Origin of the sequence: Streptomyces griseocarneus (assembly GCF_014655595.1) — a bacterium.
Lineage (GTDB): Bacteria > Actinomycetota > Actinomycetes > Streptomycetales > Streptomycetaceae > Streptomyces > Streptomyces griseocarneus.
On sequence record NZ_BNBL01000009.1, the window covers coordinates 282,957 to 330,420 of the forward strand.

A 47,464-nucleotide genomic window follows, 5' to 3' on the forward strand; every position below is an offset into this window, starting at 1 on the left:
TGCCGCCCGGGTGGGTGCCCAGGCCCTTGTGGACCTCGAAGAAGCCCTTGACCTCGTCCAGGACGTCGTCGAAGCGACGGGTCTTGTGGCCCGAGGCGGCCTCGAAGGTGTTGCCGTGCATCGGGTCGCAGACCCACGCCACCTGGGCGCCGGAGGCGGTGACCTTCTCCACCAGGGTGGGGAGCCTGTCGCGGATCTTGTCCGCGCCCATCCGGGTGATGAACGTCAGCCGGCCGGGCTCGCGCTCGGGGTCGAGCCGCTCGATGAGCGTCAGCGCCTCCTCGGGCGTCGTCGTCGGCCCGAGCTTCACCCCGATCGGGTTGCGGATCTTCGAGCAGAACTCGATGTGCGCCCCGTCCAGCTGCCGGGTGCGCTCACCGATCCAGACCATGTGGCCCGAGACGTCGTACAGCTGCCCGGTGCGCGAGTCGACGCGGGTCAGCGCGGACTCGTAGTCGAGCACGAGCGCCTCGTGGGAGGCGTAGAACTCGACCGTCTTGAACTCCTCCGGGTCCACCCCGCAGGCGTTCATGAAGTTCATCGCCCGGTCGATCTCGCGGGCCAGCTGCTCGTAGCGCTGACCGGAGGGCGAGGACTTCACGAAGTCCTGGTTCCAGGCGTGCACCTGGCGCAGGTCGGCGTAGCCACCCGTGGTGAAGGCGCGCACCAGGTTCAGCGTCGAGGCCGAGGCCTGGTACATCCGCTTCAGCCGCTGCGGGTCCGGCGTACGGGCCTCGGGCGTGAAGGCGAAGCCGTTGACGGAGTCGCCGCGGTAGGTCGGCAGGGTCACGCCGTCGCGGGTCTCGGTCGGCTTCGAGCGGGGCTTGCTGTACTGGCCGGCGATGCGGCCGACCTTCACGACGGGCACGGACCCGGCGTAGGTCAGCACCGCGCCCATCTGCAGCAGGGTCTTGAGCTTGTTGCGGATCTGGTCGGCGCCGACGGCGTCGAAGGCCTCCGCGCAGTCACCGCCCTGGAGCAGGAACGCCTCTCCCCGCGCGACGGCTCCCAGGCGCTGGCGCAGCTGGTCGCACTCGCCGGCGAAGACGAGAGGCGGATAGGACTCGAGCTCGGCGATCACATCGCGCAGAGCCTCTTGGTCCGGCCAGTCAGGCTGCTGCGCCGCGGGCAGGGAGCGCCAGGTGTTGCCACCGGCGTGGATTTCAGCGTTCACGGTCACGACCTCAACATTACGGGGTCGAAGACGGCGTCCAGCGGCGGGACCGGACTGTGAGACGAATTCTGAGACGGATCCCGGGAAGACGCCCCGGAAAGTCACGCGACGCGGACCCGGGCCGTCGGGTAAGGTGCGCCGCATGTACGTGCTCGCGAACCAGAACCAGAACTGGTGGTGGACCGCTCCTCCGGCGGCCCACTGATCGCGCGTACTCACGAACCGACCGCGAAGGCCGCCCCGAGGGGCGGCCTTCGGCGTCTTCCCGGACGCCGGCCCGGGGCCGTTCCTCCTCCCAGGAAGGAACACCCCGTATGACCACCGGCGCCGCCGCCCTCCTCGCCCGGCTGACCACTCCCGGCTGCCCGCCCTTCGCCCTGCTGCACCGCCGCACCCCCGGCCTGCCCGGCGACACGGTCGAGCTGCTGCTCGGCCCCGTCACCGAGGCCGGCCGGCTCGGCGACATCCCGCTGCCCACCGGGCCCGCGGCGCACGGCGGGCCCGTGCACGACGCGCTGGCCCTCGTCCCCTTCCGCCAGATCCGCGAGCGCGGCTTCGACGTGCGCGACGACGGCACCCCGCTGCTCGTCCTGCGCCCCGAGGAGACCCACGAGCTGCCGCTCGCCGAGGCCCTCGCCGCCCTGCCCGCGCACGAGGCGCGGGTCGAGGGCGGCGCGTTCGACGTCGGCGACGAGGAGTACGCGCGCATCGTCGAGCGCGTCATCGAGGACGAGATCGGCACCGGTGAGGGCGCCAACTTCGTCATCCGCCGCACGTTCGAGGGCGAGATCCACGGCTTCACCGCCGCCGACGCGCTCGCCCTCTTCCGCCGCCTGCTCGCCGGCGAACGCGGCGCCTACTGGACGTACGTGGTGCACACCGGCGACCGCACCCTGGTGGGCGCCAGCCCCGAGGTGCACGTCCGGATGACCGGCGGCACCGTCGTGATGAATCCCATCAGCGGCACCTACCGCTATCCGGCCGGCGGCCCCACCGCCGAGGACCTGCTCGGCTTCCTGCACGACCGCAAGGAGGTCGAGGAGCTGTCCATGGTCGTGGACGAGGAACTGAAGATGATGTGCACCGTCGGCGACATGGGCGGCGTGGTCGTCGGCCCCCGGCTGCGCGAGATGGCCCACCTCGCGCACACCGAGTACGAGCTGCGGGGACGCTCCTCGCTGGACGTGCGCGAGGTGCTGAAGGAGACCATGTTCGCGGCCACCGTCACCGGCTCGCCGGTCCAGAACGCCTGCCGCGTCATCGGGCGCCACGAGAGGCACGGCCGCGGCTACTACGCCGGCGCCCTCGCCCTCATCGGCCGCGACGCGGGCGGCGCGCAGACCCTGGACTCCCCCATCCTCATCCGCACCGCCGACATCGACCGCCGCGGCCGGCTCCGCGTGTCCGTCGGCGCCACGCTCGTCCGCCACTCCGACCCCCGCGGCGAGGTCGCCGAGACCCACGCCAAGGCGGCGGGCGTCCTGGCCGCCCTCGGCGTCCGGCCGGCCGCCGTACGCCCCGCGGCCGCCCCGGCCGTACGGCTGGGCGACGACATCCGGGTACGGGCCGCGCTGGACGCCCGCCGGGCGGATCTGGCCCCCTTCTGGCTGCGGATGCGCACCGCCGCGCCCACCGCCGCGCTGAGCGGCCACGCGCTGGTCGTCGACGCCGAGGACACCTTCACGGCGATGCTCGCCCACCTCCTGCGCACCTCGGGCCTCGAGGTCACCGTGCGCCGCTACGACGAGCCGGGCCTGCGGGAGGCCGCGCTGCACCACGAGGGGCCCGTGGTGCTGGGCCCCGGCCCCGGCAACCCCTCGGACGCGGCCGACCCCAAGATGCGGATGCTGCGCGAGCTGACGGCCGGCCTGCTGCGGGGCCACCGCCACGGGCTGCTCGGCGTGTGCCTGGGGCACGAGCTGATCGCGGCGGAGCTGGGGCTGGAGATCGTACGCAAGCGGGTGCCCTTCCAGGGGGCACAGGAGCGGATCGACCTCTTCGGGCGCGAGGAGACGGTGGGGTTCTACAACACGTTCACGGCGCGGTGCGACGAGGCCGTGGCCGCGGAGCTGGCCATGCACGGCATCGAGGTGAGCCGGGACGCCGCGAGCGGGGACGTCCACGCGGTGCGCGGGGGCACGTTCAGCGGCGTCCAGTTCCACCCGGAGTCGGTGCTGACGCTGAACGGGTCGGCGATCGTCGCCGAAATGCTGGCCGCCGTCCTCGTCTGACCTGCCCGTTCACCCGGAACGTCATGACGTTCCGGGTGAACGGGCGTGCGCGGTCAGCCGAAGAAGACCTTCGCCTCCTCGTACAACGCCGCCGGCACCGTCTTCAGCCGGGCCGTGGCCTCGGCCAGCGGAACCCGGACGATGTCCGTACCCCGCAGCGCGACCATCGTCCCGAAGTGGCCGCCGTCCACGGCGGCCAGGGCGTGCAGTCCGAACCGCGTCGCCAGCCACCGGTCGAACGCGCTCGGCGTCCCGCCGCGCTGCACGTGTCCCAGCACGGTCGTACGGGCCTCCTTGCCCGTGCGTCGTTCGATCTCCTCCGCCAGCCACTCCCCCACGCCCGACAGCCGGACGTGCCCGAAGGAGTCCCGGTGGGAGGCGTTCTTGAGCACGAGGTCGCCGTCCTGCGGCATCGCGCCCTCGGCCACGACCACGATCGGGGCGTAGCTGGCGCCGAAGCGCGAGGTGACCCAGCCGCAGACCTCGTCGACGTCGAAGCGCTGCTCGGGGACGAGGATGACGTTGGCGCCGCCGGCGAGGCCCGAGTGCAGGGCGATCCAGCCCGCGTGGCGGCCCATGACCTCGACCACGAGGACGCGCATGTGGGACTCGGCCGTGGTGTGGAGGCGGTCGATGGCCTCGGTGGCGATGTTGACGGCGGTGTCGAAGCCGAAGGTGTAGTCCGTGGCGGAGAGGTCGTTGTCGATGGTCTTGGGCACGCCGACGCAGCGGATGCCGTGGTCGTCGTGGAGCCGGCGGGCGACGCCCAGGGTGTCCTCGCCGCCGATGGCGATCAGGGCGTCCACCTCGTGCTTGGCGAGGCTCTCCTTGATCCGGCGGACGCCGTCGGGCTCCTTGAGGGGATTGGTCCGTGACGAGCCGAGGATCGTGCCGCCGCGGGGCAGGATGCCGCGCACGGCGGGAATGCCGAGTTCGGTGACGGCGCCCTGCAGGGGCCCGCGCCAGCCGTCCTTGAAGCCGATGAAGTCGTGGTCGTGGTCCTGGACGCCCTTGCGGACGACCGCACGGATGACCGCGTTGAGCCCGGGGCAGTCGCCGCCGCCGGTGAGCACTCCGATCCGCATGACAGACACCCTTCTCTCGCGCCGGTACGTGCGCCCGGCCGCGCAAGGGGCGGTCAGGCGTCGTCGAGGCCTCGCTCTATCGCGTAGCGGACGAGCTCCACGCGGTTGTGCAGCTGGAGCTTGCCCAAGGTGTTCTGCACATGGTTCTGCACCGTGCGGTGGGAAATAACCAGGCGTTCGGCGATCTGCTTGTAGGACAGTCCCTTGGCCACGAGGCGGAGGACCTCGGTCTCGCGGTCGGTGAGCCGCGGCGCCCCCGGCTCGTCGGGGGCGGCGGGGGCCGGGTCGGCGGCGAGCCGGCGGTACTCGCCGAGGACGAGTCCGGCCAGGCCCGGGGTGAAGACGGGGTCGCCGGCGGCGGTGCGGCGCACGGCGTCCAGCAGCTCCTCGGTGCTGGCGGACTTGAGCAGGTAGCCGGTCGCGCCGGACTTGACCGCCTCCAGGACGTCCGCGTGCTCGCCGCTGGCGGAGAGCACCAGGACGCGCAGCGCGGGGCGCTCGGCGACCAGTTCCTTGCAGACGGCGGCGCCCGGCAGGCCGGGCAGGTTGAGGTCCAGCACCAGCACGTCGGGGGTGGTGGCCCGGGCCCGGCGCACGGCCTGCGGGCCGTCGCCCGCGGTGGCCACCACGTCGTATCCGGCCGTCCCCAGGTCGCGGGCGACCGCGTCGCGCCACATCGGGTGGTCGTCGACCACCATCACCCTGACCTGCTCCGTCTGCGTGCTCATCGTGTGTCCTCGCTCCCCCGTCGATCCTTCGGAACCCTCAGTTCGACCTCGGTGCCCTGTCCCGGCACCGAGACCAGCTCGGCCGTGCCGCCCAGATCGCGCAGGCGGCCGCGGATGGACAGGGCGACGCCCATGCGGCCCTCCCGTTCCGCGTCGGCCAGCCGTCCCTCGGGGATGCCGGGGCCGTCGTCCCGGACGGTGACGATCACTTCGCCGGGTTCGTCCTCGAGCAGGATCCAGGCCCGGGCCTCCTGGCCGGCGTGCTTGGCGACGTTGTCCAGGGCCGCGCTGACGGCGGCCGCCAGCTCCGCCGCCGCGGCCGCCTCCAGCAGCACGGCGGTGCCGGGCGCGGAGAAGGTGACGGTCGCCCCGGCGTGCGGGGCGAGCAGGGCGCGTACGTCGCAGGGGCCGGCCGGCGGGGCCGGGGCGGGGCGCACGGCGCGCACCAGCTCGGCGTCCTCGGCGAGCTGCTCGGCGGAGCGCTGCGGGGGCACGAGGCCGCCGGCGACCAGGGTGCGCAGGGCGATCTCCTGCTCGCCGGCCATCCTGCCCAGCTCGGCGGCCTCGCCGCCGAGGGCCGCGCCGCGCCGCTGGACCATGGCCAGCACCTGCAGGACGCCGTCGTGGATGTCGCGGGCCAGCCGCTCCCGCTCGCGGGTCGCCGCCTCGATCTGCAGGGCGCGGGCGAGCGTGCGCTCACTGGCGCGGGCGACCTCGACGATGTAGCCGACGGCGATGCTGGAGACCCACACCAGGACCACGTTGTGGACCGTGTCGCGGGCCGCGACGCCGCGCTCGGCGAGGTTGGCGACGGCCACGATCGTGGAGCCGACCGCCGCCCACCGCCAGCCGCCCTTGATGGCCATCCCGAGCACGGCGCCGCCGGCCCAGATGGACGGGAGGGTGGCCGCGCCCGATGCGATGCGCTCGCCGGTGTCGAGGACGGCGGTGAGAAGGATTCCGGCGATCGCGATGCTCAGGTCGGCTATCAGGAACGACTTCGTGCAGCGCTCGGCGGAGGTGACGCGGTTCCAGGTCAGCAGCGTCCACAGGGTGAGTACGCCCATGTAGAGCGCCGCTCCGGCCGGATGGGCGTACTCCCGGTAGTTGAGGAGGAAGAGCGCGAGCGCGTAGCCGAGCGTCAGGAGGCGGTAGCCGGTCAGGGCGCGCCACAGCGGCAGCTCCACCGACATCCGTACGGGACGCGGGCGCCGCCCGGTGCGCTGTGTCATGAACCGACTCCCCCCGGCCGGGCGACCTTACGCCTCGGGCTTGTGCTCCGCCTTCTTTCCCGCCTTGTCGAGTCCGGCCGCTTTCGCCGCCTTCTCCTCCTCGGCCTGCCGCTTCGCCTCGTCCGCGATCTGCCGCTTGGCGGCGGTGGCGTAGATGTCGACGTACTCCTGGCCGGAGAGCTTCATGATCTCGTACATGACCTCGTCGGTCACCGAGCGGAGGATGAAGCGGTCGCCGTCCATGCCGTGGTAGCGGCTGAAGTCCAGCGGCTTCCCGATGCGGATGCCCGGCCGGATCATCTTCGGCAGGACCTTCCCCGGCGGCTGCACCTTCTCCGTGTCGATCATCGCGACCGGGATCACCGGTGCGCCGGTGGCCAGCGCCACCCGGGCGAGCCCGCCGGGCTTGCCGCGGTAGAGGCGGCCGTCGGGGGACCGGGTGCCCTCGGGGTAGATGCCGAAGAGCTCACCGCGCTCCAGCACCTCGATGCCGCTCTTGATCGCGGCCTCGCCGGCGCCCCGGGCGCCCGAGCGGTCGACCGGGAGCTGGCCGACGCCCTTGAAGAAGGCCGCCGTCAGCTTTCCCTTGACTCCGGGGGAGGTGAAGTACTCCTGCTTCGCGATGAAGGTGATCTTGCGATCGAGCACCGCGGGGAGGAAGAAGGAATCCGAGAAGGACAGGTGGTTGCTCGCCAGGATGGCGGGCCCCTCGGCCGGTACGTTCTCCAAGCCCTCCACCCACGGGCGGAAGGCAAGCTTCAGCGACCCTCCGATGGACAGCTTCATAGCGCCGTAGAACAACCGAGAACCTCCTGTGAGTGACGAGGAGACCTTAACCTGCCTACCCGCCGTGCGGCGCTCCGCGTAGGCTGAGGGCCAGAGCCTCCTTGTCCCGTTGTCTCGTTCCATCGATCGGAGATCCCGGTGCCGCTCCTGCCCGGTGCCGAGCCGTTCCGCCATGAGGGCGGAGAGGTCGGCGTCCTTGTGTGTCACGGCTTCACCGGTTCCCCGCAGTCCGTGAGGCCCTGGGCCGATTATCTCGCGGAACGCGGCCTTACGGTCTCCCTTCCGCTGCTTCCCGGTCACGGCACCCGCTGGCAGGACATGGCGATCACGGGCTGGCAGGACTGGTACGCGGAGGTCGACCGCGAGCTGTGGCGGCTGCGGGAGACGTGCTCGCGGGTCTTCGTGTGCGGGCTGTCGATGGGTGGGGCACTTACCCTGCGGCTGGCCGCCCGGCACGGCGCCGCCGTGTCCGGCATCGTCCTGGTCAACCCGGCCAACAAGGTGCACGGCCTGGCCGCCCGGGCCCTGCCGGTGGTGCGCCACTTCGTCCGTACGACCAAGGGCATCGCCAGCGACATCGCCAGGCCCGGCGGCGTCGAGGTCGGCTACGACCGGGTGCCGCTGCACGCCGCGCACTCCTTCCGGCGCGGTCTGCGACGGCTGGACGCCGAGCTGCCGCAGGTCACCCAGCCGCTGCTGCTGATGCACAGCCCCGAGGACCACGTCGTGCCGCCGGCCGACTCGGCGCGCATCCTGGCCCGGGTCTCGTCCCGGGACGTCACCGAGCGGCTGCTGGAGAACAGCTACCACGTGGCCACCCTGGACCACGACGCCCCGGCGATCTTCGAGCAGACGCACGCCTTCATCGAGCGCCTCTCGGTCGGCGCGCCCAGGGCGGCCACCCGTGGCTGAACACGACGCGGACCGCGACCGCGACCGCGACGACAGCCGCGACCCGCTGGACGAGGACCGGGCGTGGGCGGAGCTGGTCGCGGCCTACGGCGAGCAGCCGGACCCGGAGAAGGGGCGATGGCCGGCGACGGGTGACGTCGAGGACGGCCCCGGCGAGGAGAGCCCGGCGGAGCCGGAGACCCCGGCGGCGGGCAAGCCGGCCGCCCCCGGCCGGCCCGGGGGCTTCATCGTCTACGCGCCGGGCGTGGGCCCCCGCGACTGGAGCACGCCGGAGCCTGCGTCGGGCGACGCGGGCGGCGCCGGCGAGGAGCCCGACGAGGGCCACTTCGTCCCCCCGGAGCCGCCGCCGCTGCCGACCGGCGACGTGACGTCCCGCTTCGCGTGGATCGCGGTGCTCGGCGGTCCGCTGCTGCTGCTCGTCATGGTGCTGCTGCGCCAGGAGCTGACCTGGTGGGCCACCACGCTGGGCGTGGGCGGCTTCCTGGGAGGCTTCGCCACGCTGGTCCTGCGGATGAAGGACGGCGACGACGAGGACAACGACGACCCGGGGCGCGGCGCCGTCGTGTGAACCGGCGGGCGGCCGGGGGCGTACGGCCCGTCAGGCCGCCGGCACCCGCACCGCCGCCAGCACCGGCAGGTGGTCCGTCGCCGCCCGCAGGTCCGCTTCCGTGACGCCGGCCAGGCCCATCGGCACCCCGCAGCCGAGCACCTCGACGCCCTTCGTCGCGAAGACGGCGTCGATGCGCTGGAGGGGGTCGCCCAGGCGCGTGGTGTGCTCGCGCCCCCACGGCCGGACGGCCCAGCCGTCCTGCAGTTCTCCCGCCAGCAGGCCGAACGTCCGGCCGCCGGGCCGGTCGTTGAGGTCGCCGGCGACCACGGCGTGCGGCACGTCCAGCGCCGCCAGCCGGTCCAGCAGCAGCTTCCCCTGTGCGTGGCGCTCGTCGGCGTCGATGCTCAAGTGACAGCTGACGACGCCGAGCCGGGCCCGCCCGAACCTCAGCACGGCGGTGGCCAGGCCCCGTTGGTGCAGCCCGGGCGTGCGGGGCAGCAGGACGTCCTCGGCATGCTCGACGCGGGCGCGCAGCGAGGTGAGGATCATCGGCCCCGAGGCGGTGCCGCCGCCGGTGGCGTACACCAGCTCCGAGGCCCGGGCCAGGCGCGCCGCGGCCTTGCGCCAGCGGAAGAAGCGCGGCGCCTCCTGGACGCAGACGACGTCGGGGGCGCAGGCCCGGACGACCCGGGCCAGCGCCGCCACGTCGTCGCGCATCGAGCGGATGTTGTAGCTCAGCACCCGGACGACGGCCGTGCCGTCCGGCTCGTAGCCGGATGCCGGAAGGTCCTGCAGCACTCCTGCCCCTTTCCGCCGTGACGGCGAGATCCGGGACGGCGGCCTCCGGCGGTGCCGGACCCCCGGCCCGGGGGCCGGGAGCGTACGGGCGGCTCGGCACCGCCGGATTCCACCGTCGTGGTTGCTGTCCGCCGTGCCGGCCGGACGAGGGGCGCCCCCGGCTGCGGGGTTACCCCTGGCGTGCCAGGTCCGCGGCGCCCACCAGGCCCGCCTTGCCGCCCAGCTGGGCCGCCAGCACCTGGGCGTGCGGGCGCCACTGGCCGCCGACGAGCCAGCGGCGGAAGGACTTGCGGATGGGGTCGAGGACCAGGTCGCCCTCGTCCGAGACGCCGCCGCCGACGATGAACGCCGAGGGGTCGAAGAGCGAGGCCAGGTCGGCCAGGCCCGCGCCGGCCCAGCGGGCGAGCTCGCGGAAGGAGTCGATGGCGACCGGGTCGCCCTGGCGGGCGGCGTCGCTGATGTGCTTGCCCTCGATGCCCTCGGGGGTGCCGTCGCCCATGCCCAGCAGGATCTCGGCGTTCTCCGGGGTGGCCTGGGCGCGCTGCCGGGCGTAGCGCACGAGGGCGCGGCCGGAGGCGTACTGCTCCCAGCAGCCCTGGCTGCCGCAGCCGCAGAGCAGGCCGTCGGGGACGACCCGGATGTGGCCGAACTCGGCGGCCACGCCGAAGCGGCCGCGGCGCAGCTTGTTGCCGATGATGATGCCGCCGCCGAGGCCGGTGCCGAGGGTGATGCAGATGACGTCGTCGTGGCCCTTGCCGGCGCCGAAGCGGTACTCGCCCCAGGCGGCGGCGTTGGCGTCGTTCTCGACGACCACGGGGAGGCCGACGCGCTGCTCGACCTTGTCCTTGAGCGCCTCGTGCCGCCAGTTGATGTTCGGGGCGAACAGGACGGTGGCCCGCTTGTCGTCCACGTACCCGGCGGCGCCGATGCCGACGGCCTCGACCTCGAAGCCCTCGCTGACCGTGCGCACCGCGTCCGCGATGGCGTCGATGACACCCTCCGGGGTGTCGGGGGTCGGCACCTTGCACGTCGCGAGGATCGAGCCCTCTTCGTCGACCACGCCGGCCGCGATCTTCGTGCCGCCGATGTCGACGCCGATGGTGAGTCCCATGTGTCCCTCAGTTTTTCGCTCGAACCCCGCCGCGCCCCACCGTACCGGAGCGGGAGATCAGTCGAGGTCGATGCGTTCGCTTCCGCCGCCCGCACCCTCGCCCTTGCCCGGCTCGCGCGCGGGCTCGTCGCGCGTCCAGCGCGCCTCCTGGCGGTGGACGGCGGCGCGGTAGGCGGCCAGCAGTTCGGTGCCGGCGGAGGCGAGGTGGTCGAAGACCTCGGGGTTGCGCTCGATGACCGGCTCCACGGCGGCCTTGGCCTGCGCGATGATCTGCTGCACCGCGCCCTGGGCCGCCTGGGCGGCCGGCGGCAGCTGGAAGGCGGCGACCTTCTCGGTGACGGCGTCGACGAGCTTGCGCAGCTCCTCGGCGGCGCTGCCCGGCTCGTACCCCTGCCCGGACGCCTGGCGGCGGCGGGCGTTCTCGGCGGCGAGGTCCTCGGCGCAGGCCCGCTCCCACGCGTCGGAGTCGGGCGCCGGGCCGGGGCCGGGACGCTCGGTGGATTCGCTCATGACGCACTCCTGCGGGCTGGATTTTCCTTCGACGTTACCCGACCGCCGCAGCGGTGTTCAGGGAGTCCGTGGCCACAGGCCGGGGTCGGGTATGAAGCGGACGCACAGCGCCCCGTCGCGCAGCCCGGCGCCGGCGACGCCGCAGCGGCGCAGGGCGGAGGGCAGGGGCAGGACGCGGCGGAAGGGGCCGACCCCGACGACCAGTTCGTCGCCCCGGCGGACCAGGCCGAGGCCGTCGCGGTCCGCGCCGGGCAGCGGAAGGCGCCAGATCAGCATGCCGTCGTCGGCCAGCCGGTCCTCGACGGTCCAGGGGTCGCCGGCCGGGCCGCTCGCCTCGGTGGGGGCGGCGCCCGCGGCCAGCGCCGCCAGGTCGCCGGTGCCGCGCGGGGCACGGCCCAGGTGCGGCAGGTCGCGCACGGTGACGCCGTCGGCGAGGAACTCGTCGCACAGCTGTCGGTGGGCGGTGCGCTGCTCGTCGGCGAGGGCGGCCAGCCACGGGTCGGCGGAGTCCGTGGGCAGCAGGCGGTTGGCCACCAGCGAATCGATGCGGCAGCCCTGCAGGGCGAGCCCGGCGCGGGCGGTGCGCAGCACGTCGTTGCCGAAGGGACCGGGCTCGGCGACGAGGCGCACGGTGGTGCCGTCCGCCTCTATGACGCGCCGCACCGCGGCCAGCTCGTGCTGCCAGCGCTCGACGGTCTCGTAGACCTTCTGGGTGGGCATCGGCACCCCGGCCAGCTGGGCGAGCATGGGCCGCAGCGCGCGGGCGGCCTGGCGCTCGGGGGGCAGCAGGCGGCGCAGGTAGCGGTCGAGCTGTTCGGGGAGGGCGAGCAGCCGGACCGTCTCGTGGGCGGGCGGCATGTCGACGACGAGCAGGTCCCAGGAGGAGGCGTCGGCGTGGGCCGCGCGCAGGGCGGCGAGGACGGCCAGCTGCTCGGCGCCGGGGAGTTCGGTGAGCTCCTCGGGGTCGAGGGGGGCGGCTCCCAGGAGGTCGAAGAGCGAGGTGCCGCGGTCCTGCAGGTCGCGGGCCAGGGCGCGGAAGTGCTCGCCGGTGCCCACGCGGGCGGCCCACAGCCCGGGCGCCGCCTGGACGGGCGGCGCCCACGGCGTTCCCGCGTCGCCGCCCTCCGCCGGCAGGGCGGTGCCGAGCACCGCGTCGGGCGCGGGGCCGCGGTCGCAGGTGAGCAGCAGCACGCGGCGCCCGGCGCGGGCGGCGGCCAGCGCCGTGGCCGCCGCCACGGTGGTGCGGCCCGCGCCGCCGGGACCGGTGACGAGGACCGTACGCAAGGTGGAGCCTCCGGGCACTGGTGTCAGGAACTGCGGTGGTGCGCTCGCGTCAGGACGCGAGGCCGCCCTCGACGCGCTTCTTGAGCCCGTCCAGGGCGCGGTCGATGATGACCTTCTCTGCCTTGCGCTTGATCATTCCGAGCATCGGGATCTTCACGTCGACGGTGAGCTGGTAGGTCACCTCGGTGTGCTTGCCGCCCGCCACCGGGGCCAGGCTGTACGAGCCGTCGAGCTGCCGCAGCATCTGCGACTTGTTCAGGGACCACTCGACGACGTTCTCGCCGGGCCAGCTGTAGTTCAGCGTGTGGTCGTCCTTGATGGCGCCGGCGTCGAGGACCAGGCGCACCTTGGCGGCGCGCCCCTGCTCGTCCTTCTCGAGCACCTCGGCCTGCTTGACCTCCCCCGTCCACTCCGGGTAGCGGTCGAAGTCGGCGATCACCGCCATCACCTGGGCCGGCGTCGCCTCGATCGTGATGCTCGAGCTGGTGTGTTCCGCCATCTGCGTGGCTCCTCCGTACCGGTCCGCGGCCTCGATTTGTCTGCCGGTGAAGGCTACCTCGCGCTGCGCGTCACCACTCCAGCACCCAGGGTGTTCCGTTCGAGGCGAAGTGGCCGACGTTGACGCACTCGGTCGCGCCGATGCGCATCCGGCGGGCGAGCGGCTGGTGGACGTGGCCGAAGAGCGCGTACTTGGGGCGGGTCGCGCGGATGGTCTCCAGCAGGGCCGAGCTGCCGCGTTCGAAGCGGCGGGCGACGGTGTCGTAGCAGAGCTCGGGCACGTCGGGCGGGATGTGCGAGCACAGCACGTCGACCTCGCCGAGGGCGGCGAGCTTGGCTGCGTAGGTCTCGTCGTCGACCTCGTAGGGGGTGCGCATGGGCGAGCGCAGGCCGCCGCCGACGAAGCCGAAGACGAGGCCGCCGATCTCCACCCGCTCGCCGTCGAGGACGGTGGTGCCCGGCCGGGCGTACTCGGGCCACAGGGTCGGGATGTCGACGTTGCCGAAGGTGGCGTAGGTGGGGGTGGGGAAGGCGGCGAAGAGCTCCGCGTACTGCTTGCGGACCGCGGCCTCGACGGCGGCCTTGCGGTCGATGCCGTCCCACAGCGCGCGGGAGAGGGCGCGGGCCTCGTCGAAGCGGCGGGCGGTGCGCAGCTCGACGATGCGGTCGGCGGCCTCGACGCCGAAGAGCTCGGGGAAGATGCCGCGCGAGTGGTCGGCGTAGTCGAGGAACAGCACGAGGTCGCCCAGGCACACCAGGGCGTCGGCACCGTCTCCCGCCCGTGCCAGACCCTCGGCGTTGCCGTGTACGTCGCTGACCACGTGGACTCGCATACGGATCACCCTAGGCGCTGCGCACGGGCCGCCGGAAGGGCCGCGACCTGCGGTTACTTCCGGGTCACCTTGCCGAGGGGCTAGGGTGCCGGGAGCGGCCCCGTGGCATGTGACGCATGGAACATCTGGGCGCACCCCTCTATTCGAATTCCGTACTGATGGGTAACGTCCGGGCAGTCCTACCCCCTGCCTGATCATGGACCGCAGCCGACGCAGCGCCCCTCGACGACGCGGCGGCGCCGGCGCCCGACGAGGAGCAGCAGTCTTGCGCGAGTTCAGCCTTCCGGCCCTCTACGAGGTCCCGGCCGACGGAAACCTGACGGATCTCATCCGCCGGAACGCCGCTCTGCACCCCGATGTCGTGGTCATAGGGCGCAAGGTCGACGGGCAGTGGCAGGACGTCACAGCGACCGCCTTCCTGGCGGAGGTCCGCGCCGTCGCCAAGGGCCTGATGGCCTCCGGCATCAAGCCGGGCGACCGGATCGGCCTGCTGTCGCGCACCCGCTACGAGTGGGCACTGCTGGACTTCGCCATCTGGAGCGCGGGCGGCGTCACCGTCCCGATCTACGAGACCAGCTCGCCCGAGCAGATCCAGTGGATCCTCGGCGACTCCGGCGCCGTGGCCTGCCTGACCGAGACCCCGGCGCACGAGGCGTCGGTGGAGTCCGTGCGCGACCGGCTCCCCGAGCTGGCCAACATCTGGCAGATCGAGCGCGGCGCGATCGAGCGGCTGCGGGCCGCCGGCGAGTCGCTGACCGACGAGTCGGTGGACGAGCGCAGCGCGCTGGCCACCGCGGACTCCCCCGCGACGATCGTCTACACCTCGGGCACCACGGGCCGCCCCAAGGGCTGCGTGCTGAGCCACCGCAACTTCTTCGCGGAGTGCGGCAACGCCGTCGAGCGGCTCAAGCCGCTGTTCAACACCGGCGAGCACTCCGTCCTGCTGTTCCTGCCCGCCGCGCACGTCTTCGGCCGGCTGGTCGAGGTCGCCGCGATGCTGGCGCCGATCCGCCTGGGCATGGTCAGCGACATCCGCAACCTCACCGACGACCTGCAGAGCTTCCGGCCCTCGCTGATCCTGGGCGTGCCGCGCGTCTTCGAGAAGGTCTACAACGGCGCCCGCGCCAAGGCGCAGGCCGACGGCAAGGGCAAGATCTTCGACCGGGCGGCGGACGCCGCCATCGCCTACAGCCGCGCGCTGGACACCCCCGCCGGCCCCTCCTTCGGGCTGAAGGTCAAGCACAAGGTCTTCGACAAGCTGGTCTACAGCAAGCTGCGCGCGGTGCTGGGCGGCAAGGCCACCCACGCGATCTCCGGCGGCGCCCCGCTCGGCGAGCGGCTCGGCCACTTCTACCGGGGCATCGGCTTCACCGTCCTCGAGGGCTACGGCCTCACCGAGTCCTGCGCGGCGACCGCCTTCAACCCCTGGGACAAGCCGAAGATCGGCACGGTGGGCCAGCCCCTGCCGGGCTCGGTGGTGCGGATCGCCGACGACGGCGAGGTGCTGCTGCACGGCGAGCACCTGTTCTCGGGCTACTGGAACAACGAGGCGGCGACGGCCGAGGCGATGTCGGACGGCTGGTTCCACACCGGTGACGTGGGCACGCTGGACGAGGAGGGCTACCTCAGCATCACCGGCCGCAAGAAGGAGATCATCGTCACGGCCGGCGGCAAGAACGTCGCCCCCGCCGTGATCGAGGACCGCATCCGGGCCCACGCGCTGATCGCCGAGTGCATGGTGGTCGGCGACGGCCGGCCGTTCGTGGGCGCGCTGGTGACCCTGGACGAGGACTTCCTGCCGCGCTGGCTGGAGCAGCACGGCAAGCCGGCCGGGCTGACCGCCGCCGAACTGGCCGACGACCCGGACCTGCTGGCGGATGTGCAGAAGGCCGTGGACGACGGCAACGCGGCGGTCTCCAAGGCCGAGTCGGTGCGCAAGTTCCGCGTCCTGCCGACGCAGTTCACCGAGGCCTCCGGCCATGTGACGCCGTCGCTCAAGCTCAAGCGGAACGTCGTCGCGAAGGACTTCGCGGGCGAGATCGAGGCGATCTACCACGGCTGACGCCGGCTCATGAGGGCAACGACGTAAGGGGCTCGCGCCATGGCGCGAGCCCCTTACGTCTTACCTCTGTCGCCCGTTCATGCCTGCCGCCCGTTACAGCAGTTCTTTGAGCCGCTCCGCCAGCAGGTCCCACCGCCAGCGCTCCTCGACCCACTCCCGGCCCCGCTCGCCCATCCGGCGGCGCAGCTCCGCGTCCCCGAGCAGCGTGACGATCCGGTCGGCGGCGTCCTCGGGGGAGCCGCCGCGCACCACGTAGCCCGTCTCGCCGTCCAGGACGGCGTCCGGCGCGCCGCCGGAGTCGCCGGCCACCACGGGCAGCCCGGTCGCCGAGGCCTCGAGGTAGACGATGCCGAGCCCCTCGACGTCCAGCCCGCCCCGGCGGGTGCGGCAGGGCATGGCGAAGACGTCGCCGGCGCCGTAGTGGGCGGGCAGTTCCTCCCACGGCACGGCCCCGGTGAAGCGGACGGCGTGCGCCACGCCGGTGTCGGCGGCGAGCCGGCGCAGGTCCTTGTCGTACGGGCCGCCGCCCACGATGAGCAGCACCGCCTCCGGCTCGGCCGCGAGCACGCGCGGCATGGCCTCGATGAGCGTGTCCTGGCCCTTGCGCGGGACGAGCCGGGAGACGCAGACGACGACGGGACGGTCGGTGAGGCCGAGCCGGGCGCGGACCTCGTCGCCGCCGGAGCCGGGGTGGAAGGTCTTCTCGTCCACGCCGGGCGGCAGTTGCGTCATCCGGGCGGCCGCCTCGTCGGTCAGGGCGGAGGCGATCCGCGAGCGCGTGTACTCGCCCAGATAGGTGATCGTGTCGGTGCCCTCGCCGATCCGCCTCAGCAGCTGCCGGGAGCCGGGCAGCTGGGCCCAGCCGGCCTCGTGGCCGTGGGTGGTGGCGACCAGCCTGCGGGCGCCCGCCCGGCGCAGCGCGGGCGCCATCAGCCCCAGGGGCGCGGCCGCCCCGAACCACACCGAGGTGCAGCCGTGCTCGCGCAGCAGCGTGGCCGCGCGCCGGGTCACCCGGGGGGTGGGCAGCAGCATGGTCGTACGGTCGCGCACCACCGGGAAGGGCTGTTCGGCGTCGAACCGGGCCGTGGCCTCCACGCCTTCGCGGCTGTGCTTCCAGGTGGAGGCGTAGACGACGATGCTCGCCGGGTCCAGGCGCAGCGCCATGTTGTGCAGGAAGGCCTGGATGCCGCCGGGGCGCGGCGGGAAGTCATTGGTGACGATGAGGGTCTTGTGCATCGCCGCCGACAGTACCGGGTGCGATCGGGCGGCAACCGCGCCGCTTCCCGCCACGTCCGTCGCGCGCGGGGGCACTCGACCGGCATCATTCCTTCCAGTGACCGAACGTGTACGGCGCGTGGTGGCGGCGCCGACCCGAAGGGACGAGGTGGACGATGGTGGCGGGCACAGGTCTGCGGCTCTCGATCGTGGTGTGGGCCGTCACCCGGGCCGTTCTGATGATGTGCGTGTTCCGGGTGTGGGACATGCCGGGCTCGGACGTCTCCGTCGACATCGAGGTGATCTACCAGGGCTGGTACGGCGTCCTGCGCACCGGCATCTTCCCGTACGACGACGTGACCTGGCAGTACCCCCCGGCCGCCGCGCTGGCCGTGCTCGCCCCGGGGCTGCTGCCGTTCCTCGACTACGCCCCGGCGTTCTTCGCCCTGTGCCTGCTGGCCGACGCCGCGATCATGGGCATGCTGCTCTACGCGGTGCGCGACCGGCGGCGCGGACCGCTGGGGGTGTGGGTCTGGGTGGTGGGGGTGCCGCTGCTGGGCCCGATCGTCTACGCCCGCTACGACGTGATGGTCACGGCGGTGGCCGTTGCGGCGCTGCTGGCCGCCGCCCGGCGCACCCGGCTGTCGGGCGCGCTGGTCGGCTTCGGCGCGCTGCTGAAGGTCTGGCCCCTGCTGCTGCTCATCGGCACCCCGCGCGGCCCGCGCACCCGCTCCACGTGGGGCGCGGCGCTGGTGACGGCGGGGGTCATGGCGATGTTCTTCGCGGCGGCGATGCCGGGGGCGCTGGCCTTCCTCACCTTCCAGCGCGACCGGGGCACGGAGGTGGAGTCGCTCGGCTCGCTGGTCTTCCACCTGGCCCGGCACGTCGGCTGGCACGGCAAGGCGCGGCTGAACTACGGCTCGGTGGAGTTCCTGGGCCGGCACGTCCACGCGGTCAGCGCGCTGGCGCTGGGACTGAGCGTGCTGGCCTTCGCCTGGCTGCTGCTGTGGCGGATGCGGGCCCGCCGCTTCACCGCGACGACCCCCTACGACGCCGCGTTCGCGGCGGTGCTGCTGTTCACCACGACCAGCCGGGTGATCAGCCCGCAGTACATGATCTGGCTGATCGGCCTGGCGGCGGTGTGCGTGACGATGCGGACGCCGCGCCAGTGGCTGCCGGTGCTGCTCGTGCTGATCGCGGCACCGCTGACGCAGCTGGAGTTCCCGATCTGGTTCGCGCACGTCATCGCCAGCGACAAGCTGGGGGTCGCGACGCTGACGCTGCGCAACGGGCTGCTGGTGGCGGCGACGGTGATCTCGTGCAGGCGGCTGTGGCAGGAGACGGTGACCGAGCCCCGTACGGCGGAGGAGGAGCCGGAGCCGCCGGCGGAGCGGCAGTCGGCGCTGGTGCCGGGGTAGCGCGGCCGCGTGCAGGAGATCACCGTCGCCGCCCCGGTCGTCAGAAGGCCTTCGCCACGTACTCCCGCCACCGCGCCGTGAACGCTTCCGGATCCGTCCCCAGAACCTCCCGCAGCGCCCCCTCCACCGCGCCGGCCCTCTGCTTGCGCTCCCCCACCGCCCGGTAGAAGGCGACGAGCCGGTCCTCCCCCCAGCCCTCGGCGATCATCCGGCAGGCCAGCCACCCCTCCTCGTACGCCCGCGCCAGCCGGCCCGCCTCCCCGGCGAAGCCGAAGTCCGCGTCCTCGGGGAGGCGCTGCGGCACGCGGCCCGCCGCGACGGCGTTCGCCAGCTCGGGGGCGGCCTGGCGGGGGGTGCGCCCGGTGCTCCGGTAGGCCGCCCAGTCGGCGAAGCCCTCGGAGAGCCACAGCGGGGTGGCGGGTGAGGTCGCGGCGCGGGTGGCGACGTGGGCGGTCTCGTGCGTGAGCACGATCCGGCGGCCGAAGTCGCCGAGCACGCCGTACGCCTCGGGGTTGACGATGACGCGGTCGGCGGGGGCGCCTCCCGTCCCGCCGCCCTCGCCGGTGGTCACGGCGGCGATGCCCCGGTACTGGGAGGCGGGCGAGCCCAGCAGCGCCGCCATCCGGTCCAGCGACGCCGGCATCTCGACCACCACGCGCCGGGCCCAGCCGCCGTGCCAGGCCGACTCGACGGCGGGCACGGCCCGGTCGGCGAGGGCGGCCAGCGCCCGCATCCGCTCCTGGTCCTGGCCGACCGCCAGCACCAGGCTGCTGCGGCCCCGCACCGCCGTGACCGTGCCCTGCTCCCACAGCTGCCCGCCGCCCTGGCGGGCCTCCTGCCCGGCCACGAACCAGCGGCCGTCGCGCCGCACGAGGGTCAGCCGCACGGGGGCGGTGACCGGCGCCGTGTCGTACCCGGCGAGCCGGTAGCGCAGCTCCGCCTCGGCCGCCACCCGCGGGCCCGTGCCCTCGGTGCGGACCAGCCGGTACTCCCAGGAGGCCAGCGGCACGGCGCCGAGGTTGGCGAACACCTGCCGCCGCTCGTCGCGGTAGCCGGGGGCGGCCGGGTCGACGGCCGCCAGGAAGGCCCGCTCGTCGCGGTCGCGCACGGCCCGCGCCCACCGGTCCAGCAGCCGCTGGACGGACCGGTCGCCGGTGTCCGGGCGGTCCGGGGAGGCGGTGGTGCCGCAGCCGGTGAGGGTCTGCAGGGCGAGCAGCACCGCCAGGCAGCACGCCGCCGCCCGTCCGCTCCACCGCCTGCCCGTCACGCCCGCATCGTACGAGGGGGACGGGCCGGGCCCCGGGTCAGGGCACGCTCAGGGCCGGGTGACGGAGGAGATCGGCATCATGTCGGCGGGGTCGTAGCGCACCCGCGCGCCGGGGTAGGGGGCGTGCACCACCTGTCCGTTGCCCACGTACATGCCCACGTGACTGGCGTCGTCGCGGTAGATCACCAGGTCGCCGGGGCGCGCCTCGGCGAGCGAGACCCGGCGTCCGGCGTGGCGCTGGGCCTGCGAGGTGCGCGGCAGGCCCACCCCGGCCCGCCCGTACGCCCACTGCATCAGCCCCGAGCAGTCGAAGGCGCCCGGCCCCGTCGCTCCCCAGGCGTAGGGCGAGCCGACCGCCTGGCGCACGGCCATGGCGGCGGCGAAGCCGCGGCCGGAGACGGCGGGCACGTCCGGCAGGGCGGGAGCGCGGTACGGGCCGCCGGAGCGCTCTCCCGAGCGCGAGGAGCGCGCGTACTCCTCCCGGTCGGATTCCGGCAGGGTGTTCAGCAGCCTGCGCGCGGCGGCGAGCTTCCCCTCGACCTCCCGCTTGTGCCGCTCGACGGCCTTGCGGCTGTCCTCCAGCTCGGCGAGGGTGCGGGCCGCCTCGGCCCGCTCCTGGCGCAGGGTGCGCTGCGCGGCCATCAGGGCCCGCAGCTGTTCGGCCTGCCGGCCGGTGATGCGGTCGAGGGTGGCGGCCTTGTCGAGGTAGCCGTCGGGATCGGAGGACAGCAGCAGTTCCAGGGCGGGGTCGACGGCGCCGTTGCGGTACTGGGCGGTGGCGATCATGCCGAGGTCGCCGCGCATCCGGTTGACCTTCTCCTGGCCGCGGGCGACCCGGCCGGCGGCCCGCTCCACCCGCTCGCGCAGGGTGTGGGCGCGTTCGCCGGCGGCGTTGTACTTCTCGGTGGCCCGCTCGGCCTGTTCGTAGAGCCGGTCGAGCTGTGCCTTCACCGTCCCGGAGGCCTTGCCCTCGTCGGTGGCGTCACCGGGCCGGGCGGTGGCCGGGGCCGCCGAGAGGGCTGCCGCGGCGGTGGCCACGGCGGCCGACAGGACCGAGACCCGGACGCTCTGGGTGAGACCGGACTGCACGAGACGGCGATGGGACGCCACGGGGGGCCGCACTCCCTTCCTCTGTGTGCGGACCCTGCCGCCCGGTGGGGCGGACGACGGGCGGGCACCGCGCGCCAGACAGTAGCGGCGCGGTCACCTTCCGTTCAAAGACGCGCCCAAGGGCAAAAGGGACACCCGGTCCAAGGCGCAGGTCACCGGCGGGGCGCGCGCCGGGCCGCCGGAGCCGGGATTCGCCCGGACGGGTGGTGTGGCGGGCCCGCGGGGCGGGGACCGGGGCTCAGGTGCGGGCGAGTCGCTTGAGGAGCAGGGCCGACGCCACCGGGCGCGCCCCCACCTTGGCGACGCCGTCCGCGACCTCGCGGTCGGTGGAGACCACCACGACCGGGCGGCCGGGCGGCTCGGCCCGCACCAGCTGGCGGATCAGTTCGTCGGCCGTCACGCCGGGCTTGCTGAAGAGCACCCGCACCCCGCGCGGCGGCGCCAGCAGCACCGGCGCCGCGAGCTCGGCGCCGTCGAAGACGCAGGTGACCTCGGCGCCGGTCTGCGCGGCCAGCATCGCGAGGCCGCCCAGCAGCCGCAGCCGCTGCTTGTCCAGCGGCATCGTCGGATAGCCGGTCTTGGTGACGTTGTAGCCGTCGACGACCAGGTGCGCCTGGGGCAGCGCCAGCAGCTGGTCGAGCAGCGCAGGGTCGGTCTCCGACAGGGCACGGGTGGCGATGTCCTTCGGCGTCATCGTCCCCGGCTGCACCGCGTCCACGGTGTCCGCCGGGTGCGTCGTGGCGGGCGGCAGCGCCAGCTCGCGCCGCAGCCCCTGGGCCGCGTCCAGCACCGTGTCCAGCAGCAGCCGCAGCCGCATGTCCTCCACGCTGCGTCCCTCGCGCACGGCCCGGCGGCCCGCCTCCAGCGCGGCCTCGGCCTCCGCGAGCCGTGCCTTGACGCGCCGCAGCTCGCCCGAGGCCGCGGCCTTCTCGGCGGCGGCCTCCGAACGCGCGGACTCCAGCTCCGCCTGCGCCCTGCGCAGCGCGGCCTCGCCGCGGCGCACGTCGCTGACCGCGCTGCGCAGCTTGCGCTGAAGCGATTCGGCCTCCTTGCGGGCGGCCTCCAGCTCGGCGCGGACGCGCTCGGTCTCCGCGCGGGCCTCGTCCCGGGCGGCGGCCAGCTCGCCGCGCAGCCGCCGCAGTTCGCGCTGGGCCTCCTCGCCCGCCCGTTCGGCGGTGGCCCGCTGGGCCTCCTCGCCGGCCGCCGTGACGAGCTTGACCCAGCCGGCCGGGCGCAGCACGAAGGCCATGGCCGCCACGTCCTCGGGGTCGGCGGCCGCGGGCGGCGAACCGGCGTCGAGCGCCTGGACCAGCTCGGAGCCGCCCTCGCGCAGCCGCGCGGAGATCCGCTGCCGGAAGGCGGTGTCGTTCTCGACGGCGGCCGCCATGGCGTTCCCGGCGAACTTGGCGCGGCGGGTGGGGGTGAAGCGGGCATACTGCCGCAGCTGGGCGGGGAGTTCGGAGACGGTCAGGCCGCCGAACGCCTCGGCGACCAGGCTGACGACCCGTCGCCGGATCCCCTCGGGCAGCGGCCGCTCGAGCACCTCGCTGACGCCGTCGTCGGCCCCGCCGGCGTCACCGGCCGCCTCCACGCCGTCTGTGTGCTCCGCCACCGCTCCATCGCTCCCGTTCTTCAGATACTCAACGCCCGGTCCACCCTACGGCCTGCCGGTCGCCGGACGCGGTGCCCAGGGCCCCGGGGGACGGACCGGCGAGGCACTTGGTACCGGTTGCGCCCGGTACGCCATGATCTGGCCATGATCAGAAAGGCTGGACACTCCCGCCGGACCGGCACCCCCTGGGTGAGCTGGACGATCCTGGGCATCTGCGGCGCGGTCTTCCTCGCCGGCCCGGCGTCCGGCCTCAATCCCCTCTACGGCACCGGCACCGGGCTGCTGTCCGCCCAGAGCGCCCACTTCGAGCGCTGGGGAGTGGTCCCGCAGGAGCTGTGGCACAGCTCCCCGCTGGCCCTGACCACTCCCCTGACGGCTCTGTTCGTGCACGGCAACTGGCTGCATCTGCTGGGCAACATGCTCTTCCTCTTCGTCTTCGGCGCCATGACCGAGGCCCGCATGGGCCGTGCCGACTTCGCGCTGTGCTACCTCGTGACCGGCTATCTGGCCCTGCTCGGCTACGCGGCCGTGCACGCCGACTCCGGCCGCACCCTCGTGGGAGCGTCCGGCGCCATCTCCGGAGTGCTCGGCGCCTTCCTCCATCTCTTCCCCAGGGCCCGGGTCACCAGCCTCTTCCCGTTCCTCTTCTTCCTGCCGCTGCGCTTTCCGGCCTGGGCCGTACTGTTGTTCTGGTTCGTGCTGCAGTGGCTGGCGACGGGCACCGACGCGGGACGGCCCGGGGTCGCCTATCTGGCCCATGTCCTGGGCTTCTGCCTCGGCTTCGGCTACGCCTGGGTCACCCGGACGCGTGCGGCTACTGTGTCTTCCCGGGGGACACCCCCCGGACCCCCGGCCGGAACAGGAGACAAACCGACGTGATCACTTCGATCGTGCTCATCAAGACCGATGTGGACCGCATCCCCGAGATCGCCGAGAAGATCGCCGCGCTGGAGGGCGTCAGCGAGGTCTACTCCGTCACGGGCGCGCACGACCTGATCGCGATGGTGCGGGTGGCCCGGCACGACGACCTCGCGGACGTCATCCCGGGCCGGATCAGCAAGGTGCCGGGCGTGGCCTCGACGGAGACGCACATCGCCTTCCGCACCTACTCCCAGCACGACCTCGAGGCCGCCTTCGCGATCGGCCTCGACAGCTGACTCAGGCCGCCGACGGGTCCGGCACGCACCGGCCGTTCTCGGTGCGGTAGCGCCACCGCGCGCCCTTCTCGACCAGCTCCTGCACGGCCCCGGTGAAGCGCTCGATGTGCTCGTCGGGGGTGCCCGCGCCGAAGCTGACCCGGATCGCGTTGAGCGACTGCCCCTCGTCGGGCGCCCCGCACTCGCCGGGGGCGTCCGGCTCCCCGCCGAGCAAGGTCCGTACCAGCGGATGCGCGCAGAACAGCCCGTCGCGGACCCCGATGCCGTACTCGGCGGAGAGCGCGGCGGCGAAGTGCGAGCTGTTCCAGCCCTCGACGACGAACGAGATGACGCCCACGCGGGGCGCGTCGTCGCCGAACAGCGAGAGCACCCTGACCCCCGGCACCCGTGCCAGCCCGTCGCGGACGGCGGCCACCAGCCGCCGCTCGCGCTCCACCAGCCGGTCGAAGCCGGCCTCGGTGAGCGCCGTGCAGGCGGCGGCGAGGGCGTACGCCCCGATCACATTGGGCGAGCCCGCCTCGTGCCGGGCGGCGGTGCGGTGCCACTCGACGTCCACGCCGCCGTCGGCCCGCCGGGAGACGGCGCGGCTGGCACCGCCGCCCGCCAGGTAGGGGCCCGCCTCCTGGAGCCAGTCGGCCCGCCCGGCCAGCACCCCGGCGCCGAACGGGGCGTAGAGCTTGTGCCCCGAGAACGCGGCCCAGTCGACGTCCAGTTCGGCGATGTCCACCGGGTGGTGCGGCGCCAGCTGCGCGGCGTCCAGCACGATCCGGGCCCCGTGCGCGTGCGCGGCCGCCGCCAACTCCCTCACGGGCCACAGCTCGCCGGTCACGTTCGAGGCGCCGGTCACACAGACCAGGGCCGGCCCGTAGGGCTGCCGGGCGGCCAGCGCGCGCTCCAGGGTGTCCACCGCCTGACCGGGGGTGCGGGGTGCGTCGAGGTAGGTGACCTCGACGTCGGGGCGGCGCTCCCACGGCAGGAGGGCGGCATGGTGCTCGGTCTCGAAGACGAACACCCGTGTGCGGGGCGGGAGTACGGCGGCGAGCAGGTTGAGCGAGTCGGTCGTGGAGCGGGTGAAGAGCACCTGGTCGTCGGGGCGGCAGCCGAGGAAGCCGGCGACGTCCGCGCGGCTCTTCTCGAAGAGGTCGGTGGACAGCTGCGAGAGGTAGCCCGCCCCGCGGTGCACGCTGCCGTAGTACGGGGCGTAGGCGGCCACGTCGTCCCAGACCCGCTGCAGGGCGGGGGCGCTGGCGGCGTAGTCGAGCGCGGCATAGGTCACCTCGCCGCCGGTGACCAGGGGGACCAGGACGTCCCGGCCCAGAACGGGCAGCGGCTCCACGGTGGAAACGTCGGTGACAGGGCATGCGGACATGGCGAATTCTCCCGGCGGGAAGCGAAAAGGGGTGGGATTACCGGAGAAGGGGCCGCTGCGGCCCTATCGCATTCGCTGCATCACGGAAGGATCTCCCTCGACGACCAGGATCCCTGGCGAGGGATCCGCGCTTGCCGCAGACCTCACTGCCTGCGGCCCGGTCATCACCCGGGGCACCCCGCCACGGAAGGAGGGTTGCCGGACAGCAGGCCGGGGCCGAAGCGCTGTCACTCGTGACCTGCGCAGCATCATGCCACACGATCTTGCAAGCGCAAGGGCGCGGTCCGCATCGCGGACCGCGCCCCGTCGTCGCCTCAGGCGTTGCTGGCCGAAACCCATCGCTCGAGCGCCCGCCGCGCCGCTCCGGAGTCGACCGACTCGGCCGCGCGCTCCATCCCCGCCCGGATCTGCTCCGCCAGCGGCGCGTCCGTGGGCGCCAGCGCGGCCAGCGCGGCGGCGGAGTTGAGCAGCACGGCGTCGCGCACCGGGCCCGTCTCCCCCGCGAGCAGGCGCCGGGCCACGTCGGCGTTGTACGAGGCGTCGGCGCCCCGCAGGGCCTCGACCGGCACCAGGCCGATGCCCACGTCCCGGGGGTCGAAGGACTCCTCGCGCACCGAGCCGTCGCGCACGACCCACACCTTCGAGGTGGCCGTCGTCGTCAGCTCGTCCAGCCCGTCGTCGCCGCGGAAGACCAGCGCCGAGGAGCCCCGCTCGGCGAGCACCCCGGCCAGGATCGGCGCCATCCGCGCGTCCGCGACGCCCGTCGCCTGGGCCTTCACCCGCGCCGGGTTGGTCAGCGGGCCCAGCACGTTGAACGTCGTGCGGATGCCCAGCTCCCGCCGCGCGGGCGCCACATGGCGCAGCGCCGGGTGGAACTTCACGGCGAAGCAGAAGGTGATCCCCGCCTCCTGGGCCACCTCCACCACCCGCTTCGGGGTGAGGTCGAGGTTGACGCCCAGCTTCTCCAGCACGTCCGAGGCGCCGCTGGCGGAGGAGGCGGCGCGGTTGCCGTGCTTGACGACCTTCGCGCCGGTGCCGGCGACCACGATCGAGGACATGGTGGAGATGTTGACGGTCCTGGCGTTGTCGCCGCCGGTGCCCACGATGTCCACGCTCGGGCCGGGCACCTCGATGAGGTTGGCGTGCGCGTACATCGTCCGCACCAGGCCGGAGATCTCGGCCACCGTCTCGCCCTTGGCGCGCAGGGCCACCGCGAACCCGGCGATCTGCGCGTCCGTGGCCTCGCCGCGCATGATGCGGTCCATGGCCCAGGCGGTCTCGTCCGCGCTGAGGTCCACCCGGCTGAGCAGGGCCTCCAGTACGCCCGGCCAGGAAGGGGCCACCGAGCGCTCGCCGCCTGCCGGGGTCGCAACGTTCATGGTCCACACTCCTGGTGGTCGGTCGTGACGGAACCGTCGTAGGGTCCGCTGATTCGCGGTCAAGCCTATCCAGGTCCGGGGACGGCGAAGAGCCCCGTCCGGACGTCGGACGGGGCTCTTGCCGTGGCGATCAGTGATCAGCGGGCGGGATCAGTGGTGGCCGTGGCCGCTGGTGATCTCGTGGTACTCCTCCGCGGTGGCCTTGGGGATGTGGGTCCCCTCGCCGTAGAAGCCCTTGGAGAGCTTCACGCGGAGCTTCTGGCCGGCGCCGACCTTGCGGGCCACGCCGTTCTCGTCGACCTCGGGCTCGAGCTCGAGCGGCTTGGGCTGCTCGTGCGCGGTGAGGGTGTGCAGCTGGTCCTGCGAGAGGGGCTCGTGCACCTCGACGAACTCGCCGTGCGGCAGGCGCTTGATGATGCCCGACTCGCGGCCGTGCAGCACCTTGTCCTTGTCGCGGCGCTGGAGGCCCAGGCAGATCCGGCGCGTGGCGATGAAGGCGAGGACCGGGCCGACGAAGAAGCCGATCCGGACGAACCAGGTGATGGCGTTGATCGACAGGTGGAAGTGGGTGGCCCACAGGTCGTTTCCACCACCGACCATCATCACCATGTACGCGGTCAGCCAGGCGACGCCGAACGCGGTGCGCGTCGGGGCGTTGCGCGGGCGGTCCAGCAGGTGGTGCTCACGCTTGTCGCCGGTGACCCAGGACTCGATGAACGGGTAGACCGCGATGGCCGCGAGGACCAGCGGGAAGATCATCATCGGAATGAACACGCCCAGGACGAACGTGTGGCCCGCGACGTTGATCTCCCAGCCCGGCATCACTCGGATGAGGCCTTCGGCGAAGCCCATGTACCAGTCGGGCTGCGCACCGGTGGACACCTGGTCCGGACGGTACGGGCCGATGGCCCAGATCGGGTTGATCGTCGCGATGGCCGCGATGGCCGCGATCACACCGAAGACCAGGAAGAAGAAGCCTCCGGCCTTGGCCATGTAGACCGGCAGCAGCGGCATGCCGACCACGTTCTTGTTCGTCCGGCCGGGGCCGGGGAACTGCGTGTGCTTGTGGTAGAAGACCAGGATCAGGTGCGCCACCAGCAGGCCGAGCATGATGCCCGGCAGCAGCAGGACGTGGATGGAGAAGAACCGCGGCACGAAGTCCGAGCCGGGGAACTCGCCGCCGAAGAGGAACATCGAGATGTACGTGCCCACGATGGGGAACGACAGGATCGCGCCCTCCATGAAGCGGACACCGGTGCCCGAGAGCAGGTCGTCCGGCAGCGAGTAACCGGTGAAGCCGGTGAACATGCCGAGGACGAACAGCAGGAAGCCGAACAGCCAGTTGATCTCACGCGGCTTGCGGAACGCGCCCGTGAAGAAGACGCGCATCATGTGCACGAACATGCCGGCGAGGAAGATCAGCGCCGCCCAGTGGTGGATCTGCCGGATGAGCAGACCGCCGCGGACGTCGAAGCTGATGTCCAGGGTCGACTTGAACGCCTCGGACATGTGCATGCCCTGCATGGGCACGTACGAGCCGTGGTAGACGACCTCGTTCATGCTGGGGTGGAAGAACAGCGTCAGATACACACCCGTGAGGATGATGATCACGAAGCTGTAGAGGCAGATCTCGCCCAGCATGAAGGACCAGTGGTCCGGGAAGATCTTCCGCATGTTGGCCTTGGCCAGGCTGTAGATGCCCAGCCGGCCGTCGGCCCAGTCGGCGACCCGCTCGCCGGCGGGCGCCTTGCGGCGGTTGTCTGTAGTACTCATCCGCGCTCCCAGAAGGCAGGACCGACGGGCTCGGCGAAGTCGCCCATGGCCTCGAGGTAGCCCTTGTCATTGACCTTGATCCGCAGCTGCGGAAGGGCGTGACCGGCCGGGCCGAAGATCACTCGACCGCCGTCGGAGAGGTCGAAGGTCGACTGGTGGCACGGGCACAGCACGTGGTGGGTCTGCTGCTCGTAGAGGCTGATCGGGCAGCCGACGTGCGTGCAGATCTTGGAGAACGCGACGATGCCGTCCGCCGACCAGTCGAGCTCGCGCTTGTCCTTGATGTTCTCCGGCTGGAGCCGGACGATCATCAGGGCGGCCTTGGCGATCTCCTGCTGGAAGTCGTGGTCCTCCTCCTTCATGCCCTCGGGCATGGCGAAGGTGAGGGAGCCGACCGCGATGTCCTCGGGACGCAGCGGCTGCATCGTGTTCTGGTTGATGAGCATCTTGCCCTCGGACCAGGCGGTCTTGCGGAGCTTGGTGCCCGGCAGCGGACCGAGGTCGCGGAGCAGGACCACGCCGGAGAGCGGCACCAGGGCCAGCGCGCCGAACATGGTGTTGCGCAGCAGCTTGCGGCGGCCGAACGTCGACTCCTCCGCGCCCTGCTTGAAGTCGGCCATGACCTTGGCCTTGACCTCGGGCTCGGCCTCGATCGGGTGACGGTCGTCCGCGTGCTCCACGTCGGACATCAGGGTGCGGGCCCAGTGGACCGCGCCCGCGCCGATGCAGAACAGCGCCACGCCGAGGGTGAGCCCCAGCGAGAAGTTCAGGGCGCTGATGTGACCGATCGGGAAGACGTAGATGCTCTTGTCGACCGGCAGGGTCACATAGGCGGCGATGAAGCCGACCGTGGCCAGCATGGACAGCATGAACAGGAAAGCGACCACGCGCTCGGAGCGCTTGGCGGCCCGCTCGTCGATGTCCTGGATGCGGGGCTCGTGCGGCGGGATCCCCGGGTCGGCGAACGGGTCGCCGGAGGTCGCTGCTACACCCTGGTGCGCGTCGCCCTGCTTGCTCGGCAGGGTCTCTTCTGGAATGTCTTGGCTACTCATGACTTCTTGGCCTTGGCGGTGTGGGCGGCGACCCAGATGGCGACGGCGATCAGCGCGCCCAGGCCGAAGACCCATGCGAACAGACCCTCACTGACCGGGCCGAGCCCGCCCAGTTCGAGGCCGCCCGGGCTCTTCGTCTTGTCGCTGTTGACCGTGTCGAGGTACGCGACGATGTCCTTCTTGTTCTGCTCCGACATGGTGGTGTCGGGGAACGAGGGCATGTTCTGCGGGCCGGTCTGCATGGCCTCGTAGATGTGCTTCGGGTTGACGCCCTCGAGAGACGGGGCGTACTTGCCGTTCGAGAGCGCGCCGCCCTTGCCGACGAAGTTGTGGCACTGGGCGCAGTTCGTACGGAAGAGCTCCCCGCCCTTGGCGATGTCGGCGCCGTCGGGGCTGTACTGGTTCTTGGTCGGGACCGAGGGGCCGGCACCGAGGGAGGCGATGTACGCGGCGAGCTGGTCGATCTCGGCCTGCGTGTAGATGGCCTTCTTGCGAGGGGCCTGGGCGCCCTGCTGCTGCAGCGGCATGCGGCCGGTGGCGACCTGGAAGTCGACGGCCGCGGCGCCCACGCCGACCAGGCTCGGCCCGTCGGAGGTGCCCTGACCGCCGGTACCGTGGCAGCTTGCGCAGCCCACGGAGTACAGCTTCTTGCCCTCCTCGATGGCGAGGGACTGGGCGGTGTCATCGGCCTTGGCCGACTCCGCCGGCGCGAACGCGGCGTACAGCCCCCCAGTAACCGCCAGCGCGAAGAGTAGGACGACGACCGCCGCCAGCGGATGGCGTCGTCGTGCGGAGAGCTTTTTCACGGATTACCCCGGTGTCAGGATCTTCTGCGTCGATCTGGACTGATTGGTCCGGTGCGGGACGGGACCGATTACTTGATCAAGTAGATCGTGGCGAAGAGGCCGATCCACACCACGTCGACGAAGTGCCAGTAGTAGGACACGACGATGGCCGCCGTGGCCTGGTGGTGGGTGAACCTCTTGGCCGCGTACGTCCTGCCCAGGACCAGCAGGAAGGCGATGAGACCGCCCGTCACGTGCAGGCCGTGGAAGCCGGTCGTCAGGTAGAACACCGAGCCGTACGGGTCGGAGGAGAGGGAGAGGCCCTCCTCCTTGACCAGATCGGTGTATTCGAAGACCTGGCCGCCGATGAAGATGGCACCCATCACGAACGTGACCACGAACCACATGCGCAGCTTCTTCACGTCGCCACGCTCGGCCGCGAACACGCCGAGCTGGCAGGTGAGGGAGGAGAGCACCAGGATCGTGGTGTTGGTGGCCGAGAACGGAAGGTTCAGCGCGGACGCCATTTCCTTCCAGTGCTCGGCACCGGTCACCGATCGCAGGGTGAAGTACATCGCGAAGAGGGCCGCGAAGAACATCAGCTCGGAACTCAGCCAGATGATGGTTCCGACGCTGGTGAGGTTCGGTCGATTGACCGACGGGTGTGCGTGCCCGGTATCTGTTGCTGTTGCTGTCGCCACGACCGACATTATGTCGGTCGCTTATCTCGCGCTCACTCCGGGGGGTGCCGTTCGGTGTGTCAAGACCGTATGCCCAGCTCGTACGGCCCATTGGGACGGTCCCCCAAAGGGAGGAAGGAGCGCTTCCGGGGCCTTGCGGGCCCTGCGGAACCCTCCTCCCGGAGGGGGTCGGCGGAGTAGCATCCGCGCACAACGGCCCCACCTGCCCACGAGCATGGAGGAACGATGCAGCCGACCGCCACGGTGCTGGTCTACAGCGACGACGCGAACACGCGGGAGCAGGTGCGGCTGGCCGCCGGGCGGCGCCCGGCCCCCGACGTGCCGGCCGTGGAGTACGTGGAGTGCGCGACGCTGCCCGCCGTGCTGCGGACCCTTGAGGAGCGCCGGATCGACGTGTGCGTCCTGGACGGCGAGACGGCCCCCGCGGGGGGCATGGGCGTGTGCCGGCAGCTGAAGGACGAGGTGTTCCGCTGCCCGCCCGTGCTGCTGCTCATCGGCCGTCCGCAGGACGCCTGGCTGGCCACCTGGAGCCGCGCGGACGCGGCCGTCACCCACCCGCTGGACCCGGTGGCGTTCGCCGACGCCCTGGCCGGGCTGCTGCGCCAGAAGCTCGGCGTGGACGCCTGACGCCGGACGGGCAGCCCTAGAGGCTGGGCCGCAGCCGGGCGACGTCGGCGGGGCCGGTGCCCTCCCGCTTGCCGCCCACCAGGGCGCTGCCCTCGCGCCACTGCTTCCAGGGCATGTTCCAGTCGCCGAAGCCGTTGTCGAAGGGCGTCATGGTGGCGCCGGCGCTGCCGACGACCTTGACGATGTCGCCGACCCGGACGTTGTCGAAGAACCACTTGGCGTTGGCGGTGCTCATGCCCGTGCAGCCGTGGCTGACGTTGTCCATGCCCTGCGATCCCTCGGACCAGGGGGCGGCGTGCACGTATTCGCCGCTCCATGTCACCCGCGTGGCCCAGTAGACGGGCAGGTCGTAGGAGTCCTCGCTGCCCTCGGCGATGCCGATGCTGGTGCCGCGCATCCGTACGAAGGATTCCCGGCCCAGGATCACCTTGACCCCGTTGCGGGTGGCGTAGCCGGGCTTGCCGGTGGTCACGGGGATGGTGCGCAGGACCTCGCCGTTCCTGGTGAAGGTCATGTAGTGCCCGGCGGCGTCGGTGACCGCCTCCACGCGGTCGCCGGTGGTCAGCCGCACGGGCTTGGAGGGGCCGCCGTAGAGGCCGCCGCCGACCTTGATGCCGTCGAGGTTGGCGCGCACGTCGATGGTGGCGTGCGCGGGCCAGTAGTCGGGCGGCCGGTAGTGCAGGGTGCGGTTGTCGATCCAGTGCCAGGCGCCCTGGACGGCGGGCGTGGACTCGACCCTGAGGGTGCGTTCGACGACGGCGCGCGCGGCCGGGTCCTGGACGGGCTCGCTGAGTTCGGCGGTGATGGGCTGCCCGACGCCGTAGGTGCCGTTCTGCGGGCCGAAGGCGACCCTGAGCAGCCGGTCGGCCGGGTTGGTGTCGAAGCCGATCGTCCGGCGCCCCTGGGCGCCGTCCTCGTCCTCCGTGCTGACCCGCACGGTGTAGTGGGCCCCGGCGGCGAGCGCGCCGGTGCTGTGCCAGCGCGAGCCGTCGGGGGCCAGCTCGCCCTTGACGTACCGTCCGGCGGCGTCGGTGGCGGTCACGTCGGTGATCCGGTCACCGCCCGAGGCCTCGACCTCCAGCGGTTTGCTCGGGTCCGCCTTGTGGCCCTCGTGCGAGCCGGTGACCCTGACCTGCCCGGTCGCGTCGTAGGGCGGGTCGGCCAGAGGGTTGGACGAGCCCCCGCACGCGGAGGCCCCCAGTGCCAGCGAGACCAGCAGCAGGGCGCCGGCGGGCGCCGTGCGGCGTCGAGGTGTGTGACCCATGGTCACACAATAGGAAGAACCCGGGCATACGGCCTCCGGGGCGGCGCGAACGGGTGGAAACGCGTCGGGCCCCGCACACCGTGAGGTGTGCGGGGCCCGAACGGCACCGGACGGAGAACTACTGGTTCTGGTTCTCGCCGCGGTAGAACTCGAACACCCAGCCGAAGAGACCGACCAGGATGACCGGGGCGGAGAAGTACATCAGCCACCAGCCGAAGCAGATGCTCATGAAGGCGAGCGCGCCACCGACGGCCAGGGACAGCGGCTGCCAGCTGTGCGGGGCGAAGAAGCCCAGCTCACCGGCGTCGTCGGCGACGTCCGCGTTCTTGTCGTCCTGGGCACCGGCGTCCACCCGGCGCGCGGTGAACGCCAGGTAGTAGCCGACCATGACGCACAGGCCGAAGGCCATGAAGAGGGCGGTCGTACCGGCCGCCTCCTTCGCCCACATGCCATAGACGATCGCCATGGCGAGGATGAAGACGGAGAGCCAGATGAACATCCGGCCTTGGATCTTCACTTGCCGGCCTCCTTGCCACCCGCGAGGGCCTTGTCAGCGGCGAGGTTCTCCTCGATCTCCAGCGCCGCGATCTCCGGGTGGTGCAGGTCGAACGCCGGGGATTCGGAGCGGATGCGAGGCAGCGTGAGGAAGTTGTGCCGCGGCGGCGGGCAGGAGGTCGCCCACTCCAGCGAACGGCCGTAGCCCCACGGGTCGTCGACCTCGACCTTCTTGCCGTACTTGGCGGTCTTCCAGACGTTGTAGAAGAACGGCAGGATCGACAGGCCCAGCAGGAAGGAGCTGATGGTCGAGATGGTGTTCAGCGTGGTGAAGCCGTCGGCGGCGAGGTAGTCCGCGTAACGACGCGGCATGCCCTCGGCACCCAGCCAGTGCTGCACCAGGAACGTGCCGTGGAAGCCCACGAACAGCGTCCAGAAGGTGATCTTGCCCAGGCGCTCGTCCAGCATCTTGCCCGTGAACTTCGGCCACCAGAAGTGGAAGCCGGAGAACATCGCGAACACCACGGTGCCGAAGATGACGTAGTGGAAGTGCGCGACCACGAAGTACGAGTCGGAGACGTGGAAGTCCATCGGCGGCGAGGCCAGGATGACGCCGGTCAGACCACCGAAGGTGAAGGTGATCAGGAAGCCGACGGCCCACAGCATCGGGGTCTCGAAGGACAGCGAGCCCTTCCACATGGTGCCGATCCAGTTGAAGAACTTCACACCGGTCGGGACCGCGATCAGGAAGGTCATGAAGGAGAAGAACGGCAGCAGCACACCACCGGTGACGTACATGTGGTGCGCCCACACCGTCACCGACAGACCGGCGATCGAAATCGTCGCCGCGATCAGGCCCCAGTAACCGAACATCGGCTTCCGGGAGAACACCGGAATGACCTCGGAAATGATGCCGAAGAACGGCAGGGCGATGATGTACACCTCGGGGTGGCCGAAGAACCAGAAGAGGTGCTGCCACAGCAGCGCGCCGCCATTGGACGCGTCGAATACATGGGCGCCGAATTTACGGTCCGCCTCCAGGGCGAACAGCGCGGCGGCCAGCACCGGGAAGGCCAGCAGGACCAGGACACCGGTCAGCAGGACGTTCCAGGTGAAGATCGGCATGCGGAACATCGTCATGCCCGGGGCGCGCATGCAGATGATCGTGGTGATGAAGTTGACCGAACCGAGGATCGTGCCGAAGCCGGAGAAGGCCAGACCCATGATCCACATGTCGGCGCCGACGCCCGGCGAGCGGACCGCGTCCGACAGCGGGGAGTAGGCGAACCAGCCGAAGTCGGCCGCACCCTGCGGGGTGAGGAAGCCGGCCACCGCGATCAGCGAGCCGAAGAGGTAGAGCCAGTAGGCGAACATGTTCAGCCGCGGGAACGCCACGTCGGGCGCGCCGATCTGCAGCGGCATGATCCAGTTCGCGAATCCGGCGAACAGCGGCGTCGCGAACATCAGCAGCATGATCGTGCCGTGCATCGTGAACGCCTGGTTGAACTGCTCGTTCGACATGATCTGCGTGCCGGGACGGGCCAGCTCGGCGCGCATGAGGAGCGCCATCAGGCCGCCGATGCAGAAGAACGCGAACGACGTGACCAGGTAGAGCGTGCCGATCGTCTTGTGGTCAGTGGTGGTGAGCCACTTGATCACCTGACTGCCGGGCTGCTTCTGGCGTACGGGTGGTGCTGCCGTGGCTGTTGCGGCGGCGGCACCCTGGGGTTCGTTGAGGATGCTCACTTGTTCTTGGTCTCCGCGTTCTTCGCGTGATCCGTCATCGCGATACCCGCCGGCTGGTAACCGGTCTGGCCCTTGGCCGCCAGCTCCTTCAGGTGCGCCTGGTATCGCTCAGGAGAGACGATCTTGACGTTGAAGAGCATCCGCGAGTGGTCCTGACCGCAGAGCTCGGCGCACTTGCCCAGGTAGGTGCCCTCCTTCTTGGGGGTCACCGTGAAGCTGTTGGTGTGGCCCGGGATGACGTCCTGCTTCATCAGGAACGGCACCACCCAGAAGGAGTGGATGACGTCCCGCGACGTGAGGACGAACTGGACCGTCTCACCCTTGGGCAGCCACAGCGTGGGGCCGGGGTTGTTGGTCTGCGGGTTCCGGTCGCCCGGGACGCCGACCTCGTAGACGCCCTCGGCGCCCTGCGGTGCCTTGTTCAGGAACCGGTCCGGGATCGCGTCGAGCTCCTTGTTCTCACGGAGCGGCTTCGCCGGAGTGGCGGTGTTGCCGTCGACGTTCTCCATGTAGTTGAACGCCCAGCTCCACTGGAAGCCCACCACGTTGATGACGTGCTGCGGCTTCTCCGGGTTGGTCAGGAGCTTGTTCTCATCGCGCGCGGTGAAATAGAAGAGCACCGAGACGATGATGATCGGGACCACGGTGTACAGCGCCTCGATGGGCATGTTGTACCGGGTCTGGGTGGGAATCTCCACCTTGGACCTGCTGCGCCGGTGGAAGATGACGCTCCACAGGATCAGGCCCCACACCAGTACGCCCGTGGCGAGCGCTGCCGCCCACGAGCCCTGCCACAAGGAGAGGATCCGCGGCGCCTCTTCCGTGACGGGCGTTGGCATGCCGAGGCGGGGGAAGTCCTTCGATGTGCAACCGGTGGCGGTCGCCAGGACAGCGCCCGCGGCCAGCGCCTGCAGCAGCTTCCGCCGCACCGGGCGCCGCGACGAGCGGTCGGAGCCGTTGGGACTCACGTAGCGCCTTCCCGAGAGTCTCGCCCGTGCGGCCGGCTGCGGCCGTCTCGCTGGTCGGTCGCCGGCCCGCTGCGGGCAGGGGTTTGGATGTTTATGCGGACCAAACCCTACTGGACGCTATTTGGGGCCGCGCGGGGAGGGTGCCCAACGCGCCGGACCACTCCCCGAACCGGTGGAATATGGGGCTCCGGCGGCCATCTGGAGGACCGTCAGCGCCGTGTGCCGCCTGGTCACGGGGGTCGCGGCGGGGGTGGGGCCGCGACCGGCCCGGGCCGTCCCGGCACCGGGCGCGCGGCGGGAGTTAGCGTTCATACGTGCCCTACTTCGACGCGGCCTCCGCCGCTCCCCTGCACCCGGTCGCCCGCCAGGCGCTGCTGGCCGCCCTCGACGAGGGCTGGGCCGACCCGGCCCGGCTCTACCGGGAGGGCCGCCGGGCCCGGCTGCTGCTCGACGCCGCCCGCGAGGCCGCGGCCGAGGCGGTCGGCTGCCGCCCCGACGAGCTCGTGTTCACTCCTTCGGGGACACGCGCGCTGCACGACGGCATTGCCGGCGCGCTCGCCGGGCGCCGCCGGGTGGGCCGCCATCTGGTGGTCTCCGCCGTCGAACACTCCGCCGTGCTCCACTCGGCGGACGCCCTGCGCGCGGCGGGCGGCACCGTCACCGAGGTGGCGGTGGACCGCACCGGCCGCGTCGACGCGGCGGCGTACGCGCGGGAACTGCGGGAGGACACCGCCCTCGCGGTGCTGCAGTCCGCCAACCACGAGGTCGGCACCGAGCAGCCGGTGGCCGAGGTGGCCGAGGCCTGCCGGGCGGCGGGGGTGCCGCTGCTGGTGGACGCGGCCCAGTCGCTCGGCTGGGGCCCGGTGGCGCCGGGCTGGTCGCTGCTGACGGCCAGCGCGCACAAGTGGGGCGGCCCCTCGGGGGTGGGCCTGCTGGCCGTGCGCAAGGGGGTGCGGTTCGCCGCCCAGCACCCGGCGGACGAACGGGAGTCGGGCCGGTCCCCCGGCTTCCCCGACCTGCCCGCCGTGGTGGCGGCCGCGGCCTCGCTGCGGGCGGTGCGCGCGGAGGCGGCGGCCGAGGACGCCCGGCTGCGGGCGCTGGTGGAGCGCGTACGGTCCCGGGTGCCCGAGCTCGTGCCGGACGTGGAGGTCGTCGGCGACCCCGTGCGGCGGCTGCCGCACCTGGTCACCTTCTCCTGCCTCTACGTGGACGGCGAGACCCTGCTGCACGCCCTGGACCGCGAGGGCTTCTCGGTCTCCTCGGGCTCGTCGTGCACGTCCAGCACCCTGCGGCCGAGCCATGTGCTCCAGGCGATGGGGGTGCTGTCGGAGGGCAATGTGCGCCTGTCGCTGCCGCGCGGCACCTCCGAGGAGGACGTGGAGTCCTTCCTCGGCGTGCTGCCGGGCGTGGTCGCCTCGGTGCGCGAGGCGCTGGGCGCCCCGGCGGCGTCCGCCGCGGCCGCACCGGCCGGGGCCGAGGAGGAGGAGCTGGTCGTCGACTCGCTCGGCAAGCGGTGCCCGATCCCCGTGATCGAGCTGGCGAAGGTCATCGGGGACGTGCCGGTGGGCGGTCTGGTGACGGTCCTGTCCGACGACGAGGCGGCGCGCCTGGACATTCCGGCGTGGTGCGCGATGCGGGGGCAGGAGTACGTGGGCGAGCGCGCGGCGCCGGCCGGGGTCGCGTACACGGTGCGGCGCCGCGCCTGACGACGGAGGGGGGCGGTGGGTGCCCGCCCCCTCCCGCGCCGGGGATCAGGCCAGGTGGGCCTGGATCTCGGCGGCCGCCTCCTGGCCGTAGGCCTTGGTGAAGCGCTCCATGAAGTGCCCGCGGCGCAGCTCGTACTCCTGGGTGCCCAGCGTCTCGATGACGAGGGTGGCCAGCATGCAGCCCAGCTGCGCGGCGCGCGTCAGCGACAGGCCCCACGTCACGCCGGCCAGGAAGCCCGCGCGGAACGCGTCGCCCACGCCGGTCGGGTCGACCTTGGCCTCCTCCTCGGCGCAGCCGACCTCGATCGGCTGCTCGCCGGCGCGCTCGATGAGCACGCCGCGCGCGCCCAGCGTGGTGATGCGGGTGCCGACCTTGGAGAGGATCTCCTCGCCCGTCCAGCCCGTCTTGGACTCGATGAGCGCCTTCTCGTACTCGTTGGTGAACAGGTACGCGGCGCCCTCGATCAGCACGCGGATGTCGTCGCCGTCCATGCGGGCGAGCTGCTGGGAGGGGTCGGCCGCGAAGGGGATCGCGCGGGAGCGGCACTCCTCGGTGTGGCGGATCATCGCCTCGGGGTCGTCCGCGCCGATCAGCACCAGGTCCAGGCCGCCGACCCGGTCGGCCACCGGCTGCAGCTCGATCTGGCGGGCCTCGCTCATCGCGCCGGTGTAGAAGGACGCGATCTGGTTGTGGTCGCTGTCGGTGGTGCACACGAAGCGCGCGGTGTGCAGGACCTCGGAGATGTGCACCGAGGCGGTGTCGACGCCGTGCCGGTCCAGCCAGGCGCGGTAGTCCGCGAAGTCGGCGCCGGCGGCGCCGACGAGGACCGGGCGGAGGCCGAGCACGCCCATGCCGAAGCAGATGTTGGGGCCCACGCCGCCACGGCGCACGTCGAGCTCGTCGACCAGGAAGGAGAGGGAGACCGTGTGCAGCTGGTCGGCCACGAGCTGATCGGCGAAGCGGCCGGGGAAGGTCATCAGGTGGTCGGTGGCGATGGAGCCGGTGACAGCGATACGCACGACGGATCTGCTCCTGGTGGCGAGGCGATGATGAAGGAAAACAACAAGAAGAGCCACACCACGCTACCGGTTCCCCGGATATCCACCAGGTCCGGTTCCGGCCGGTCGGTGGGCAGATCTACCTAATAGTAGGTCTTACGCCGCGCGCACCGGCGTGCGTACGGTGCGGGTATGCCGAAGACTGTGAAGGACGTCACGCCCACAGATCCGGAATCGCTGGCCGATCTGCGCAGGGACTGCGCCCGGATGGCCCCGCACTGGACCGGCGCCCCGCCGGCCCCCTCCGCACCCGCCGCGCACACGCCCCTGTCGCTGATCCACGGGGTCCGGGTGCCCGACCGGTCGGCCCGGCTGCTGGACGGAATGTCGGAGTACGGCGACTGACGGCCCCGCACCGGACGACACACTGGAACCGCTCGCTCCTGCGCTCCGTCCAAGCGGTGTCCCCCTCTCGGGGGATGCGGCAGTACTGAAGTTTGAGCGGAGCGAAGGAGCGATGCGGTGAGCACCGAGGGCGGCACTCCGGGCGGTGGCCCCGACAAACGGCAGCGGAAGCACTCGCCGCTGGCGGTGGCATCGGTGGCGGCGGCGGTGCTGCTGGCCGGGGGCGGCGGCGCGTACTGGGCGTCCACCGCCGGGCACGGCGACGGCGGGGGCGCGCCGGGCGCGGCCGGCGGGAGCGGCAGGCCCGCACCGCTGGAGCTGGACGGCTACGGGACCCCGGGGGCCGGCGGCGGCGCCTCCCAGGGCATCGCGGTGGGCGAGCCCGACCCGCACGGCGTGCGCTACCGGGCCTCGGGCAGCCTGCCCGACGGCCCCCGGACGGCGCCCGTGCACCTGCCGGAGCGCGAGGTCTCCAGCGGCGAGGTGGCGGCCCTGGCCAAGGCCCTGGACGTGCGGGGCACTCCCCGGCTCGTCAAGGACACCTGGACGGTCGGCGGCGGGCCCGACGCGGCCGGCCCCACGCTGCAGGTGAGCCGGCAGGGGCCGGGCGACTGGGCGTACTCGAAGTACGGCGTGCCGGGCGGCACGACCTGCGCGCACCCGCCGGGCGCAGGCTCCGGGGAGCAGGGCTCCCAGGGCACCTCCCCCGGCCTGGACTCCCCGGCGCCGGCCTGCCCCTCCTTCCGTGACGGTGCGCCCGCCACGGACCCGGGGGCCGCGGGGCCGGTGTCGGAGGAGAAGGCGAAGAGCGTCGTCGCGCCGGTGTTCAAGGCCCTGGGGCAGGACGGCACGAAGGTGGGCGCGCGGGCGGTCTACGGGGCCGTGCGCACGGTCACCGCCGACCCGCGGGTCAACTCCACGCCCACCTACGGCTGGCAGACCAGCCTGCAGGTCGGGGCGGACGCGCAGGTGGTCGGCGGCAGCGGGCGGCTGCAGCTGCCGAAGAAGGGCGCGGCGTACCCGCTGCTCACGGCGCGGCAGGCGATGGAGGAGCTGAACCGGGGAGCGGGCACCGGCCGGGTGGCCGTCGGGGGCTGCGCGACGGCGGTTCCGTTCCGGGACGGGGACGGGGGCGGCGACGCGCCCTGCGAGGGGAAGCGCGACGCACGGGAGCCGGTGGCCGTGACCGGCGCGGTCTTCGGCCTGTCGGCGCAGTCGGTCTCCGGGCGGCAGGCGCTGGTGCCGTCGTGGCTGTTCACGGCGAAGATGCCGGGCGCGGACGACAAGGCGGAGGCGGTCACGATCGCGCAGCCGGCGATCGACCCGAAGTTCATCGCGAAGACGCCCCCGTTCCGGTCCGGCGGCCCGTCGGGCTCCGCGTCGGCGACGTCGGGCCCGGTGCGGGTGGACGCGTACACCGTGGAGGAGGGCGGCAGGAAGCTGGTCCTGCACTTCTGGGGCGGGGTCTGCAGCACCTACGCGGCGTCCGCCGAGCAGTCCTCGTCGGCGGTGACGGTCAAGGTCACCGGCACCGAGAAGGAGCCGGGCCGGGCCTGCGTGCTGATCGCCAAGCGCATGGAGACGACGGTGACGCTGGAGGAGCCGCTGGGCGACCGCAAGGTCGTGGACCTGAGCAGCGGCGAGAGCGTGCGGGAGCGGCAGGGCAAGTAGCCGGGCGTGCGAAAGGGGCGGCACCTCGGGGTGCCGCCCCTTTTCCGTCGGCCTTTTCGCGGCCGGTGCGGTCCGCTTTAGCTGAACGAGTCGCCGCAGGCGCAGGAGCCGGTGGCGTTGGGGTTGTCGATCGTGAAGCCCTGCTTCTCGATGGTGTCGACGAAGTCGATCGAGGCGCCGTGCAGGTACGGGGCGCTCATGCGGTCGGTGACGACCTTGACGCCGTCGAAGTCCTTGACGACGTCGCCGTCGAGGGCGCGCTCGTCGAAGAAGAGCTGGTAGCGCAGGCCGGAGCAGCCACCGGGCTGGACGGCGACGCGCAGCGCGAGGTCCTCACGGCCTTCCTGCTCCAGCAGGCTCTTGACCTTGGCGGCCGCGGCGTCGGACAGGAGGATGCCGTCGCTCACAGTGGTCTTCTCGTCCTGTACGGACATCTGCTTCACTCCCGGGTCTTGGTGCGGACTGCTTGCCTGTGGCAGCAACCGCCGGCGTCCCGGATTCATTCCGGGCCTGGACTCTGACTTCCGCTTTTCATGCTCGCACACCGCTCGGCGGATCGGGAATGTGTCACATCGACGCGATCATCATCGTCAAACTGACGTGAAGGGGTTATGATAGATAGCGTCAAATTGACGACAAGGCCCGACCGGCCGTCCGCAGAACAGAAAGGGTGCGTGTCGTGACCACCGCCCAGCCCTTGGATGTCCAGCCCACCCCCCTCGCCCTCCTGCTGCTCGGCCGCGAGTCCGACCCCCGCAGCGAGCGCGGCGTGGAGTGCCCCGGCGACCTGCCGGCGCCGTCCGACCCGGACCTGGTGGAGCGTGCGCGCGCGGCCAAGGCGAAGCTCGGGGACAAGGTCTTCGTCCTCGGCCACCACTACCAGCGCGACGAGGTCATCGAGTTCGCGGACGTCACCGGCGACTCCTTCAAGCTCGCACGCGACGCCGCCGCCCGGCCGGACGCCGAGTACATCGTCTTCTGCGGCGTGCACTTCATGGCCGAGTCCGCGGACATCCTGACCTCGGCGGACCAGCAGGTCGTCCTGCCCGACCTGGCCGCCGGCTGCTCGATGGCCGACATGGCCACCGCCGAGCAGGTCGCCGAGTGCTGGGACGTGCTGACCGAGGCCGGCATAGCCGACGTGACCGTCCCCGTCTCGTACATGAACTCCTCGGCGGACATCAAGGCCTTCACCGGCAAGCACGGCGGCACCATCTGCACCTCCTCCAACGCCGAGCGGGCGCTGAACTGGGCCTTCGAGCAGGGCGAGAAGGTCCTCTTCCTGCCCGACCAGCACCTGGGCCGCAACACCGCCGTCCGCGACATGGGCATGTCGCTGGAGGACTGCGTCGTCTACAACCCGCACAAGCCGAACGGCGGCCTGACCGCCGAGGAGCTGCGCGGCGCGAAGATGATCCTGTGGCGCGGGCACTGCTCCGTGCACGGCCGCTTCTCCCTCGACTCGGTCAACGACGTGCGCGAGCGCATCCCGGGCGTCAACGTCCTGGTGCACCCCGAGTGCCGGCACGAGGTCGTCGCGGCGGCCGACTACGTCGGCTCGACGGAGTACATCATCAAGACCCTCGAGGCCGCCCCGGCCGGCTCCAAGTGGGCCATCGGCACCGAGCTGAACCTGGTGCGCCGCCTGGCGAACCGATTCGCCGACGAGGGCAAGGAGATCGTCTTCCTCGACAAGACGGTCTGCTTCTGCTCGACCATGAACCGCATCGACCTGCCGCACCTGGTCTGGGCGCTCGAGTCCCTGGCGGCCGGCAAGGTCGTCAACCGCATCGAGGTCGACCCCGAGGTCGCGAGCTTCTCGAAGCTGGCCCTGGAGCGGATGCTGGCGCTTCCGTAGCCCGCAGCCCGCAGCCGTCGTGAACGACGCCGGCCGGACCGCCCCGAGCGGCCCGGCCGGCGTCGCGCGTCGTGGGGGCCGTCAGTCCGTTCTCGGCCGCACCAGCCCCGACTCGTAGGCGATCACCACCAGCTGCGCCCGGTCCCGGGCGCCCAGCTTGGCCATGGCGCGGTTGACGTGCGTCTTCACCGTCAGCGGGCTGACCGTCAGGCGCTCGCCGATCTCGTCGTTCGACAGCCCGCCCGCCACGTGCACCAGCACCTCGCGCTCCCGGCCCGTGAGGGTGTCGATCCGGACGGCTGCGGCGCCCGCCGGGCGGTCGGCGGGATCCCCCTGGGCCAGGAACTTCGCGATCAGCCCCTTGGTCGCCGCGGGCGACAGCAGCGCCTCGCCCGCCGCCGTGACCCGGATCGCGGCCAGCAGCTCCTCCGGCTCCGCCCCCTTGCCCAGGAAGCCCGAGGCTCCGGCCCGCAGCGACTGCACCACGTACTCGTCGACCTCGAACGTCGTCAGCATCAGCACCCGCACCGCCGCCAGCGCCGGGTCCGAGCAGATCGCCCGCGTCGCGGAGAGGCCGTCCGTCCCGGGCATCCGGATGTCCATCAGCACCACGTCCGGTACGTGCACCCGGGCCAGCTCCAGGGCCTGCGCCCCGTCCGCGGCCTCGCCCACCACCCGCATGTCCGGCTCCGAGTCCACCAGCACCTTGAACGCGCTGCGCAGCAGCGCCTGGTCGTCGGCCAGGACGACGGTGATCGGCTCAGTCATGCGTCAAACCCTAGGGGCCGCGCATCACCCGTACGGGCCTGCAGCGGCAGCACCGCCCGCACCCGGAAGCCGGACGCGTCCCCGCCGCGCGGGCCCGCCTCGCAGCTGCCGCCCAGCGCGGTGGCGCGCTCGCGCATGCCGATCAGGCCGTGGCCGCCGCCGGACGACTCGCCCGTGGCGCCGCCCTCCGGGGGCCGGCCGGGCCCGTCGCCGCCGTCGTCCAGGACGGTCAGGTGCAGGCTGTCCGCGCTGCGCAGCAGGGCAACCTCCGCGCGGGCGCTGCGGCCCGCGTGCTTGTGCACATTGGTCAGCGCCTCCTGCAGCACCCGGTAGGCGGTCAGGTCGACCGCCCCGGGCAGCGGCCCCAGGACGGCCGCCGCCCCGGCGGCGCCCGTCGCGGTGCCCGAGGCCTCCGGCAGGGTGGAGGCGGCCGCGACCTCCACATGCAGGCCCACCCGGGCGAAGCCGTCGACGAGCTGGTCGAGGACGCCGAGGCCCGGGGCCGGCTCGGTGGGGGCCTCCGGGTCGCCGTACTGGCGCAGCAGGCCCACGGTCGCGCGCAGCTCCTCCAGTGCCGAGCGGCCGGCCTCGCGGACGTGGGCGAGGGCCTGTTTGGCCTGCTCGGGGCGGCTGTCCATGATGTGCGAGGCGACCCCGGCCTGGACGTTGACCAGGGCGATGTGGTGGGCGACGACGTCGTGCAGCTCGCGGGCGATGCGCAGCCGTTCCTCGGCGACGCGGCGGCGGGCCTCCTCCTCGCGGGTGCGTTCGGCCCGCACCGCCCGTTCCTCGATGGCGGCGACGAAGGCCCGCCGGCTGCGGACGGCGTCGCCCGCCGCGCCCGCCATGCCGGTCCAGGCGAAGAGGCCCACGTTCTCCTGGGCGTACCAGGGCGGCGGGCCGAAGAGCATCACGGCGGCGGTGAGGACGGCGACGGTCACGGCGACGATGCGCCAGGCGGTGGGCCGCTCGGTGCGGGCGGCGACGGTGTAGAGGGCGACCGCGGTGGCGGTGGCGACCTGGGTGCGCGGGGGCCCGCCGTCGTGGGCGGTCACGGTCGCGGCGACCGTCAGCGCGGCGGTCAGGGCCAGCACCGCGCGCGGCATCCGGCGGCGCAGCGCGAGCGACGCGCAGGCCGCCGTGGCCAGCAGGGCGAAGGCGGCGCCGGGCGGGTGCCCGGCGGTGCGCGGGCCGAGGTAGGCGCCGACGAGGACGAGGCCGAGGACGAAGGCGGCCAGCAGGGTGTCGGCGGCCAGGGGATGGGCGCGCAGCCAGCGGTGCGGGCGGGCGAGGCCCGTGGCGGCGAGGGAGGTCATCGCGGTACCGATCGGGGGCGGGCCGGCGGCGGAGTGTGCGGCGGCGCCGCGCCCCCGCCCGGGCGGGGCGGGGGCGCGGCGGGAGCCGGAGCGGTGCTGGGCTGTGGGCTGGGCTGTGCGGAGCCTGGGGTCAGCCGGGGATGAGGCCGTCGTCGCTGAGCATCTCGCGGACGTCGGCCAGGGAGGAGTCGGGCGCGGGCAGGATCAGTTCGGAGGGTTCGAGCGCGTCGTCGGGCAGCGGCGTGCCCAGGCGGCGGACGGCGTCGAGCAGCGCGGCAAGCGTGCGCCGGAAGCCGTCCTCGTCGCCGCTCTCCACCTCCTCGAGCAGCTCGTCGTCCAGCTTGTTGAGCTCGGTGAAGTGGCTGTCGGCCAGCTTCACCTGACCCTCCCCCATGATCCGTACGATCATGACGGTCTCCCTTGCGTAGGGCGAGTGAGATGCCTGCGAGCCGAGTCTGTCAGTTCTCGTCCGGGTCGGCTCGCGCTCACCGGCCCGTGCCCGTCAGCTCTTGTCGAAGCGCGGCTGGTCCTGGGGCCGGTTCTGGTGCGCCTGACCGGCGGCGCCGCCCTCGATCGCCTGCTGCTGACCGCCGCTGCCGCCCGCCAGCTCGGCCTTCATCCGCTGGAGCTCCAGCTCCACGTCCGAACCGCCGGAGATGCGGTCCAGCTCGGCGGTGAGGTCGTCCTTGGCCATGCCGGTCGGGTCGTCGAGCGCGCCCGAGGCGAGCAGCTCGTCGATGGCGCCGGCGCGGGCCTGCAGCTGGGCCGTCTTGTCCTCGGCGCGCTGGATGGCCATGCCGACGTCGCCCATCTCCTCGGAGATGCCGGAGAAGGCCTCGCCGATGCGGGTCTGGGCCTGGGCGGCGGTGTAGGTGGCCTTGATGGTCTCCTTCTTCGTGCGGAAGGCGTCGACCTTGGCCTGCAGGCGCTGGGAGGCGAGCGTGAGCTTCTCCTCCTCGCCCTGGAGGGTCTGGTGCTGCGTCTCGAGGTCGCTGACCTGCTGCTGCAGGGCGGCCCGGCGGGTCAGCGCCTCGCGCGCCAGGTCCTCCCGGCCCAGCGCGAGCGCCTTGCGGCCCTGCTCCTCGAGCTTGGCCGACTGGCCCTGCAGCTGGTTGAGCTGGAGCTCCAGGCGCTTGCGGGACGTCGCCACGTCGGCGACGCCGCGGCGCACCTTCTGCAGGAGCTCGAGCTGCTTCTGGTACGAGTAGTCGAGGGTCTCGCGGGGATCCTCGGCCCGGTCCAGGGCCTTGTTGGCCTTTGCGCGGAAGATCATTCCCATCCGCTTCATGACACCGCTCATGGGCCTCGCGCGCCCCCTTCTGACCGAACTGATCGGGCTTAGGCTCCAGCACATCCTTCAGAACCCACAGTACGGGCCCTGCTTCCATTACCGCACTGTTCGGCCGCGGATGGGCTCCTCCTGCAGGACGATCAGCGCCTCGTACCCTCCGGCGCGAGGAGTAGGGGGACGGGGCGGCGCGGTGACCGCCGCACTCCGTTGCCGGATCGTGCCCGAACGGGCGGCCCGGACCCCGTACCCTTGGGTTCTGTGTTCCGAAGCCGTTCGAAAGCGCAGGCCGCGACCCCCGAGGTGACCGCGGACCAGCCCAAGAAGCCCCGTGATCCGCAGGCCCCCAAGGGCCGCCCCACCCCCAAGCGGAGCGAGGCCTCCGCACAGCGCCGCTCCCTGGCGAGCACTCCCGGCAACCGCAAGGAGGCCGCCAAGCGCCAGCGCGAGGCGCGCCGCGCGGACCTGGCCAAGCAGCGCGAGGCGCTGGCGAGCGGGGACGAGCGGTATCTGCCGGCCCGCGACAAGGGCCCGGTGCGGTCCTTCGCCCGCGACTTCGTGGACGCGCGGTACTCGGTGGCGGAGTTCTTCCTGCCGCTGGCCGTGCTGATCCTCATCCTGAGCATGATCAACCGCGGTGCCTTCCAGAGCTACGTGCTGATGGCGTGGCTCGTGGTGATCCTGCTGATCGTCATCAACTCGGTGATCACCGCTCTCACCCTCAAGCGTGCCCTCAAGCAGCGCTTCCCGGACGAGAACACCCGCGGCGCCGTCCCGTACGCCCTGATGCGCACGCTGCAGATGCGCCGCCTGCGCCTGCCCAAGCCGAAGGTCAAGCGCGGGGCGAAGCCCTGAGCGCCCTCGCGCCCGGCTTCGGCGGTGGCGCGTGGGGGTGGCTCGAGGGGCTCGGGGGGCTGCGGAACATCGTTCGCCAGGAGCTGGTCGCCCGCCAGACGGACGAACAGATAGCCGCCCGTTTCCCGGTCGGCCGGCGGCTGCGGGTGCTCGACGTCGGCCCCGGCCAGGGCACCCAGGCACTGCGCCTGGCCCGGGCCGGGCACGAGGTGACGGGCCTGGAGCCGGATCCGCGGATGGTCGAGGCGCTGCGCCTGGCGCTGTCCGCCGAACCCGCCGGCATCCGGGAGCGCGTGCGCATCGTGGAGGGCGACGGCCGGGACACCGGCGCGCACTTCCTCCCCGGCACCTTCGACGTCGTGCTGTGCCACGGCGTGCTGATGTACGTGTCCGAGCCGGATCCGCTGCTCGCGGGCCTGGCCCGGGTGCTCGCCCCGGGCGGGGTGCTGTCGCTGCTGGTGCGCAACGCCGACGCCCTGGCGATGCGGCCGGGCCTGTCGGGTGACTGGGACACCGCGCTGGCGGCCTTCGACTCCCCCGCCTACACCAACCGCATCGGCGTCGAGGCCCGCGCGGACCGGCTGGAGGCGCTGACGGCGACGCTCGCCGGGATCGGCGCTCCGCTGCAGGCCTGGTACGGCGTGCGGGTCTTCACCGACCTGGCCCCCGACGGGGCCCCGCCGCCCTCCGGCGCCGAGCTGGAGCGCCTGCTGGCCGCCGAGGACCGGGCCGGGCGCACCGACCCGTACCGCGCGGTGGCGGCGCTGCTGCACCTGTGCGGCGTGCGCGGCGGACAGTAGCGCGGCGGGCAGCAGAGAAGAACGGACGAACGTGCGAAGACCGCCGGCCGGGCCCCGGAAAGGGGC

46 protein-coding genes and 1 riboswitch (1 of these 47 running past the window's edge) are annotated in these 47,464 nt (G+C 72.6%); of the genes, 15 read left to right on the forward strand and 31 right to left on the reverse strand.

Features of this window, described 5'->3' with window-relative positions; translation table 11 throughout:
- A protein-coding gene (locus IE295_RS23300; protein ID WP_190065671.1) for a class II 3-deoxy-7-phosphoheptulonate synthase crosses the window boundary here: on the reverse strand, positions 1-1,180 show its 5' portion. 170 nt of this gene lie to the left of the window's left edge; only the first 1,180 of its 1,350 coding nucleotides appear in the window; it begins with the start codon at positions 1,178-1,180; the stop codon falls past the left edge of the window.
- A 136-nt stretch (positions 1,181-1,316) separates the two neighbouring features.
- Here IE295_RS23300 and IE295_RS34480 point away from each other — a divergent pair, with 136 nt between their 5' ends.
- Together IE295_RS34480 and IE295_RS23310 are read left to right on the forward strand one after the other, a co-directional pair.
- Entirely contained in the window at positions 1,317-1,379 is a 63-nt protein-coding gene (locus IE295_RS34480; RefSeq protein ID WP_224322907.1) for a trp operon leader peptide, read from the forward strand.
- Positions 1,380-1,488: 109 nt separating this feature from the next.
- Entirely contained in the window at positions 1,489-3,405 is a 1,917-nt protein-coding gene (locus tag IE295_RS23310; RefSeq protein WP_190065673.1) for an anthranilate synthase family protein, read from the forward strand.
- A gap of 53 nt (positions 3,406-3,458) precedes the next feature.
- On the opposite strand, the gene IE295_RS23315 is transcribed toward IE295_RS23310, so the two are convergent.
- From IE295_RS23315 to IE295_RS23330, 4 genes are read right to left on the reverse strand one after another with little or no spacing between them, the layout of a single operon-like run.
- The gene (locus IE295_RS23315; RefSeq protein ID WP_190065674.1) at positions 3,459-4,490 is read right to left on the reverse strand and encodes a 6-phosphofructokinase; all 1,032 of its coding nucleotides are present in this window, start codon (positions 4,488-4,490) and stop codon (positions 3,459-3,461) included.
- Positions 4,491-4,543: 53 nt separating this feature from the next.
- Complete coding sequence (locus tag IE295_RS23320; RefSeq protein ID WP_190065675.1) at positions 4,544-5,218, reverse strand: response regulator; 675 nt, start codon at positions 5,216-5,218, stop codon at positions 4,544-4,546.
- On the reverse strand, positions 5,215-6,450 hold the full coding sequence (gene macS / locus IE295_RS23325) for a MacS family sensor histidine kinase (protein WP_224322871.1): 1,236 nt from the start codon (positions 6,448-6,450) through the stop codon (positions 5,215-5,217). The genes IE295_RS23320 and macS overlap by 4 nt, the downstream gene beginning before the upstream one ends.
- 27 nt (positions 6,451-6,477) lie before the next feature.
- Positions 6,478-7,236 (reverse strand): lysophospholipid acyltransferase family protein, encoded by a 759-nt coding sequence (locus IE295_RS23330; RefSeq protein WP_190065734.1) that lies wholly within the window; start codon positions 7,234-7,236, stop codon positions 6,478-6,480.
- 138 nt (positions 7,237-7,374) lie between these two features.
- On the opposite strand from IE295_RS23330, the gene IE295_RS23335 reads away from it, so the two are divergent.
- Both IE295_RS23335 and IE295_RS23340 read left to right on the forward strand, forming a co-directional pair.
- Complete coding sequence (locus IE295_RS23335) at positions 7,375-8,148, forward strand: alpha/beta hydrolase (protein WP_190065676.1); 774 nt, start codon at positions 7,375-7,377, stop codon at positions 8,146-8,148.
- A complete protein-coding gene (locus tag IE295_RS23340) occupies positions 8,141-8,716 on the forward strand; it encodes a hypothetical protein (protein ID WP_190065677.1) in 576 nt (191 codons plus the stop codon). The genes IE295_RS23335 and IE295_RS23340 overlap by 8 nt, the downstream gene beginning before the upstream one ends.
- Positions 8,717-8,746: 30 nt before the next feature.
- On the opposite strand, the gene IE295_RS23345 is transcribed toward IE295_RS23340, so the two are convergent.
- The 6 genes from IE295_RS23345 to IE295_RS23370 form a co-directional block, all read right to left on the reverse strand.
- Complete coding sequence (locus IE295_RS23345; RefSeq protein ID WP_190065678.1) at positions 8,747-9,496, reverse strand: endonuclease/exonuclease/phosphatase family protein; 750 nt, start codon at positions 9,494-9,496, stop codon at positions 8,747-8,749.
- Between the two features lie 169 nt (positions 9,497-9,665).
- Positions 9,666-10,607 (reverse strand): ROK family glucokinase, encoded by a 942-nt coding sequence (locus IE295_RS23350; RefSeq protein WP_086571615.1) that lies wholly within the window; start codon positions 10,605-10,607, stop codon positions 9,666-9,668.
- 57 nt (positions 10,608-10,664) lie between these two features.
- Entirely contained in the window at positions 10,665-11,117 is a 453-nt protein-coding gene (locus tag IE295_RS23355) for a DUF5304 family protein (protein ID WP_190065679.1), read from the reverse strand.
- Between the two features lie 57 nt (positions 11,118-11,174).
- On the reverse strand, positions 11,175-12,401 hold the full coding sequence (locus IE295_RS23360) for an ArsA family ATPase (RefSeq protein WP_190065680.1): 1,227 nt from the start codon (positions 12,399-12,401) through the stop codon (positions 11,175-11,177).
- A gap of 49 nt (positions 12,402-12,450) precedes the next feature.
- Complete coding sequence (locus tag IE295_RS23365) at positions 12,451-12,900, reverse strand: SRPBCC family protein (protein ID WP_190065681.1); 450 nt, start codon at positions 12,898-12,900, stop codon at positions 12,451-12,453.
- 70 nt (positions 12,901-12,970) lie between these two features.
- The gene (locus IE295_RS23370; RefSeq protein WP_190065682.1) at positions 12,971-13,732 is read right to left on the reverse strand and encodes a metallophosphoesterase family protein; all 762 of its coding nucleotides are present in this window, start codon (positions 13,730-13,732) and stop codon (positions 12,971-12,973) included.
- 265 nt (positions 13,733-13,997) lie between these two features.
- Here IE295_RS23370 and IE295_RS23375 point away from each other — a divergent pair, with 265 nt between their 5' ends.
- Positions 13,998-15,794: an AMP-dependent synthetase/ligase gene (locus IE295_RS23375; RefSeq protein ID WP_190065683.1), complete on the forward strand. Its 1,797-nt coding sequence runs from the start codon at positions 13,998-14,000 to the stop codon at positions 15,792-15,794.
- Between the two features lie 93 nt (positions 15,795-15,887).
- On the opposite strand, the gene IE295_RS23380 is transcribed toward IE295_RS23375, so the two are convergent.
- Positions 15,888-17,030, reverse strand: coding sequence for a glycosyltransferase family 4 protein (locus tag IE295_RS23380; RefSeq protein WP_190065684.1), 1,143 nt, complete (start codon positions 17,028-17,030; stop codon positions 15,888-15,890).
- Between the two features lie 155 nt (positions 17,031-17,185).
- Between IE295_RS23380 and IE295_RS23385 the strand changes: the two genes are divergently transcribed.
- Complete coding sequence (locus IE295_RS23385; protein WP_190065685.1) at positions 17,186-18,427, forward strand: glycosyltransferase 87 family protein; 1,242 nt, start codon at positions 17,186-17,188, stop codon at positions 18,425-18,427.
- Between the two features lie 40 nt (positions 18,428-18,467).
- Here IE295_RS23385 and IE295_RS23390 read toward each other — a convergent pair whose 3' ends face one another.
- The 3 genes from IE295_RS23390 to IE295_RS23400 all read right to left on the reverse strand — a co-directional run bounded on the left by IE295_RS23390 (position 18,468) and on the right by IE295_RS23400 (position 22,395).
- Positions 18,468-19,694 (reverse strand): hypothetical protein, encoded by a 1,227-nt coding sequence (locus IE295_RS23390; RefSeq protein WP_190065686.1) that lies wholly within the window; start codon positions 19,692-19,694, stop codon positions 18,468-18,470.
- A 48-nt stretch (positions 19,695-19,742) separates the two neighbouring features.
- The gene (locus IE295_RS23395) at positions 19,743-20,804 is read right to left on the reverse strand and encodes a C40 family peptidase (protein ID WP_190065687.1); all 1,062 of its coding nucleotides are present in this window, start codon (positions 20,802-20,804) and stop codon (positions 19,743-19,745) included.
- Positions 20,805-21,042: 238 nt separating this feature from the next.
- Positions 21,043-22,395 carry an NYN domain-containing protein gene (locus IE295_RS23400; protein WP_224322908.1) on the reverse strand — a complete coding sequence of 451 codons (1,353 nt, stop codon included), beginning with the start codon at positions 22,393-22,395 and terminating at the stop codon, positions 21,043-21,045.
- Positions 22,396-22,560: 165 nt separating this feature from the next.
- On the opposite strand from IE295_RS23400, the gene IE295_RS23405 reads away from it, so the two are divergent.
- Positions 22,561-23,295 (forward strand): rhomboid family intramembrane serine protease, encoded by a 735-nt coding sequence (locus tag IE295_RS23405; protein ID WP_190065689.1) that lies wholly within the window; start codon positions 22,561-22,563, stop codon positions 23,293-23,295.
- The gene (locus tag IE295_RS23410) at positions 23,292-23,573 is read left to right on the forward strand and encodes an Lrp/AsnC family transcriptional regulator (RefSeq protein WP_086573996.1); all 282 of its coding nucleotides are present in this window, start codon (positions 23,292-23,294) and stop codon (positions 23,571-23,573) included. The genes IE295_RS23405 and IE295_RS23410 overlap by 4 nt, the downstream gene beginning before the upstream one ends.
- A 1-nt stretch (position 23,574) precedes the next feature.
- Here IE295_RS23410 and IE295_RS23415 read toward each other — a convergent pair whose 3' ends face one another.
- The 6 genes from IE295_RS23415 to ctaE all read right to left on the reverse strand — a co-directional run bounded on the left by IE295_RS23415 (position 23,575) and on the right by ctaE (position 30,641).
- Complete coding sequence (locus tag IE295_RS23415) at positions 23,575-24,942, reverse strand: aminotransferase class V-fold PLP-dependent enzyme (RefSeq protein ID WP_190065690.1); 1,368 nt, start codon at positions 24,940-24,942, stop codon at positions 23,575-23,577.
- A gap of 122 nt (positions 24,943-25,064) precedes the next feature.
- Positions 25,065-25,181, reverse strand: a riboswitch (SAM riboswitch).
- A 75-nt stretch (positions 25,182-25,256) separates the two neighbouring features.
- Entirely contained in the window at positions 25,257-26,321 is a 1,065-nt protein-coding gene (gene trpD, locus IE295_RS23420; RefSeq protein WP_190065691.1) for an anthranilate phosphoribosyltransferase, read from the reverse strand.
- Positions 26,322-26,471: 150 nt separating this feature from the next.
- Positions 26,472-28,094: a cytochrome bc1 complex cytochrome b subunit gene (gene qcrB / locus IE295_RS23425; RefSeq protein ID WP_190065692.1), complete on the reverse strand. Its 1,623-nt coding sequence runs from the start codon at positions 28,092-28,094 to the stop codon at positions 26,472-26,474.
- Entirely contained in the window at positions 28,091-29,146 is a 1,056-nt protein-coding gene (qcrA, locus tag IE295_RS23430) for a cytochrome bc1 complex Rieske iron-sulfur subunit (protein WP_190065693.1), read from the reverse strand. The genes qcrB and qcrA overlap by 4 nt, the downstream gene beginning before the upstream one ends.
- On the reverse strand, positions 29,143-29,952 hold the full coding sequence (gene qcrC, locus IE295_RS23435; protein ID WP_190065694.1) for a cytochrome bc1 complex diheme cytochrome c subunit: 810 nt from the start codon (positions 29,950-29,952) through the stop codon (positions 29,143-29,145). Before qcrC ends, qcrA begins: the two co-directional genes overlap by 4 nt.
- Before the next feature lie 68 nt (positions 29,953-30,020).
- Positions 30,021-30,641 (reverse strand): aa3-type cytochrome oxidase subunit III, encoded by a 621-nt coding sequence (ctaE, locus tag IE295_RS23440; protein WP_071963529.1) that lies wholly within the window; start codon positions 30,639-30,641, stop codon positions 30,021-30,023.
- Between the two features lie 216 nt (positions 30,642-30,857).
- Between ctaE and IE295_RS23445 the strand changes: the two genes are divergently transcribed.
- On the forward strand, positions 30,858-31,259 hold the full coding sequence (locus tag IE295_RS23445) for a hypothetical protein (RefSeq protein WP_190065695.1): 402 nt from the start codon (positions 30,858-30,860) through the stop codon (positions 31,257-31,259).
- Between the two features lie 16 nt (positions 31,260-31,275).
- Here IE295_RS23445 and IE295_RS23450 read toward each other — a convergent pair whose 3' ends face one another.
- From IE295_RS23450 to ctaC, 4 genes are all read right to left on the reverse strand, one after another.
- Positions 31,276-32,523, reverse strand: a complete 1,248-nt coding sequence (locus IE295_RS23450) for a L,D-transpeptidase (protein WP_190065696.1) — start codon at positions 32,521-32,523, stop codon at positions 31,276-31,278.
- A 118-nt stretch (positions 32,524-32,641) separates the two neighbouring features.
- A complete protein-coding gene (locus IE295_RS23455; protein ID WP_086573983.1) occupies positions 32,642-33,040 on the reverse strand; it encodes a cytochrome c oxidase subunit 4 in 399 nt (132 codons plus the stop codon).
- Complete coding sequence (gene ctaD, locus IE295_RS23460) at positions 33,037-34,764, reverse strand: aa3-type cytochrome oxidase subunit I (RefSeq protein ID WP_086573981.1); 1,728 nt, start codon at positions 34,762-34,764, stop codon at positions 33,037-33,039. Before ctaD ends, IE295_RS23455 begins: the two co-directional genes overlap by 4 nt.
- Entirely contained in the window at positions 34,761-35,732 is a 972-nt protein-coding gene (ctaC, locus tag IE295_RS23465) for an aa3-type cytochrome oxidase subunit II (RefSeq protein ID WP_190065697.1), read from the reverse strand. The genes ctaD and ctaC overlap by 4 nt, the downstream gene beginning before the upstream one ends.
- A 314-nt stretch (positions 35,733-36,046) precedes the next feature.
- Here ctaC and IE295_RS23470 point away from each other — a divergent pair, with 314 nt between their 5' ends.
- The gene (locus IE295_RS23470; protein ID WP_190065698.1) at positions 36,047-37,438 is read left to right on the forward strand and encodes a cysteine desulfurase/sulfurtransferase TusA family protein; all 1,392 of its coding nucleotides are present in this window, start codon (positions 36,047-36,049) and stop codon (positions 37,436-37,438) included.
- Between the two features lie 45 nt (positions 37,439-37,483).
- Here IE295_RS23470 and IE295_RS23475 read toward each other — a convergent pair whose 3' ends face one another.
- The gene (locus IE295_RS23475; RefSeq protein ID WP_190065699.1) at positions 37,484-38,458 is read right to left on the reverse strand and encodes a carbohydrate kinase family protein; all 975 of its coding nucleotides are present in this window, start codon (positions 38,456-38,458) and stop codon (positions 37,484-37,486) included.
- A gap of 171 nt (positions 38,459-38,629) precedes the next feature.
- Between IE295_RS23475 and IE295_RS23480 the strand changes: the two genes are divergently transcribed.
- Entirely contained in the window at positions 38,630-38,842 is a 213-nt protein-coding gene (locus IE295_RS23480; RefSeq protein ID WP_190065700.1) for a hypothetical protein, read from the forward strand.
- 117 nt (positions 38,843-38,959) lie between these two features.
- Entirely contained in the window at positions 38,960-40,513 is a 1,554-nt protein-coding gene (locus IE295_RS23485; protein ID WP_190065701.1) for a hypothetical protein, read from the forward strand.
- A gap of 77 nt (positions 40,514-40,590) precedes the next feature.
- Here IE295_RS23485 and erpA read toward each other — a convergent pair whose 3' ends face one another.
- Positions 40,591-40,947: an iron-sulfur cluster insertion protein ErpA gene (erpA, locus tag IE295_RS23490; protein ID WP_190065702.1), complete on the reverse strand. Its 357-nt coding sequence runs from the start codon at positions 40,945-40,947 to the stop codon at positions 40,591-40,593.
- Between the two features lie 236 nt (positions 40,948-41,183).
- On the opposite strand from erpA, the gene nadA reads away from it, so the two are divergent.
- Positions 41,184-42,371: a quinolinate synthase NadA gene (gene nadA, locus IE295_RS23495; RefSeq protein ID WP_505016463.1), complete on the forward strand. Its 1,188-nt coding sequence runs from the start codon at positions 41,184-41,186 to the stop codon at positions 42,369-42,371.
- Positions 42,372-42,452: 81 nt separating this feature from the next.
- Here nadA and IE295_RS23500 read toward each other — a convergent pair whose 3' ends face one another.
- The 4 genes from IE295_RS23500 to IE295_RS23515 form a co-directional block, all read right to left on the reverse strand.
- Positions 42,453-43,139 carry a response regulator gene (locus IE295_RS23500; RefSeq protein WP_190065704.1) on the reverse strand — a complete coding sequence of 229 codons (687 nt, stop codon included), beginning with the start codon at positions 43,137-43,139 and terminating at the stop codon, positions 42,453-42,455.
- The gene (locus IE295_RS23505) at positions 43,136-44,455 is read right to left on the reverse strand and encodes a sensor histidine kinase (protein WP_190065705.1); all 1,320 of its coding nucleotides are present in this window, start codon (positions 44,453-44,455) and stop codon (positions 43,136-43,138) included. Before IE295_RS23505 ends, IE295_RS23500 begins: the two co-directional genes overlap by 4 nt.
- Positions 44,456-44,585: 130 nt before the next feature.
- Positions 44,586-44,864: a PspA-associated protein PspAA gene (pspAA, locus tag IE295_RS23510; protein WP_190065706.1), complete on the reverse strand. Its 279-nt coding sequence runs from the start codon at positions 44,862-44,864 to the stop codon at positions 44,586-44,588.
- A gap of 93 nt (positions 44,865-44,957) precedes the next feature.
- A complete protein-coding gene (locus IE295_RS23515) occupies positions 44,958-45,755 on the reverse strand; it encodes a PspA/IM30 family protein (RefSeq protein WP_190065707.1) in 798 nt (265 codons plus the stop codon).
- A gap of 249 nt (positions 45,756-46,004) precedes the next feature.
- Between IE295_RS23515 and IE295_RS23520 the strand changes: the two genes are divergently transcribed.
- Together IE295_RS23520 and IE295_RS23525 are read left to right on the forward strand one after the other, a co-directional pair.
- Complete coding sequence (locus tag IE295_RS23520) at positions 46,005-46,598, forward strand: DUF3043 domain-containing protein (protein ID WP_190065708.1); 594 nt, start codon at positions 46,005-46,007, stop codon at positions 46,596-46,598.
- Positions 46,599-46,681: 83 nt separating this feature from the next.
- Complete coding sequence (locus tag IE295_RS23525) at positions 46,682-47,398, forward strand: class I SAM-dependent methyltransferase (RefSeq protein WP_190065735.1); 717 nt, start codon at positions 46,682-46,684, stop codon at positions 47,396-47,398.
- Positions 47,399-47,464 lie beyond the last annotated feature (66 nt).

Excerpts from the sequence above, each read along its gene's own strand:
- IE295_RS23310 (WP_190065673.1), top strand. The coding sequence starts at position 1,489 with ATGACCACCGGCGCCGCCGCCCTCCTCGCCCGGCTGACCACTCCCGGC.
- IE295_RS23315 (WP_190065674.1), bottom strand. The coding sequence starts at position 4,490 with ATGCGGATCGGAGTGCTCACCGGCGGCGGCGACTGCCCCGGGCTCAAC.
- IE295_RS23320 (WP_190065675.1), bottom strand. The coding sequence starts at position 5,218 with ATGAGCACGCAGACGGAGCAGGTCAGGGTGATGGTGGTCGACGACCAC.
- macS (WP_224322871.1), bottom strand. The coding sequence starts at position 6,450 with ATGACACAGCGCACCGGGCGGCGCCCGCGTCCCGTACGGATGTCGGTG.
- IE295_RS23330 (WP_190065734.1), bottom strand. The coding sequence starts at position 7,236 with ATGAAGCTGTCCATCGGAGGGTCGCTGAAGCTTGCCTTCCGCCCGTGG.
- IE295_RS23350 (WP_086571615.1), bottom strand. The coding sequence starts at position 10,607 with ATGGGACTCACCATCGGCGTCGACATCGGCGGCACGAAGATCGCGGCC.
- IE295_RS23355 (WP_190065679.1), bottom strand. The coding sequence starts at position 11,117 with ATGAGCGAATCCACCGAGCGTCCCGGCCCCGGCCCGGCGCCCGACTCC.
- IE295_RS23365 (WP_190065681.1), bottom strand. The coding sequence starts at position 12,900 with ATGGCGGAACACACCAGCTCGAGCATCACGATCGAGGCGACGCCGGCC.
- IE295_RS23370 (WP_190065682.1), bottom strand. The coding sequence starts at position 13,732 with ATGCGAGTCCACGTGGTCAGCGACGTACACGGCAACGCCGAGGGTCTG.
- IE295_RS23380 (WP_190065684.1), bottom strand. The coding sequence starts at position 17,030 with ATGCACAAGACCCTCATCGTCACCAATGACTTCCCGCCGCGCCCCGGC.
- IE295_RS23385 (WP_190065685.1), top strand. The coding sequence starts at position 17,186 with ATGGTGGCGGGCACAGGTCTGCGGCTCTCGATCGTGGTGTGGGCCGTC.
- IE295_RS23405 (WP_190065689.1), top strand. The coding sequence starts at position 22,561 with ATGATCAGAAAGGCTGGACACTCCCGCCGGACCGGCACCCCCTGGGTG.
- IE295_RS23415 (WP_190065690.1), bottom strand. The coding sequence starts at position 24,942 with ATGTCCGCATGCCCTGTCACCGACGTTTCCACCGTGGAGCCGCTGCCC.
- trpD (WP_190065691.1), bottom strand. The coding sequence starts at position 26,321 with ATGAACGTTGCGACCCCGGCAGGCGGCGAGCGCTCGGTGGCCCCTTCC.
- qcrB (WP_190065692.1), bottom strand. The coding sequence starts at position 28,094 with ATGAGTACTACAGACAACCGCCGCAAGGCGCCCGCCGGCGAGCGGGTC.
- qcrA (WP_190065693.1), bottom strand. The coding sequence starts at position 29,146 with ATGAGTAGCCAAGACATTCCAGAAGAGACCCTGCCGAGCAAGCAGGGC.
- ctaE (WP_071963529.1), bottom strand. The coding sequence starts at position 30,641 with ATGTCGGTCGTGGCGACAGCAACAGCAACAGATACCGGGCACGCACAC.
- IE295_RS23445 (WP_190065695.1), top strand. The coding sequence starts at position 30,858 with ATGCAGCCGACCGCCACGGTGCTGGTCTACAGCGACGACGCGAACACG.
- IE295_RS23450 (WP_190065696.1), bottom strand. The coding sequence starts at position 32,523 with ATGGGTCACACACCTCGACGCCGCACGGCGCCCGCCGGCGCCCTGCTG.
- IE295_RS23480 (WP_190065700.1), top strand. The coding sequence starts at position 38,630 with ATGCCGAAGACTGTGAAGGACGTCACGCCCACAGATCCGGAATCGCTG.
- erpA (WP_190065702.1), bottom strand. The coding sequence starts at position 40,947 with ATGTCCGTACAGGACGAGAAGACCACTGTGAGCGACGGCATCCTCCTG.
- IE295_RS23500 (WP_190065704.1), bottom strand. The coding sequence starts at position 43,139 with ATGACTGAGCCGATCACCGTCGTCCTGGCCGACGACCAGGCGCTGCTG.
- IE295_RS23505 (WP_190065705.1), bottom strand. The coding sequence starts at position 44,455 with ATGACCTCCCTCGCCGCCACGGGCCTCGCCCGCCCGCACCGCTGGCTG.
- pspAA (WP_190065706.1), bottom strand. The coding sequence starts at position 44,864 with ATGATCGTACGGATCATGGGGGAGGGTCAGGTGAAGCTGGCCGACAGC.
- IE295_RS23515 (WP_190065707.1), bottom strand. The coding sequence starts at position 45,755 with ATGAGCGGTGTCATGAAGCGGATGGGAATGATCTTCCGCGCAAAGGCC.